Genomic DNA, 57,671 nt, shown 5'->3' with positions numbered 1-57,671 from the left:
TTAAAGACCTAAAATGACTAACCCATCACAGCGTCTGCACGGGTAGAGAAACGGTAACCTGTACCACGAACAGTTTGCACATAACGATCGGCTTGGAAAGGTTCAAGAACTTTACGCAAACGACGAATATGAACGTCAATGGTACGGTCCTCAATATACACGTTTCCACCCCAAACCTGATCTAATAATTGAGCACGGGTATAGGCACGTTCAGGATGAGTCATGAAAAAGGCCAATAGACGATATTCAGTCGGTCCCATATCTAAAATGGTGTTACCAAAGCTGACACGTTGGCTGACTGGATCGAGGATTAAACCATTGGCATCAATGGTTTTTTCACCACCCAATGCATTTGAGCGACGCAGCACCGCTTTAATGCGTGACACTAACTCACGAGTGGAAAAGGGTTTGGTCATGTAGTCATCTGCGCCCGCGTCCAGACCTTGGACTTTATGGTCTTCTTCACCGCGCGCAGTGAGCATGATGACTGGAATCTCTGACAAATTTTCATCGCGTTTTAAACGACGACACAGGTCTACACCACTCACACCACCAGGCATCATCCAATCCAATAAAACCAGTGCAGGACGCTGATCCACAATCATTTGGTGCGCTTGTTTGGCATCTTCAGCTTGCTGACATTGAAAACCAGCCATATCCAGTGAAGTATGGATCATTTCCCGAATCGGGAGTTCGTCGTCGACGATTAAAATATAGTCATCTTTCACAGCGCAATACCCTATTTTATGTAAACGGTAGACCGTTTTATATTTATGACAGGCTTATTACAAAGATTAATTATGACAGTATCATTGCAAAAATGATCTTTCATTGGGGTTTAGAAAGAAATTGTGACAATTTAAATCCTGAAATATTCAACAACATGGGCTTTGCATCATGCTGCTGTCACAAAAAAATCATTCAAAAAAATTGTAAAGATCAGTGTTGAGGCCAAAATTTATTTACTGGGTTTTTCAGAAAAAGCATCCAATAAGGCCAAAAAGACCACGCTACAAGATGATAAAACTTCGTCAATCGGTTGTTTATAACCACTCATGACCCAGCGAATCGCGATTTGGGTGACATAACCATTGAGACCGGTTGCGACCATCGAAATTTCACGTTCTGAACGATCAATATTCGGCATCATCAGCATGACAAAGGCATGAATCATACGGTCAAAGCGCATCATGGTTTCATGAATTGTGGCTTGGTTATGTAGCTCTTGTACCAACATAGCATCGATGTAAATGATGCGCGCCATACGGGGATTATTTTTTAAAGTTAATAGTAGGGCGGTTAAACCCGCTTCAATCATTTTTTTAGAATCGGTGGATGCTTGCATGATGGCTTGCATCACGTTTTGTTGCAGTTCATCGATTAATTTTAAAAAGATGGTCTGAAACAGTTGCTCACTTTTCTTAAATGATTCATAAAAATAGCGTTCGGTCAGCTTGGCTTCCAAACAAATATCTTTCACAGTCACTGAAAAAAAGCCATGTGTCCCATAGGCTTCTATACCGGCTTCAATCAGTTTTTCACGTCGCGCTTGCTTACGTTCACTGAGAGAAAGCCCTTTAAATTGACGTTCCTTCACATTTTTTGCCTGTTGTTGTTCTGTGTGATTTGTTGCATCTGTCATGAAAATATACGCTGAACTAAAGCAGAATTTTGTCTTATTTTAGCAATAATTTCAGTTTAAACCTATGTTTAAGCATTGGCGATTTCAACAGCTTAGCACGTCCTAAGATGACATTGACAATATGTATTGTCAAAACTATATTAAGTCGACGAACTGCACACATTGGCAAATGAGATCACGCTGTGATAAAGCCAAGCGGCAGCATAAAGGAATAAGGAATCACAATGAAAAACTTCAAAAATAAAGTGGCTGCCATTACAGGTGCAGGTTCAGGTATTGGTCAGCAATTGGCAGTGCTTTTGGCGAAACAAGGCTGTCATCTGTCTTTAAGCGATGTGAATGAACAGGGTCTTGCGGCAACCGTTGAATTGGTGAAAGCCAGCAATGTACGTGTAACCACGCAAAAACTCGATGTGTCAGACCTTGCGGCAATGAAAGCATGGGCAGCACAGACCGTTAAAGATCATGGTTCGGTGAATATGATTTTTAACAATGCGGGTGTGGCATTGGGTACGACTGTTGAAGGCGCAAGCTACGATGAGCTGGAGTGGATTGTCAATATTAACTTCTGGGGTGTGGTTTATGGCACCAAAGAGTTTTTACCGTATATCAAGCAAAGTGGTGAAGGTCATATCATCAATATTTCCAGCTTGTTTGGCTTAACAGCACAGCCAACACAGTCGGCATATAATGCCACTAAATTTGCAGTACGTGGTTTTACCGAATCTTTACGCCAAGAATTGGATATTGAAAACTGTGGTGTGAGTGCGCTATGTGTACATCCGGGCGGGATTCGTACCAATATTGCCAATGCCGCAAAAATGAATGACAGCTTGAAAAGTTTAGGCATGAACCCGCAAAAATCGGCACAGTCGTTTAATAAATTCTTGCGTTGTCCACCTGAAGAAGCGGCTCGTCAAATCATTGAAGCAGTACAAAAAGATAAGCGTCGTTTATTGATTGGTAATGATGCAAAAGCGATTGATTTAATTCAACGTTTGCTACCGACGGGTTATCAAAAATTAACAGCGATGGCGACTAAATTTGGTCAATAAGCAGTAATTATAATCGATTGAAAAGAGCCCACGTCAGTGGGTTTTTTTTATGCCCAAAGGAAAGCCCAAGGCGTATTTCTTATTTCATAAAATGAGATATAAAAATGGAGATATCTGATGATTTGAAATAAGCAACTGTTGAATAATCAACAGTTTTTTGGTGTTAAAACCAACAGAATTTATCAGGTTTAAATAATAAAACTTTAAAAAATAAATACTTAAAATGTTGGCACAGTTGTTGCCATATTAGAGTGAACAAAACTCACCACTGTATGGAACATTTATGAGTATTTTTACGCATCGATATCTTTCTGCTTTTCGTGTCCTACAACAGGCATGTTGTTGTGCTATGACACTCGCGATGATGCGCGCTTAAATTCTAAAAGCTGTCTTCGAGTTTCGGTCGTGCATAAGTTGAATAAAACCTACGACCACTCAGATTAATTTTTAAAAAACCCACGCAGTACATTCACTTCATGCACCTTGCATGGGGTTGGGGGATTTTGCGCTTTGGGAAAAATGTTAGTGAAACCAAATCATGAAAAAAACCACATTAACCGTTGCGGTCGGACTGATTTTATCCGCAACCAGTCAGCTGAGTTTTGCTTCGGATGAAGCACTTCAGCAAGAACTGAGCAGCTTAAAACAACAAATTGAGAGTTTGCAAAAACGCTTAAATGCCGTGGAATCTGGTACGACGAAAAGCCAAGTCGTCGAAACGGCCGCGGTGACGACAGAAGATCCAACCAACGCTACTGATGTTGAAGGTGAAACGCAGGTTTCAGAAGTGACCACAGCAACATCCGAAGATATCGACGGCTTACGTGCAGATATTGAAAACTATAAGTACGATCAGTCACGTCAATATGAACGTCAAACCACCAAATCGACTCGTGATACAACCCTGTATGGCACGGTTCAACTACGTGCTAGTGCGCTCGATGAAACGGGTGTTTTGGGTGCAACCAAATCGACATTTGATATTGGGACTGCGCTGATTGGTGTGCGCGGGAATTTATTCCGGGATTATAACGAAGGCAAAAACCTCGATTATCAATTGTCCTTTGGTTATGGCAAACGCAATGATGGCACCAATAACAGTAACTTTAACTTACTGGATGCCTTTGTTCGCTATAACGCTTTTGCCACCAATGCGGGCCCCGAAACAGCCAAACTCAACTTTACGCTCGGTCAGCAGTTATTGCCCTTTGGTTTAGATGTGCAGTCTCCTGAAGATTTGCGTCCAACCATTAGTACCGCTGCAGCTTCGACCTTTTTAGGACTGTTTAACCGTCAAAATGGATTTATCGTCCGTGGGGATGCCAAACCTTTTGTCGACTTTGCATCGAACTACCGTGCGCCGCTATTTGAGTATGCCTTAGGGTTGACCAATGGGAACGCCAGCAATAAGGCAGATGACAACAACGGCAAAGATTATATCGGTCGTGTGGCTTTCACCTTGCCAGTGGACTACGCCAGCATTTTCCGTGAGTTGAAGTTTGGGGCATCTTATATCAAAGGTGAATCGAAAATTTCAGCCAGCGGAATCACTGATAATGCAGCGAAACGTGATCGTTTGGGTTTCGATATTTATTATAACCACGCCCCATTTGGTGTGACCTATGAATATCTGCAAGGCAAGACCGATTATGTCGACACCATAGCCCAAGACATCAAAGAAGCCAAAGCGGAAGGGCATACATTTACCGCCTTCTACACCTTGGGCGATCAGTTCTACAACAGTATTAAATCCAATGCCAAATTTGATGATTTCTGGCCGAAGTCAGTCCAAGGCTATTACCGTTTTGACCGCTATAACCCGAATAAAAACAACGCAAACTATTTCGACACCGCGAGCGGTCGTATTGGTGAATATGACATTCACTCCTTGGGTTTAAACCTATTTTTTGCGCAAACCACAAAATTCCAATTACAGCTGAATCACTACCTGTTTGATGTCGAAACGGCAAATCAAAAAGACACCAATGAACTGCAAGCTCAGGTTCAGTACACCTTTTAATTCAAATATTTAAACCATTAAGGAACATTTAAAATGAAAATTATCTCTAAAAAAATCGCAGCCACATTCTTGGCACTTTCAGCACTTGGTTTAAGCGTTCAATTGCATGCTGCCAATCCCAAAGAAATTCGCATTTCAGTATCAGCTGCGGGTGAGGGGGGTAAACCCAAAGTGGGCGGTAGTTTTGTAGCTACAGCACATTTACGAGGTGTGCTCGAACAAGAATTTAAAAAAGATGGCATTAAGGTGAATTGGCTCTTTTTCCCAGGAGCAGGCCCTGCAACCAATGAAGCTTTAGCCAATGGCAAAGTTGACTTTGCATTGCATGGCGATTTGCCCTCATTGGTTGGACGTTCGACGGGATTAAAAACCAAAGTGTTGTTCTCGACAGGGCGTTTTGGTCCTACCTATGTGGTAGTGCCTGCCGGATCAAATGCCAAATCCTTTGCAGATCTCAAAGGCAAAAAATTCTCAGTCTTCAAAGGGACCAATGGCCAGATCGTATTTAACCGCGTATTAGCAAAATACAATTTAACTGAGCGCGATTTACGAGTGATTTCGCAAGATGCCTATTCGGCACGTACAGCATTAGCGACAGGTGATATTGATGCCACGATTACTTCACCATTTAGTTTGCAAGCGCGTGGTGTGGCGAAAACTTTACTAGAAATTAAAGATCCGAAAGTATCACCGATTGCGCACTTTTGGGTGACAGAAAGCTTTGAAAAACAATATCCAGAGGTGGTGCAACGTGTCGTCACGACACTGATTAAACAGGCGCAGTGGAGTTCTCAAGAAGCCAATCGTAGCGCGCAATATAAACTTTGGGCACAAAGTGGCATTCCGTTGGTGGATTATCAAAAAACGTGGGATGGCTGGAATTTAAAAGACCGTACTACACCGCTGCTCGATGAATTCCACCATTCACAAATTGACAGTGCTTTAAAAATTGCCAAAGACGCTCGTTTAATCCGTCGTGATGTCGATACCAAAACGTGGTATGAGCCGAAGTATCTAAATAATGCCTTGAAAGAGCTGAAGTTAGAGGGTTACTGGCGCCAATTTAATGCTCAAGGTCAACCGAAGTAAGTCGCAGCCATGAGTCGTCCGATTGAAAGCAATGTAATTGCCAGTCCATTAACCACCAAATTTATGAGCAGCTTTGTGCTGCTCACGATTTTGGCTGGACTGGGTGTGGGTGTCGCACGGGTATTAATTTCCTTGTATGCCGTGCATTTAGAAGCCACCGAATTGCAATTGGGATTAATTTCTGCAGCGCAAAATTTTGGCATTTTGATCATGGCATTGCCGATTGGCGTGTTGGTACAGCGCTTTGGATCTTTAAATATATTCTGCATCGGCAGTGTGTTGGGCGCTGTGGTCTATAGCTTAACGCCACTCAAAGTCGGTGCATGGTATCTCTTTGCGGTGACTGCCTTGGTGAGTTTTGTCTTACCTATGCGTTTTGTTTCGATCAATACCGTTTTTCTAAGCAATTTAAAGCGTTTAGGTCCAGCCCGCGCGGGTTGGTTTCGCGGTTCGCATATGATGGGCTATTTCCTGATTGCGCCTGCATTGAGCGTGTTGTTGATCGAGCATTTCGGCTATGGCGGAAGTTTTTATGTGGTGTCTTTGCTTTTTTTAGGCACCTTGCTGTTGGCTCCGTGGTGCTTTCAACGTAGCACTCCGCAAGTGACGAATCGCCCGCATTTCCAATGGCGAGATATTGTGGCGCCTTTGGCACTCATCAAAACCCATGCCTCACTGCGGATTGTCTGCATATTGGAATTTTTGAGCAGCGTGGCAAATAACTACTTTGGCTTTTTCATTGTGGTGATTGCTATTCAAAGTTTTGCACTTTCAGAGCCAATGGCGGTGATGCTGCTGACCGTACAAGGCATTGTCTTTGTGGGATCGCTATTTAGCATGGGCGGTTTGGCTGAGCTGATGGGTTATCAAAAGTTTTATTTGATTGGCCTAAGCCTGATGGCAACGGCATTACTGATCTTGGCCTTAACCAAAATCACGCTGTTGATGTGGCCTGCTTCGGTCATGTTTGGACTTGGACTCGGTATGTTGCATATCGCCAATTTTATGTCTTTCGCCCGAGTCGGTGAGCAAACCGCGATGGCTAAGATTTCTCCAATTTTAGCCCTCGTCGGACCTTCGGGTGGACTGTTGGGTGGCTTGATAGGCGCCGTATTTGGCGCACAGGTTGGACTACAAAATTTATTTTTACCGATCGGGCTGGTGTTTATTGGTCTGATTATTTTGATCAGCAAAGATCAGGAATTTATTCAATTTTTAAAACCTGATGTCTCAGAACAGAGCGTAAAAGGACAAGAATTATGAGCCTTACGGATGTATCTGCACATTCGGTTCCCTTGCAAAGTGACCGAAGTGCGTTGGATTTTTTTAAGACCTATTTAAAACTAACTTTGCAAGTGGCGTGTGGACTCCTGATGCCAGTTTTGTTGTTCGGTCTATGGTATGTGGCAACACTTAAACAGTGGTTGCCTGAGCAGATTTTACCTGCACCGAGTCTGGTGTGGCAAAGCACAGTCGAATTATGGCAAAGCGGTGAATTGAGTTTTCATTTTGCCATCAGTGCCAAACGTATTTTATGGAGTGTCTTGCTTGGTGCCAGTGTCGGGATTTTGCTTGGTACTGTGTTGGGATTAGCAAAGCGTAGTCGGGACTTTATTTTTCCGACGGTGAATCTTGTTGCGCAATTTCCCATAGTTGGCTGGATTCCATTATTGATGATTTTCTTAGGCATCGATGAGGCTTTGAAGATTGCTGCTATTTCATTGGCTGTGTTACCGCCGCTGTTGATTGCAACCTATAAGGGCATTACCCATGTGCCGAATAGTTTGATGGAAGTGGCTGAGGTTTACCAATACAGCAATTGGCAGAAACTCAAAGAAGTCATTTTCCCAGCTGCACTACCCAGTGTGATCAGTGGTTTACGTCAGGGCATTATGCAGGCGTGGTTGGCATTGGTTTTTGTCGAATTATTAGCGAGTAGTGAAGGGATTGGTTATCTCATGGTGTGGGGACGTCAGCTAATGCAGATGGACTTGATCTTCATGGCGATCATCCTGATTGGTATTACGGGCTATGTCTTAGATACCTTGCTGGCTTGGTTAGAAAAAACGGCACGCTTTCACGCAACCCGAGTAGGAGGCAACCCATGAGCATCCTTTCATTAAACGGGGCAGCGCGCCAAGTCTTAGTTAAAGCAGTAAAAGCACTCGTTCTACCTGTGGCATTTATCGCACTGTGGGCTGTGGCTTCACAGCAAAACTGGGTCGATCCAAAGTTGATTCCTAGTCCATGGCTCGTGCTGCAAAAAGCAGTGACCGTGCTCCAACAACCGAGCTTTTTGACTGGCTTTGGTGAAAGTTTGGCACGAAATTTTATTGGCTATGGCATAGGTGCGATAGCGGGTGTGTTATTTGGCATCTTGATCGCGAGTTCACGCCTTTCGAATTGGTTATTTGCACCGAGCTTTCATGTATTGCGTCAAATTTCGCTGTTTGCATGGTTGCCACTCATTTCGACTTTTCTAGGTGAGGGACATGGCGCCAAAGTGCTGTTTATTACCTTATCGGTGTTTTATCCCGTGGCGCTACACACCTTTGAAGGTGTGAGCAGTATTTCGCATAAATATCGTGAAGTGGCCGAAGTCTACCAATTTCCCAAGACATACGCGTTTCGTAAATTGATATTACCCGGTGCTTCGGCGCAGATTTTTGTCGGTTTACAACTTGGGCTGATTTTCGCATGGCTTGCCACCATTGGCTCTGAATTTTTATTGGCGAACTATGGCAATGGTCTGGGCAATATCGTGATTCAAGGGCGTCAGGCTTTTGATGTCGAACTGATTATTTTTGGCATGTTGCTGATTGGTGCTGTGGGCGTGTTGTTCAATACGGTGCTGACTTGGGTTGAACGTAAAGTTTTAGCTTGGCAGCAGGTTGGATAGGAGAACATAACAATGAAAAAAATGACAATCCATAACATTCCTCAACTCTGGCGTAGCCTATTTTTAGCTGCCTTGGTCGGTGGCACAGCCTTGGTTGGTTGCAGCACGCAGCGAGTGGATGAGCCTCAGCAGGCGGCTTTAAAAGAACTACGCTATCAAAGCTATCCGGGACTGGTGTCCTTACCTGAATTGGCACAAGACTTGGGCTATTTAGGCGACGTTAAACTCAGTTATGTCGGCACAGTACAAGGTGGGCCACAAGATTTACTCACCTTGGTGGCAGGAGATGTTGATTTCGCCGGAGCCTTTAATGGCGCTGTGGTAAAAGTCATTGCTGCAGGTCTAGATGTCGTCCCAGTCGTCGCATCTTATGGCAGTGATGCTGAACAAAACGTGGGTTTCTACGTGCTAGAAAATAGTCCTATTCGTGGCCCACGAGATTTTATTGGCAAGAAAGTCGCAGTGAATGCCTATGGGGCACATTATGACTTTGTGGTGAAAGATTATTTGGCCCGTCATGGCTTAACTGACGATGAAATCCGACAAGTCGAACTGATTATGTTGCCACCGGTGAGCTCAGAACAAGCTCTACGGAATGGGCAAATTGATATTGCGGTGTTCTCAGGCATTTTGGAAAAACGGGCCTTAAAACATGGTGGTGTACGTAGCATCTTTAAAGATATTGATTTATACGGCCCCTTTACCGCAGGCAGTTTTTCGATGCGCGGAGAGTTTATTCAAGCGCATCCCGAACTGGCTCGCACCTTTGTCAGTGGCGTAGCCAAAGCTCAAGAATGGCTACACAACACGCCGAAAGAGCAAATCATTGCTCGTATGGAAAGTATTATTGAAAAACGTCAACGCAATGAAAATACAGCACTTATTCCATATTACACAGGCACAGGTGTCCACGAAGTCGGTGGCGTGCAAAAAGATCAGGATTTTGCCCCATGGGTGAGTGCCTTAGAAAAAGAACACAAATTAAAACCGAATCAAATTGAGGTCAGTCGCATCTATAGCAATGAATTTAATCCCTATGCGAAAGACCAAAAATCAAAAGGAATATAACAATGACCAGTGCATTACATTTAGATCACGTGCGTAAGGTATTTCCTGCACAAAACCATGTCGGCAGTAAAAACTATAAGCCTGAATTTGTTGCTGTAGAAAATGTCACTTTGGATATTCAGCCGGGTGAATTTGTTTCAATCGTGGGGCCAAGTGGCTGCGGAAAATCTACATTATTAGACTTAATTGCGGGTTTAACCAAACCGTCGGCAGGGCAGATTTTACTGAGTGGCAAGCAGATTACCCAACCGGGTTTAGACCGTGGCATTGTGTTTCAGCAATATGCGCTCTATCCATGGTTAACCGCACTGGAAAATATTGAATTTGGTCTAGAAGCCAAAGGCGTAGCAAAAAAAGAACGCCGTGAAAAAGCCGAATACTATTTGCAGCTTGTGGGCCTCAGTGGCTTTGAAAAGCATTATCCAAATGAGCTTTCCGGCGGGATGAAGCAGCGGGTTGCGATTGCCCGAAGTTTAGCTTATGAACCAGAAATTTTATTGATGGATGAACCTTTTGCTGCCTTGGATGCGCAAACCCGAGAAACCTTGCAAGCCGAGTTGATCAATATCTGGAAAAGCTCGAAAAAAACCATCGTTTTTATTACTCACAGTATTGATGAAGCGATTTATCTGAGTCAGCGTGTGGCGATTATGACCTCAAGACCGGGGCGGATTAAGGAAGTGATTGAAATTCCGCAAAGCCTGCGCAGTTCTAGTGAAGATGTCCGTTCATTGCCTGAATATGGCCGAATTCGCCACAAAATTTGGTCATTGCTCAGTGAAGAAGTGATTAAAGCGCAAGCCCTCGAAAAACATAAACAGCTTGCACATAACTAAAATATTCAGAGGATTTATTTATGTCATCGACTAAACAAGCCATCAGTTATACGCAAACCTATAACGACATTAAACCCCGACTACAGTTCACATGGTTAAACACGGTCTTTAAACGCACCATTGCCATCGTGGCTTTTTTCCTGCTGTGGGAGATTCTGCCGCGGAGTGGTGTGGTCAATCCAGCCTTTTTACCGCCGCTATCTGTGGTGTTGGAAACCACATGGCAGCTATATCAAAGCGGGCAATTAGGCATCCATTTCTTGGCCAGTATTCAGCGTTCCATTATTGGTTTCATTTTGGCCCTAGCGATCGCCATTCCATTGGGTCTCATCATTGGTTGGTACAAGCTCGTGGCTGAAACCTTAAATCCATTGTTAGAACTGTTTCGGAATACCACAGCACTGGCGTTAATGCCGCTGTTCATCTTATTTTTAGGCATTGGTGAAACCTCAAAAATCAGTCTGTTGGTGTATGCATGCACATGGCCGATTTTATTGAACACCATTACAGGCGTACAAACGGTCGATCCTTTACTGATTAAATCGGCACGAACCATGGGCCTAAAACCCTATCAATTGTTCCGAAAAGTGATTCTACCTGCATCCGTACCCACGATTTTTGTCGGTATCCGTCTGGCAGGGGCGATTTCGATTTTGGCCTTAGTTGCAGTAGAAATGTTTGGTGCCAAAGCAGGTCTAGGATATCTGATTATTTATTCGCAATTTAGCTTTGAAATTCCACAAATGTTTGTAGGCATATTAGTCATTACCCTCGTGGGTTTATCCTTCAACTACTTTCTAATTGGTCTGGAAAAATACTTTACAGCGTGGAAACGTAACCCTGTGGAATAATCTAGACGAAATGGAAATTAAATAAAAAACCTCGGGATATACCGAGGTTTTTTATTGCTGATTTTTTATATTTAAAATAATGCAATGAATAAATAATGATGTAGATGAATATTTAATTGGAATTTTTGTCTGAATTATTATTTTGATGTGGAGAAAATAAAAATATGACTTATTTATAATAAGCCATATTTAATTAGGCGAGTGCGAATGACGTTGCGTGTCACTCCAAGCAAACGAGCCGTATGCACTTGATTGTATTGACAGTGTTGATATGCACTACGGATAAATTTTTCTTCAATCAGCTCATTAATATTGTCTTGTTTCAGTTGATTGGCGGCTTGAAAAATTTGTAAAAAGGTCTGCTCAAGTAACTGTCCAGCATCTTGAATATCCTTGATGTTGGCTACAGCCGAGGTGGCATTGTGTAAGTTAAAAGGTTCTGCACGCGAAAATGAAGATGCACTTTGAATACTCGAAAAACTAATATCTTCCGGTTCAATCACACCTTTTTCACTGACTAAAATCGCATGTTGAATGGTATTTTCTAATTCGCGGATATTGCCCGGCCAGCTATGTAAACTGAGTTTTTTGAGAGCCAGTTGGCTGAGACGTAAGGGTGTGTCATGTGGATTGGTTTGATAGACCTGAATGAAGTGTTTGACCAAAGGCAAAATGTCACCACGACGCTCTGCGAGACGTGGAATGCGTAGCAACGCCACATGTAAGCGGTAGAATAAATCTTCCCTGAAACGCCCGTCCTGTACGGCATGCTCCAAATCGACGTTGGTTGCGGCAATGATCCGAACATTAATCGGAATGGACTTGAGGGAGCCGACTCGAACGATCTCTCTTTCTTGTAAAACACGGAGTAATTTGACTTGCATAGGCAAGGACAGATCACCAATTTCATCTAAAAATAAGGTGCCATTATGGGCTGCTTCAAACCAACCGACACGGCTATTAATTGCCCCTGTAAATGCTCCTTTTTCATGTCCAAATAATTCGCTTTCGACCAAGGATTCGGTAAAGGCACCACAGTTCACCGCGATAAAAGGACCTTTGGAACGATGGCTCAATTGGTGAATTTGGCGTGCAACCAACTCTTTACCTGTGCCTGTATCACCAATGATGAGAGCATTGGCCTCACTCGGTGCAATTTGTTCAATTCGAGACAACAACGCTTGCGATAACGGGTCTGCAAAGACCGTCGCTGTTGCCCGTTTATGTTTCAGTGCAGAGGGCACTGCAGGGTGGGTCAAAATAGACATATCGTTTCTTATAGTTGTTGAAAATGCAGATCATGATGAAAGATTTAAAAATAAAAGATAAATAATAATTCGATATTTAAATATCAGTTTCACCGATAAATTCATGTATGGATTATTTATCTGATTTTAAGATAAATAAAATCGGGATAACTAAAGGATAAATCAAGATATAGCAAGTGATTGAACTGTTTTATAGTAAAGCTCTCTTAATAACAAAAGGCATAATTAAAATGGCGATTACTTCAGTAAATGTGCGAAACCAATTCAAAGGCGTGATTAATGAAATCGTAGAAGGTCCTGTGGTTTCAGAAATTGATGTGGAAACCAAAGCGGGCTTTTTTACGTCCGTGATCACGACACGTTCGGTGAAGGATTTAGATTTAAAAGTAGGTTCAGAGGTGGTGGTGTTAATTAAATCGACGGAAGTGTCACTGGCTAAACTCTAAGGTTTAGTCCAGCAAAGTTTGTCAGCACAAATAGAGAATAATGATATGAGCGTAGAACAAGCTGGTTCGGTTTCTATTCAGCAGCTAACGAAACATTATCCCACACAAAAGCAAGAAGACTTAACCGTACTTGAGGACATTAACCTGAATATTCAGCCGGGTGAGTTCATCAGTATAGTGGGGAGTAGTGGCTGCGGAAAATCCACATTATTACGGTTATTGGTTGGTCTAGAACGTCAGTTTCAGGGCCAAATTTTAGTTGATGGTCAGCCTATACAGGGCACGAGTTTGGAACGCGGTATCGTGTTTCAAGATCATCGCCTGTTTCCTTGGTTGACGGTACGGGAAAATGTACGGATTGCCTTGCATAAAAGTCAGTTTAGCCGTGCAGAAGAAGATGTATTGATTGATGAACATTTAGAGTTAGTCAAATTAACTCAATTTAAAGATGCTTATCCTTCGCAGTTGTCTGGTGGGATGAATCAACGTGTGGCGATTGCCCGGAGTTTGGTGAATCGACCACAGATTTTATTACTCGATGAACCCTTTGGCGCACTCGATGCGTTGACGCGTCAAAATTTACAGGATGAATTGCAGCGAATATGGCAAAGTGAAAAAATCACCATGATCATTGTCACTCATGATGTCGAAGAGGCGGTCTTTTTGGGTGATCGGGTTGTGGTCATGCAGCCACATCCGGGACGAATTAAACGTATTGTAGATATTCATTTAGCCCATCCGCGTAAACGCGAAGATGTCCGTCTGACCAATATTAAAAATGACATTTTGACTGACTTTAGTGATCCAGTAAAAGATCAGTTGCTTGAACCTTTATCTCACCGATTTGCCGATTATAAATTTGCATGGTAAGTCTGAATTGACCATCACCTAAACTTTTCAAAGCCCTGAATTCAGGGCTTTTTTAGGCTTATCAAATATAGGTCAGTATGATCATCGCTTAAGTTGGATCAATATCAGTCCATAAAAATGCCCCAGTTGGGGCATTTGTTTTTCAGTTTTATCAAACGTTGATTTATGAGGCTTGGGAGGTATGTCTTTTTTCTAAAACATATTGGTTTTCAGGTCGTTTTAAACCTAAGTTTTCCCGTAAGGTCTTGCCTTCATAAGCCGTGCGGAATAAGCCACGACGTTGCAGTTCAGGGACAACCAAATCCACAAAATCATCTAAGCTTGCAGGCGTGGTTGGTGGCAAAATATTGAAACCATCCGCCGCTTCATTTTCAAACCACGCTTGTAGTTGATCGACTATTTGTTCGGGCGTTCCAATCAGTGTCCAATGCCCACGTGCGCTCGCAACCCATTGGTAAAGTTGTCGAATGGTAAAATTATTTTTACGCGCAATCTCTAAAATCAGTTGTTGACGGCTTGCGCCATTTTGCGCCTGTGTTAAATGTTCTGGTAGCGTTTGGTCGAGGTCAAATTGCGACAGGTCTTCAGTAAAACCACCCAATTGTTTGAGTAAGTTCAGTCCCAAAGTCGGATGAATATATGCATTTAATTCATCGTATTTTGCCCGAGCTTCGGCTTCAGTTTGTGCAACAAAGATCGATACACCCGGCATGATTTTTAAGTCATCGGCATGGCGACCATATTTGATAAGACGCGACTTCACATCACGATAAAAGGCTTGGGCATCTTCTAATTTTTGCTGTGCGGTGAAAATAACTTCAGCATATTTGGCGGCCAGTTCACGACCATCTTCAGACTGACCCGCTTGTACAATCACGGGATAGCCCTGTGGTGGACGAGCAATATTTAATGCACCATGTACCGCAAGATGCTTACCCTTAAAGCGAGGTGGATGCAGTTTTTCGCCCGTGAAAAACTGCCCAGTCTGTTTATTGTATTCAAAGGCATCATCTTCCCAAGAGTCCCAAAGTTTTTGTGCCACTTCTATAAATTCATCTGCTCGTTCATAGCGTTCTTTGGGGAGCAGCGCATCATTGATGCCATAGTTTTTTGAAACCACACTGCCAGATGTGGTCACCACATTCCATGCCGCCCGACCTTCAGACAGATGATCTAAAGAGGCAAATTTACGTGCTAAATTATAAGGTGCTTCATAGGTGGTCGACGCTGTGGCAATAAAGCCTATATGTTCGGTTACCGCTGCAAGTGCAGAAAATAGGGATACCGGTTCGAGTCCGGCAGAGAAGGTGCCATTCAGCCCCAAATCAGGTGTTGTATCAGGATCGACGGTGACGGGAACATCCGCAAGGAAATAGGCATCGAATAAACCACGCTCTGCGGTCTTTGCCAGTTCAATAAAGTATTTTAAATTGTGACTATCCTGTGGGCGAGCCTGCGGATGGCGCCAACCTGCCACATGTTGCGAAGTCCCCGGTACGAAAGCCCCTAAGCGAATTTGACGTTTTGACATAAATAAACTCTGTAAATGTTATTGTTCACTAGGAGTATTACAAGGTTTATGCCAATTAAAATATTGTTATAAAACAAAATATTATTTTATTGTGAAGTTTTTACTGTTTTTAAATCAACAGAGAAATCAATCGCTTGTTGTGGATGCATCATCCAAAATCTTGCAGAACTTATCTGTTTATATATAAACACATAATAAAATTAAGGGATTTTATGCAGATAGCCTAACTCAGATAGAAAAAATGCCTCGGATGAGGCATTTTAGAGATGGTTTAATAAAAACACTGATTGAAAATAACTAAGAGGCCTGCACCTGTTGATTCTTCAGCACATATTGATTTTCAGGGCGTTTTAGACCGAGGTTTTCACGTAAAGTCGTGCCTTCGTAGGCTGTTCGGAATAGACCGCGACGTTGCAGTTCAGGGACGATGAGATCGACAAAGTCATTTAACCCCGCAGGTGTTGTTGGTGGCAGCACATTAAAACCATCGGCAGCGTCATTCTCAAACCATTCTTGCAGTTGATCTACGACTTGTTCAGGCGTGCCAATCAAGGTCCAATGTCCACGGGCTGAAGCGATATATTGATAGAGCTGACGAATACTAAAATTGTGCTTACGAGCAATATCGATCATCATTTGCTGACGACTTGAGAAATTAATGTCTGCATCTTCTATTTTCGGGAAAGGGGCATCTAGATCAAATTTGGCCAGATTAATGCCACCTGCCAAAGCAGACAATAAACTTAAACCCACTTCTGGATGGATTAAGCTATTTAAAAAGTCATATTTTTCTTGGGCTTCTTGAGTTGTCTTGGCAACAAAAATCGAAACCCCCGGCATAATTTTCAGGTCCTCTGCATGGCGGCCATATTTCACTAAACGGTTTTTGACATCACGATAAAAGGCTTGCGCATCTGCTAAATTCTGTTGTGCTGTAAAAATCACTTCGGCATATTTACCGGCTAGTTCACGACCATCTTCAGATTGTCCTGCTTGAACAATCACCGGATAGCCTTGCGGTGGGCGAGAGACGTTGAGTGCACCCAGTACCTGATAATATTGACCTTGATGATTGGGCTGATGTTGTTTGCGGGCATCAAAAAATTGTCCGGTTTCTTTGTTGTAATGGAAGGTATCATCCTCCCATGAGTCCCAAAGTTTTTGAGTCACCTCAATAAATTCATCGGCACGTTCATAACGCTCTTTGGGTTCAGGGTGCTGCTGAATGTTAAAGTTTTTTGCGGCATCGGCAGAGGCTGTCGTTACCACATTCCATGCAGCTCGACCTTTAGAAATATGATCTAAAGAAGCAAATTTACGCGCCAAAATATAAGGGTCTTCATAAGTCGTAGATGCTGTGGCAATAAAGCCAATATTTTGCGTCACAGCAGACAGGGCTGCAAACAATGTGACGGGTTCAAAGCCAACGCCTTTATCGCCCAAACCTTTCTCACCTTCGACAGCAGAACTCCAACGGACAGACAGACCATCGGCTAGAAAGTAGGCATCGAATAGACCACGTTCTGCGGTTTTTGCCAGTTCAATTGCATAATCAATATTGAGATGATCTTGTGGGCGAGATTCAGGGTGGCGCCAACCCGCGACATGCTGTGAGGTGGTTGGAATAAAAGCCCCAAGCTTTATTTGACGTTTAGACATAAAAAATTTCTCATCCCAATTATTCTTAAAAGATAAAAGGGATAAGAACAAAATCTATGCCAAAGCGTAATTGTTTGAAAATATGCAATTTTTAATTTTAATTGGTTCTAGGTGTAGATAAATCAACAGGATATAAAACCAAATGTTGAAAAATAAACAGCAGTTTAACGGCAAACTTTATGCATGAGCCCGTACAAGATTCTCCATATTGAGATGCAAAGCTGCGGATTGGCATTGAACGCTATTAGCGAACCTTATAGCAATACTTTGATGGCTTTTCGTCTCCATACCAGTTGGTAATACAGCCCTTGTAAAATACATAAGCTGACAAAGGCCAAGGCATAGGCATACCAAATACCTTTTAAGCCCCACCATTCACTGAACAGGTAGGCGCACGGCACTTCAATGCAAATAATCGCCATAATATTAATAATCATCGGCACGGTCACTGTTCCGCTGGCCCGCATAATGGAAGCAAAAATTGCACTGGCACCAAAAAATAAAATCGACCAAAGCACAATGAACAGCAATTCTTGACCGAGAACCACAACTTCAGGATCTGTAATAAACAGCGCCATTAAATATTTAGAGAATAAATAGCCCAATGCCACCAAGATGCCAGTAATAATGAAATTCATCCCGATGGCCGTACGTTTCACGCGATTAATTAATTCAGAATGACCCGAACCAATGGCTTGTGCTGCAAAAATAGAGGCCGCAATCGCGATGGACAAGGCCGGGAATTGGATATAGTTCAAAACCTGATTGACCGCGCCATATGCTGCAGTAGCATCAGCACCATGGCGGTTAACTAAACCGACAATGACGAGACCGGCCACAGAGGTCGTGACCATCTGAATACCCGTTGGAATCCCCAGTCTTAAGATAATTTTACTAAGATCATGTTGATGGCGAATATGACGAATCAACTCGAAGTCGAGTTTGAGCGGATGATCCTTCTTTTTTAAGTAGAAATATAAAAATATCAAAGCAATTAAAAAGCCGATATGACTGGCAATGGCAGGGGCAATAATACCTAAACTTGGAAATCCAAATTTTCCTGCAATCAGCACGGGTGTAATAATCAGCCCTGAACCAATAGTCATACCTGACGCAATCAGCGGTGTTGTACTGTCACCGACCCCACGCAAAATCGAGGTATAAATAATATAAATAAAGAGCAGTGGGCTACCGGCAAGCATCCATTGCACATAAGGCAAAGATAAATGCATCACGTCTGGGGCTGTGCCTAAGGCCAATAAAATGGGCTTGGCAAATATCACCCCTAAAAAGGCAATGATGCTGCCACCAATCAAGGTCATAAACAGTGTTGAACCCACGACGGTACGAACTTTTTCAAGGTTTTGCGCGCCCCAAGCTTGACCCACCAACACGGTTGCACCTGCCGAGAGTCCAATCACAAAAGCCATTAAACAGAACAAAATTGGAAAAAATACCGCAACAGCTGCAATGGCATGCACCCCAAGCATCTGACCGACAAAAACGGTGTTAATGGTCCCAGATAAATTCTGCAAAATATTGGTGGCGATCAAAGGCACCAGAAAAACTAAAAACGTTTTCCATAAATTTTGCTGAGTAACGAGGGACTGTTGTTTTGACATGCTCAGGTCCTAGACGCGGCTTTTTATGATTTTAAGTTACTGATAACACTATCATGTTTGCATTCAAAAAAGCCTTAGTTTTTGAGTAACCAAGGCTTCATTATTTCTACATGTCTGTTTTAAAAAAACGTTTGGGCAGATACTGCTTTAAACCGCGGAGAGAATCTCTGCAGCTTGATCTAAGGTGGAATCTTGTTTGGCAAAACAGAAGCGTAATAAGCGTAAATTTTCCGGTGGTTTTTGATAGAACACCGAGACAGGAATCGCCACGATTTTATGTTGCTCTGCCAACAACTGACACATTTCCACATCTTTTAAATCTGGACGTATGGCACTGTAGTCAAGGTTTTGGAAATAAGTGCCTGCCGATGGAATCAACTCAAATCTAGAGTGGCTTAAGCCGGCATTGAAACGGTCACGCTTGGCTTGGTAAAAATGTGCCAATTCAGCAATGTGCTCAGGATGTTCTGCCATAAAGTTAGCCAATGCCATTTGTACGGGCGTAACACCGCAGAAATTGGCAAATTGATAGATTTGGCGAAACACTTGCATCAAGGCTGGCGCTGCAATGCAATAACCGGTTTTCCACCCTGTGACGTGAAAGGTTTTACCAAATGAGCCCACGACAAAACTGCGTTCACGCAGCTCAGGAAATGACAAAGCGGATAGATGCTGACGACCATCAAAAATTAAATGCTCATAGACCTCATCCGACAGCACAATAATATTTTTATCTCGAATCAGTTCGATCAAGTTGAGCCAGTCCTCACGCCCCCAAACAGCACCTGTTGGATTATGCGGTGTATTGACAATAATCATCCGGGTTTTATGGTTAATCGCAGCGGCAACACGATTCCAATCCACAGTAAAATGTGGCGTCTCTAAGGCAATGTGAATGGGATGAGCCCCAACCAATTTTACACTGGGCGCATAACTGTCATAGCTCGGATCAAAAATAATCACTTCATCATCCGCATGAACCACGGCCTGAATGGCACTAAAAATACCAATGGTTGCACCCGGGGTAATGGTCACTTCGGTGTGAGGGTCAATATTTAATTTGTCTCGATGGGCAAACAGTTGGACCAATTGCTCACGCAAATGCATCAGTCCATCGCCGGGAGCATATTGGTTAAAACCCTGTTGCGTCGCATCACTTAGCGCATTTAACAGCGCTGGAGGTGCAGGAAAATCAGGAAAACCTTGAGATAAATTCAGTGCATTTAGACGCTGCGCCATTGCGCTCATGACGCTAAAAATAGTCACACCTTGGGCAGGCAGTTTGGATTCAATTGTGATCATGGAGCTTAAAATTTTTTATAGATTGCATTTTGAGTGTAGCAGCATCTCAGCGGCTGCGAAAAGTTAGATCAACAAAATTGATCTAGCATTGACGTTCCTATTCACTTGAATCCTAAAGTAATGCAAAAGCAAACAAGAAGAATTCAACAAATTATTTGCAAAATAGAGTAGACGAAAAAATAATCATTTCATAAAATGCCGTCATTAAAAAAATTAAATACATAATAACAATGCTTAAAAATATTCACGCCATGGTGGAAAACTTTGGCTTTAGCGTACAGAAACGTGCGCTGCATATTCATTTTTCAAATGAATCATTAAACACAGAAGTTTTTATTCAAAGGATTGAAGGTCAACACCGTATCAATCAAGGCTTTCGTGCGGAAATTATTTGTCTCTCGACCAATGATCATCTGGCTTTAAAGCAGTTTATCGGTGGCCGAATGGCTGTCGATCAAGTGACAGATTTAGGACAACTCAGTCGCCTGACTGGTGTGATTACCGGGGCAAGCCAAGGTCAAAGTGATGGTGCATTGACCGTTTATAAGCTGGTGATTGAGGATGCCACAGCACTCTGGCATAAGCGTCGTAATAGCCGTGTCTTTATGAATAAATCGGTACGGGAGATGACCGAGATTATTTTTAGTGAATGGCAGAAAAAAAGTGCGCTGTTTGCTGCCAGTTTAAGCTTGAACTTAGAGGGGCTGGCACGTACCTATGATGTGCGTCCATTCACCATGCAGGCGAATGAAAGTGATTATGCATTTTTGACCCGCCTTTGGCGCAGTGAAGGGATCAATTGGTTAATTGATGAAGCTGAGTTATTTGTCGCATTTTCGGCTGCACCAATGCAAGCACAGCAGCTGCGTTTAATTGATACCAATCAAGCTTATAGTGCTTTAGAGCGGAAAAAAATTCGCTTTCATCGTAGTCATGCCACGGAACGTTTGGATACGATCACCAGTTTTGTGGCAGAACGATTTTTACAATCGACTACGATTCAGACGCAGCGTTGGCAAGCTCAACAATTGGCACAAGACCAAAGTAATCCGCTCTTAAGTGCCCATGCACAGAGTGAGCAACAGCATAATGAAACCTTAAGTTTAGAGCAGGCGTGGACCATGAGTTCGGCTTGGACAACCGACCTTAAAGGTGCAGATCAGGCGACCTCTTCAAATACACAGCAATTGGATCAGTTGAATCGGCAACTTAATCAATATCAGGAATTACAAGCCAAATACTTTACCGCCAGCAGTAGCGTGCGGGATGCACAAGTGGGGTATTGGTTTGAGTTAGAGAATCATCCTGAAATCGATCAACATCAAACGACAGATCGTGAATTTCTCATATTGGGCAAAGCATTTTATAACCAAAATAATTTACCCAAAGATATTTTGGTTCAATTAGAAAAGTTACTTGCGGCGAGCCGCTGGCTATCTTTAGGGGATGAAAGGCAGGCCAGCGAGCTGTATGTGGTCCGTCGGCAAATTTCTGTGGTGCCTGAATATGATCCTTTATTACACCGCCCACCTGCATTTCCACAGCGTGCCAAAGTGGTCGGTCCAGAAGGGGAAAGTATTTATGTCGATGCTTGGGGGCGTATAAAAGTTCGGTTTACGTTCACCCGCAGCGATGACCATAGTCATGATGGCGGAGCAGGGAGTAATGATAATGACAGTGACTCGGCTTGGGTCGATGTACTGACTCCATGGGCGGGTGAAGGTTATGGGGCACGTTTCCATCCTCGTATTGGCGAGATCGTGGTCATCGACTTTTTTGAGGGCGATGTGGATCGTCCCTTTGTAGTAGGACGTATACATGAGGCTGAGCGATCTCAGACCATGTTTGACCTCAAAGGTCAGCTTCCTGAAACCAAAAAACTCAGTGGTATTCGCTCCCAAGAAGTTGCGGGAGCAGGCTTTAACCAACTGCGCTTTGATGACACGACGGGGCAGATCAGTACCCAATTACAAAGTAGTCATGCGGCGACACAGCTGAATTTAGGTAATCTCAGCCATCCTAAAGAACAAGACAGTAGCCATGGCCGTGGTGAGGGGTTTGAGCTACGAACGGATGCTTGGGGGGCAATGCGTGCAGGTAAAGGTTTACTTATTAGTACCTATGCACAGGATAAAGCCGTTGCCGATCATCTTGCTGCTGCTGAAGCTCAGTCTCTTTTAAATCAAGGGCATCAGAGCATGAATATGCTGAGCGGTTTAGCCGTAAAGCAGCAGACCGATGCATTAAATGTGATTAATCGTTTGCCGAAGTTAATAAACTCTTTAGAAATCAAAAGTACTGCCGAAGCTGTCAAAGCGACTTTAAATTTGTTCAAGGAGGATTTAAGTCGAGACCCATTGGCAGCGTTAAAGAATTGTAAAAGTTTTGTCACAGAAATGGGCTCAATCGCACATGATGTCAAAAGTACAGTAAAAGAATTTAAAGCATTTTTTAATGATGCCGAAGATGCCTTTGATAACTTAAAGTCTGTCATAGATCATATTGAAGAAAATGGTAAGGATGTGATTCAAGGGCGGGTCGCAAGTCTGAAAAGCAACTTAAAAGAAGATCCATTAAAAGCATTAAAAGATGTGGGTAAATTGATCGAAGACATCAAATTTAATCCCGATGATTTGTTGAATAATGGTGGTTGTGGTTTACCACCAGCGATGACACCCATAAAAGCATTAGAAAAAGTACAAGGCTTTATGGAAGGCTATGCGCAAGGTTTAGAAAAATCCAATACAACGGCAAAACAAGAACAAGGCAAATTATTCCGCCAAGCGTTGATGTTGCTTGCATCACCTCATGGTATTGCACTCACTACACCTGAAGATATTGTCATGCAGGCTTCGCAGGATATTGCTGAGAGTGCACAAGGTTCGATTAATTTCAGTGCACAAAAAAATATTGTGCATCATGCGCAAGATAAAATCAGTTTGTTTGCGGCTCAAAAGGGCCTGAGTGCGTATGCCGCAAAAGGGAAAGTTGAATTACAAGCCCAAGATGATGCTATTGAAGCAATTGCCCGAAAGGTGATTAAGCTCATTTCAACGGAAGATAAAATTGAAATTACCAGTCCTAAAGAAATTGTGCTGACTGCAGGGGGCTCGCAACTGAAAATTAATGGCAGTGGAATATTTACAACAACAGGCGGCAAGTTTGAGAGTAAGGCCGGGCAGCATAGTTTTGTGGGAGGGGCGACTGTAAATGCTCAATTACCTAAGATGCCTGAGAGTGGGGTTTTTAGTCGGAGATTTGATTTTAAAGGTCTAATTTCTAAAGAATTATTGGAAGATGGATTTAAATATAAAGTTATAAATAAAAATAAAAATACGGAATTTATAGGCCTGCTTGACAAAGATGCACGTACTCAAAGAATCTTTAGTGATAATCCTGACAATGTAGAAATAAGACTGTTAGGCAAATCTGAGATTGATTCGGATAAATTATTTCTTATGGAGGAAGATGTTTCTCAGGATAATTTAGGTGAAGCATGCTGTGGCGGTCATGAAGATGATCATAATCACGATGCTGAGGAAATTGATGACGATAATAATTTAGAAGATGATTTTAAGAGTTTTGGAATTTAAGGGTGAGTTTATGAAAAAATTAAAAGAAATAATAGCTATAGTTGTATTTTTAAATAGCTCAACGTTATATGCGGAAAGTTCGAAAGACTGTATGAGTTATTGGAATCAGCCAATTAAAAAGATACAGGTGCTTGAGGAAGTTGAATGTGAACATATTTGGAATTTTGGTAGAGATAAAAGTAGCTTAAATCGCTTGCAAGTAATTAATGATTTGAATTTAAAAACAAATAAATCACAATGGTTATCAACAGGACAGTGTCAAAAAATATCATATAATAAAAAAATATATAATATTTATAATGCCGAATACAAAGAATATGGGCACAATGTTTGGTTAATTTATGATGAAAAAAATGCTTTTGCATATTTTAGAAAAATAAATAGTAAAGATCAGTCAGTAGTTTTAAGTTGCAATCAGGTTGGTAAGGATCAAGAATTAAAATTTATACTTAATAGCTATTTAAAAAATAATACATCTGTAAGTATGGAAAAATATAAAGCTAATGATTGGTACAAAGAGTAATAATAATGAAAAAAACAATCACTTTTAAGGATGGTACTACTAGAAATTTTGAAACTAATTTATCGGGTTTTATTGAAGCAGTTAGCTTTAAAGAATCCTCATCAGATTTATCTTTGTCATTAAATCATCCAATAAATCTATGGTGTGCAAAAAAAATTAATGATGCTGGATATTTGGGTTTATTTCAATGGGGAGAGTCTGCACTTTATGAGTTAGGATATTATTTAGGTGATAAAGGGATCTCTTATGAAGATATTAAAAAGGCAAAGAAAGGATCTGCTTTACATGAAAATTGGAAGAATCAATTTGACTCTAATAATTGGTCAGGACATTGGTCAGGTAAAAAAAATATAAATTCGAAATTTGAATTTTTGAATAATCCTCAAATTCAATATGAAGTAATAAAAGAATGGATTAATTATTTATGTAAACAGATTAGAAATAATAATTTAAATGAGCATTTTGGTCGGGTGATTCAAGGTGTAGAGATTAATGAGTCTGGCGTTATCGCTGGCATGCATTTGGTTGGTATAGGAGGTTTGGGGGCTTTTCTAGGTGTTTCAAAATTTTCTAGTCATAAACAAACAGATGGTAATGGAACACATATTAAAAAATATATTCAAGACTTTGGTGGATTTGATTTAGAGCAGTGTTGTAATCGAAAAATATATATAAATCTAAAAGATAAAAATGAAAAGGCATTAATAAATAAAGAAGTTACAGTTGTTTCAATATATTCAGGAAAATCCTTTTCTGCAGAGACGAAGGTTCGGGTTAAAAGTGATGAAAATGGCAGTCTCCCTGTCATTGTTAGACACCCATCAACTGAGATTAAAATTGTAGCTGATGGTAAAGAATCTAATCCTATTATTCAAAAAGCTGATCAAAAACAAATTGCAACCTTAAAAGATTTTGATGTTTCAATATTTCAAGCGAATTTAGAAGAAAATAATACGCCTCAATCAAAGCCTCAGTCTAATAAAACACCTCAAGAAGTAAGAAATGAACAGAATCCATCTGAAGAAAAAAAAGAAGTAGTTACTGGTAATATAAAAGATGTGAGTTTTAATATTCAAATTATAGAAGAGGATACAAAGAAAGCTATTTCTAATATGGGTTTTTACTTAACTTATAAAGGGAATATAAAAAAGCATACAGCAGATTCATCAGGGACTAAAAAAGGTGTAGTGGCTGCAGTAGGCGAAGATATCGAGGTTTCAGTATCTGGAGCTGGACAACGTCAAAAGATACATCATTTTAAAGTTGAACAGTCTTTATCTAATCAGACTGTTAAAATTAAATTACCTGTATGTTTTTTTAAAATTAATGTTAAAGAAAATAATGAAAATGTAACAAATACTCTAGTAAGTATTTTTTATAGAAATAAGCAAATTGCGAAAAGAACAGATAGTAATGGAGATATTAGTGTTAAAATGCTATTGGGTTTTGTTTTTGGCTTTGGAATAAAAAATAAAGAGCTGGAGAAGCTCCGTGTTCTGAAAGGAATACCAATTAGGCATTTTAAAGTTAATGAGGGATTTGTAAAAGCTTCAAAGCTATATGAAATTGCCGATCAAAAGCGTAAGGAAGCAGATGAGCTCAAGAAAAAATCTGACCAAATGCAGCGAAAAAAGCAACTAGAAGCTCAGGAAAAAGAAGCAAAAGAACAGGCAGAAAGAGCAAAATCAGAGGCTGAAAAAAATCAGCCTATTCAAGATAATACATACACGGAAAATGGCGGTGAGCCACTAACAACTGTTAGTAATCAATCTCCACCTACAAGTGATACGACACGTTATCATATTTACCATGATGGTAAGATTAAGCGTGAAAATAAGGCTGCTACTGGTTATGCAGAATTTATTTACTATGATTCGGCGGGAAGATTTTATAATTTAGGTAAGTCTCAATTTGTAGTGGCTGATAAATGGCAATCAAAAGGTGTTAAGGCAGGTGGTAATACATATTTGATTGATCAACGTAAACATAAATATTACAAAAGTGGATCTTTAGGTTATAAGTGGAATATTATTAGTGGTGATGGTCGGTATTATTTATCAGGATTATCAATGTCTGCAGTTCTTGGTGCTATGTGTAATTTGGGTTATGCCGAATATATTGGATCTGGATTTAGTTGTAGGGATGGTTCCCCAGGTGAAAGTGTAAGTCATTTGAATGGTATAAATGGTGATTTTAGATATATAGCTATTAATAATAGACATATGACAGAAGTAACATATACTTCTCATGATCATTTTGATTGGAATAAAAATGTCGCTTTTGTTGAAGAGTTATTTAAATTTGGCTATAAATTGTTTGGCTCACATCCAGTGAAAATTAAAAAAAATGCATTATTGCCTCATTCGCAGTCATGGAAGGATCATAATCATCATATTCATCTACATGACTTTTCTCCAAAAGTGGAAGATTTATAATGAAAAAGAAATCAGTTTTTACTATTAGTTTTTTAATATACTTTTTATTAATAGCATTCACAGAACAATCAAAGAGTGAAGTTGAAGTTATACGAAATGATAATGTAAATGCTATATTTACAGAAAATGGTTTTGGTGGAGTTGAAATAAATCAAAGAATTAACGATGAATTTATTGAAATTGAAAATAGTAGAGTAGATAATTGTTTTTTTGCTAAAAATAGAAAAATAAAATCCGATGTGGATTTTCAAGTTCTTAATAATAAAATTTCTGTAATTTCTTCAAATCAACTCGGAGTTTCTACGAATCTAGGAATTAAAGTAGGGGATGAAGAAAGTAAAATTTACGAAAAATATAAGAATTCAGTGATTGATAAAAAAATAAATCCATATGGTGAATCTCAAAATGATTATTCAATTATTATTTGGAATCATGATAAAACAAAGGGTACACGGTATGATATCGAAAGCAAAAAAATTATAGGTATAAAAGTAGGTGATACTAACCTAACTTTAATGGAAGGTTGTGCTTAAGCATTTTTAAAAAATAAAGCCGACTCTCGTCGGCTTCATTTATTTAACCTTCTAAAACTTCTTCCAATAAATCTTCACTTGGTGCAAAGTAATATGCTCCGTCCATTGGCGTAACAAAGTGAAGTAAGCGGTCGTGAATGCCGTCACCGCTAGTGCCGAACATGCGAATCAGCATGCTGTCGATAATACTGAGGTCATTGGTATAGGCAATAAAGAACAAACCTTGGTCGCCACGACCATCACCATAAGGCAATGAATGACGCAAAATCGCCAGCTCCTCACCTTCATCATCTTCAACAACGGTACGTGATACATGTGAGTTTTCTGGCTGTTCGTCTTCATCCAACTCAATAGATTCAAGTTTGGTGCGCCCAATGACATGTTCCTGAGCATCTACCTTTAACTTTTTCCATTTATCTAAGTTATGTGCATAACGCTGCGCGAATACAAAAGAACCTTCTGCAAAAATGCCAGCATCTTCAGAAAGTAGCGCTGTTTCAGCACGGTCATCTGGAAATTGAGGGTTTTCAGTACCATCAATAAAGCCAGTTAAGTCACGGCCATCGAAATTGCGGAAGCAAACACGCTCATCTAAAACCTCAACTTTATCTTGAATGCCATCAAAGAAAGCTTGGCTTAAAGCGAAGCAAATATCTGTACGCTGTGCTGCAATGTGAATCAGTACATCTGCTGGGGCTACAGGCATGTTAAATGAACCTTGAATTGGATCAAGTTGTTTAAAGCCTGCCGGAGATTGACTGTAAAGTTGTGCCCAAAGTTCAGGTCCAAAAGCCACAGCTGTTTTAATCTGTGCATTAGGATGTTGGGTAATTAGACGATCACGAGTATTAAATAAGTCTTCAAGTTGTTCTTTTAATTCGCTAATCGTTAAATCTTTTAAACGTAAAACAATAAAACGAGCATGATCTGAAGGTAATGGCAAAATTACAGATTGAGCAGACATTCATGGCTCCTAAAAATTATAATTTCTGAGTGGCTGTGTGTATTGTGCCTTAAGCAGCGCTGAGAGTGTAGCCTTCATTTGGCCTTTTAGCGTGCATTATTGTCATGAAAATAGAGTAAATGTCATATAATACAGACCCATTTCAAACTTGAGCTAATGATGTCCTATCAAATCTGGATTGCATATATGTTGGCATGTTGGGTGATTAGTGTTTCCCCTGGTGCAGGTGCAATTGCGTCTATGTCGAGTGGTTTGAATTTTGGGTTTAAGCATGGGTATTGGAATGCCATCGGCCTGCAATTGGCACTTTTGGTTCAGATCGCCATTGTTGCAGCTGGGGCAGGGGTCTTATTTGCGACGACACCATGGGCTTTTCTGATCGTGAAATGGTTTGGTGTGGGATATTTATTGTATTTGGCTTATTTACAGTGGACAGCACCAACAGAGTCGATTGAAATCCAACAAGATTTACCAAATAAATCACGTTCAAAATTAGTTTTACATGGTTTTTTGGTCAATATGAGTAATCCCAAAGCGATTGTATTTTTGTTGGCGGTTTTGCCGCAGTTTTTAGATTTATCCAAACCCCAATGGATTCAATATGTCATTATGGCGGCAACGATGATTAGCATTGATCTGATTGTCATGGCGGGGTATACCGGTCTTGCTGCAAAAGTGCTGCGGTTGTTAAAATCACCTAAACAACAAAAATATTTGAATCGTACCTTTGCAGTTCTATTTGCTTGTGCGGCGAGTTTATTGAGTTTGGTGCATCAATAAATCCAGTTAGATGATTCTGAGCATCGTATTTGACTTGCAAAAAAAGCCATGCAACTGCATGGCTTTTTCATTTTGATATGTCGCGAATTAAGCAATGAAAGTTGTTACTTAAGCGACTTTCTTAAATTTTTGCATAATAAAAATTAGGGCAAAGAGCAGTGCCATAGTTAATACAATGGTCAGTCCTGTAGAAGTATTTAAACCAGCACTCGACCATAACCCCACGGTCACACCGACTTGGGCAATGATGAAAGACCACAGCACCATTTGCTTCGGGGAATTCGCCAATAAACGAGCGGTTAATGCAGGAATCACTAACAATGCACCCATCAGCAATGATCCGACAGCACGTAAAGCCAATACGGTAAATAATGCCAGTAATAACATAAAAATCAGACGTTGCCATTTGGCACTGACACCTTCACTGACCGCAATATCGGGGTCAATGGCAATCTGAATCTGAGATTGCCAACTTTTATACAGCACGGTCAGTGCCACAATGATCACCACTGCAAAGACAGGCAAATCTGACCAAGAAATGGTGAGCAAATCACCAAATAAATAGCTGAGTAATTCAGGTCTTAAGCTGGGCAAATGTTGTATGAAGAGTAAGCCAGAGCACAGGAGTGTTGCTGAACATAGCGCGAGCAAGGCGTCATTGGGCAAGCGTGGATCGTGTAACACCCATAAGATTGCTACCAATAAAAGTGCAATCAATGTAACGCCCGTCCAAAGCGGTAGACTCATCGCACCAGCAATGGCGACACCGAGTAAAGTGCCATGTGCCATGGTGTCCGCAAAAAATGACATGCGACGCCATAGCATTAAACAGCCGAGGGGTGCAGTCAGGAACACCAGCAAAGTGCCCATGATCCATGCTGGCAAAAGGAGTTGTAGCCATTCCATCATGGATTATGCTTCCGGTTCAGGGTGAATATGAGGACGAGAGTCATGCTGGCAAGGTGTTGCACTATCGCCATGCGCACAGTGATCATGATGGTGTTGATAGAACACACGATTTGTCCCAAAGATCGCTTGATATTCAGGATGTTGCTGGACATTTTCAGGCAAGCCACTGCAGCAGATATGCTTGTTGAGGCAAACCACACGATGTGTTCCTTGCATGACCCATTGTAAATCATGAGAAACCATCAAAACTGCACAGCCATATTTTTCTGGCAAGCTACGCACGTAGTCATACAGTTCCGCTTCAGACTGGATATCCAGACCTTGCATAGGTTCATCCAGAACCAATACATTCGGTTGACGCAATAAAGCCCGTGCAATCAGAACGCGTTGACGTTCGCCGCCCGATAATTGCTGAACTTTAGATTGTTGTAACTTGGCAATGCCTGTATCACGAATAATTTCTTGCTTAATGCTGGCATCACATTTTTCTAGTGCCAATAAATCACACACACGTAGCGGTAAGCTGTGTGATGGATTAAATTTTTGTGGCACATACGAAAATTTTAATTTTTGTATGCTGATCACTTTACCAGATACAGGTTTTACAATACCCAACAACACTTTGATGAGCGTGGATTTTCCTGCACCATTGGGACCAATCAAGGTGACAATTTCTTTTTCGTGTAAGGCGAAATCTACATTTTTTAAAATGTCACGTTCATCGATTCGGACATGAACATGCTCTAAAGCCACAATGGGCTTCACATTTAGTGTTTGCTGCGGCACTGCTGACAGATCCCTGAAATTTCAATAATACTGTGATGTGCCGTAAAGCCATCGGAAGCAGACAATTCATCGAGTTGCGCCATCAAGCCTTGAGCAGATGCTTCTTTGACTATTTTACAATCGGTGCAAATCAGAAATGCAGCTTGATGTCCTTCGCGCGGGTGACAACATGGGATGTAAGCATTAATCGACGTGAGGCGGTGAATCAAACCTTTTTCAAGCAGAAAATCCAGTGTACGGTACACTGTCGGTGGCGCTGCAGGTCGGTCAGACTCACTTTTGATTTTAGCCAAAAGGTCATAAGCACCCATTGGCCCCGTTGCATTTAAGATCAGTTCCAATACTTCTTTACGCAAGGGCGTAAGTCGAGCACCCGTCGCACTACAGAGACTCTCAGCTTCAGCAAGGCGCTGTTCGACATTATGATGATCGTGTACACCATGCAAAGCATTATGATGTTCGTGTGAACATGCGCTCATAGCCAACCTCGAGTACGAAACTGTATAAAGAAAAAGACTTTAAATCTTAACATGAAGCGTAAGGACTTACGAACAGACGTAGGTTTTTTTACGATTTTGTTATATTATAACACTATTCATTTTATGGTGCTCTCTCCCCATGTCCCGTGTATTTCTTTTTTGTAGTTTGGCTTTATTCAGTGTGATGAGCTGGGCGCAAGGTCTCGTTGTTTCTACACAACCGATTTATCTAATCGCAAAAGATGTACTCAAGGGCGTAGAGCAGCCCAAACTACTGCTTGACCATCAATCTGGACATGATGTGAGTTTGACGCCTGCGCACCGTAAAACCGTGCAAGATGCCAATCTCGTTTTATGGTTAGGCCATGCACACGAAGCACCATTGGCAAAAATGTTGGGTGAAAGTGGCAAAAGTATCGCTATTTTAGACTCAGGCATTATCAGTGCGTTGCCATTACGGGATGTGCGTGGCAATGCATTAAAAGGCACAATTGATACGCATGTCTGGCTTGAACCAAACAATGCGGTTCGAATCGGCTTTTTTATAGCCGCGTTACGTTCACAACAGTTTCCAGAACATCGTGAAAAATATTGGGCCAATGCGCGTGCATTTGCGCAGAAACTCTTGGTCACAGCACAAAAAACCGATGTGTCGAGCCGTGCTCAACCTTACTGGTCTTACCACGATGCCTATCAATATCTTGAGCGCTCACTGAATTTGAAATTTACCGGTGCGTTGACAGATGATCCACATGTCGCGCCGACATTGGCACAAATCAAATACCTGAAAGACCATCGCACGCAGCCAAAAGTATGCTTACTTGCAGAAGCACATGCCAGTCAAAATCAGTATCAAAAGCTCGGTGGTATCGTCTTTCAACCGGTTGACGAAACGATGAGTGGGGCAGGGGATTTTGTAACAGCATGGAAGATGTTGGCTGATGAAACTCTGAAATGCACACTAAATGCACGAAAGTAAAGTAAAAAATAAACAACTATTGATTAGTTTGAAAGCAGTTTGCCAATTTAAAAAAACACGACTAAGGTCGGGAAAAGATTGCAAGTTAAGGGGTGTAACTCTATAATGCCTGCGATTAAAAATAATCATCAGTTAAACTTGTCAAGCAGAATTGCTGTGAGTGAACAAAAATGAGTCGAACTAGTCGCATGATTGATCGACGATTAGCGAAAGCTTTAGTCATCTTACAAGCAGTAATGATTCCTGTTTCAGCCCTGATTGGTTGGGTCTTTAAAGACACAATCACAGCATATAGTGCAGCTTTGGGTGCGTTGGTATGTTGGCTAGCAAGTAGCTACTTTTCATGGCAGTCGTTTCGTGCGGCTGGTGCCCGTGCCTCTAAACAGGTGCTGTCAAACATGTATCGTGGCTTAATGGGCAAGTTTGCAATCGTGATTGTTGGATTCATTTTGATTTTGATCAATGTCAAACCGTTGTCAGCGGTGGCATTGTTTTGTGGTTTTATGCTCGTACAAAGTATGTCGTGGGTCGCTCCTTTTTGGGCAACACGCTTAAAAAAACGAGTATAAACACAACAAAAAATTGAAAAGTTTTTTGGAGAGTAACGAGATATCAGGCAGCACGCGATATTCGTTTTCTCTATTAGTTTTGACATTGACCAGGTGTGATTTATGGCTGCTGAAGAACATGCCCTTACTTCGACCGAGTACATTCAGCATCACTTGACTAACTTGACCTATGGCAAAATGCCAGATGGTACTTGGAAGTTAGCTGAGACTGCTAAAGAAGCTCAAGAGATGGGGTTCACTGCTATTCACTTGGATTCAATGGGTTGGTCTATTGGCCTTGGTATTGTTTTCTGTTTGTTGTTCTGGGTTGTAGCGAAAGCTGCAAACTCTGGTGTTCCGACCAAGTTCCAGTCTGCAATCGAAATGATTATCGAGTTCGTTGACTCAAGTGTCCGTGACACTTTCCATGGCAAATCGCGCTTAATCGCGCCGTTAGCGTTGACCATCTTCGTGTGGATTTTCCTCATGAACTTGATGGACTTGATCCCTGTTGACTGGATTCCTTATACAGCTCAATTGATCGGTGCTAACGTGTTTGGTATGGATCCTCACCACGTTTACTTCAAAATCGTTCCATCTACTGATCCTAACATTACCTTGGGTATGGCATTATCAGTATTTGCGTTAACTATTTTCTATAGTATCCGTGAGAAAGGTCTTGTCGGATTCGGTGCAGAATTTGCACTTAACCCATTTAACCCAAGTAACCCAGTTTTAAAAGCATTACTTATTCCAGTAAACATTATTCTTGAATTAGTAACTTTTATTGCACGTCCAATCTCATTGGCTCTTCGACTGTTCGGTAACATGTATGCGGGTGAGTTGATCTTCATCTTGATCGCATTACTACCGTTCTGGATCCAGTGGGCGTTGTCTGTGCCTTGGGCGATCTTCCATATTCTTGTTATTACGTTACAAGCATTCATTTTCATGATGTTGACTATCGTATATATGAGTATGGCTAGCGAAAAGCATTAATGGTATTGCTCAACTGTCAAAGGGTGGTTGGGCACACAATTTTTTAACTTAATTTGGTATAAACCTAACCTCTGAGGAATTATCATGGAACTCACTTTAGGTCTAGTTGCAATTGCATCTGCTATCTTGATCGCTTTTGGTGCTTTAGGTACTGCGATTGGTTTTGGTCTTCTAGGCGGCCGTTTCTTAGAAGCTGTTGCTCGTCAACCAGAATTGGCTCCACAACTTCAAACTCGTATGTTCTTAATCGCAGGTCTTCTTGATGCTGTGCCTATGATCGGTGTTGGTATTGGCTTGTTCTTCATCTTCGCTAATCCATTTGTAGGTTAATCAGCTTAATTCCTAAATTAAACTATTGAGGAATAGCAATGAATATCAACCTCACATTGATTGGCCAAGCGATTGCATTTGCGATTTTTGTCGCATTCTGCATGAAGTTTGTATGGCCACCACTAATCAATGCGATTAGTGAGCGTCAGCGTAAAATCGCTGATGGCTTAAACGCTGCTGAAAAAGCAAAAGCTGACCTTGCGGATGCGCAAGCACAAGTGAAAGCTGAATTAGACGCGGCTAAAGCACAAGCGGCTCAATTGATCGAACAAGCGAACCGTCGTGGTGCGCAATTGGTAGAAGAAGCGCGTACTCAAGCTGCGGCTGAAGGTGAGCGTATTCGTCAACAAGCTAAAGAAGCTGTTGATACTGAAATCAATGCTGCTCGCGAAGAATTACGTCAACAAGTTGCTGCTCTTGCAGTTACTGGCGCAGAAAAAATTCTGAACCAGCAAGTTGACGCAGAAGCTCACAATGCCATGCTGACTCAGCTGGCTGCTAAACTTTAAGAGAGGCGGATTATGGCTGAACTCTTGACGTTGGCACGCCCATACGCTAAAGCAGCATTTGCTTACGCTTCTGAGCAAAATGCAACTGACGCTTGGTCAAATGCATTGAATTTGCTCAGTGCTGCGGTGCAAGACGAAGCATTTTCAGCTTATCTAAATCGCCCTGAGCTTACTCCTGCTGAGCAGGTAAGTGTTTTCGCAAAAGTTTTAGGTGAAGACCAGACTGCAGCAGTGTCAAACTTTTTGACATTGCTTGCCGATAATGACCGTCTGGCACTTCTTCCTGAAATTTCAGAAGAATACGAACAGCTCAAATCACAGAATAACAATACTGTGGATGTAGTGATTGAATCTGCATTCCCATTGACTTCTGTACAAGAACAATTACTTGCGCATGCATTAGAGAAAAAATTCGAAGCTGCCGTAAATGTTTCTGTAGAAGTTAACCCAGCGTTAATCGCGGGTGTAGTTATTCGTGCAGGCGACCAAGTGATAGATGATTCTGCGCTTAACAAGCTTGAAAAAATGCGGACTCGTCTTCTTGCTTAACAGCTCGAAGACTGAACTTTAAAAAGATTGAGGTATAGCGCAATGCAACAACTGAATCCATCCGAGATCAGTGCGCTCATTAAACAGCGTATCGGCGATCTGGACACCAGCGCGACCGCTAAGAACGAAGGGACCATTGTTATGGTTTCCGACGGTATTGTGCGCATTCACGGCCTTGCTGATGCAATGTACGGTGAAATGATCGAATTCGACGGCGGCTTATTTGGTATGGCACTGAACCTAGAACAGGATTCAGTGGGTGCCGTTGTCTTAGGTAACTACTTAAGCCTTCAAGAAGGTCAAAAAGCTCGTTGCACAGGTCGTGTATTAGAAGTTCCGGTTGGTCCAGAACTTTTAGGCCGTGTAGTAGATGCTTTGGGTAACCCAATTGATGGTAAAGGCCCTATTGACGCAAAACTTACTGATGCTGTTGAAAAAGTAGCACCAGGCGTAATTTGGCGTCAATCAGTGGATCAACCTGTACAAACTGGTTATAAATCAGTAGATACAATGATCCCTGTTGGTCGTGGTCAACGTGAGTTGATCATCGGTGACCGTCAAACTGGTAAAACAGCTATGGCGATCGATGCGATCATCGCTCAGAAAAATTCTGGCATTAAATGTGTATACGTAGCAATTGGTCAAAAACAATCGACTATCGCTAACGTTGTGCGCAAGCTAGAAGAAACTGGCGCTATGGCGTACACAACTGTTGTAGCAGCTGCTGCAGCTGATCCTGCAGCAATGCAGTATCTTGCTCCGTATGCTGGTTGTACAATGGGTGAGTACTTCCGTGACCGCGGTGAAGACGCGCTTATCATTTATGATGACTTGTCTAAACAAGCTGTTGCTTACCGTCAAATTTCATTGCTTCTACGTCGTCCACCAGGTCGTGAAGCATATCCTGGTGACGTATTCTATCTACACTCACGTTTACTTGAACGTGCTTCACGTGTATCTGCTGACTACGTTGAGAAATTCACTAACGGTGAAGTTAAAGGCCAAACTGGTTCATTAACTGCATTACCGATTATTGAAACTCAAGCCGGTGACGTATCTGCATTCGTACCTACAAACGTAATTTCGATTACTGACGGTCAGATCTTCTTAGAAACATCATTATTCAACGCAGGTATTCGTCCTGCTGTGAACGCGGGTATCTCTGTATCACGTGTTGGTGGTTCTGCTCAAACTAAGATCATCAAAAAATTGTCAGGTGGTATCCGTACCGCTCTTGCGCAATACCGTGAATTAGCTGCGTTTGCTCAGTTCGCTTCTGACCTTGACGAAGCAACTCGTAAACAGCTTGAACATGGTCAACGTGTAACTGAGCTTATGAAGCAAAAACAATATGCTCCATACTCAATTGCTGACCAAGCTGTTTCAATTTATGCATCTAACGAAGGCTACATGGCTGACGTAGAAGTGAAGAAAATCGTTGCATTTGATGCTGCGTTGATCTCTTACTTCCGTTCAGAAAATGCTGCGTTAATGCAAAAAATTGACGAGACTGGTGCTTACGATAAAGAAATCGAAGCAGCAATCAAAGCAGGTATTGAAAGCTTTAAAGCGACTCAAACTTACTAAGATTCAACTGTGTTGAATCTGGTTTTGGTTTGGTTCACGGATCAACCTTCGGAAGCTCGAAAGGGCTTTCGAATACTAGGTTAAGCGTATGGCAAATTTAAAAGAAATTCGCGCCAAAGTAGCTAGTATCAAAAGCACGCAGAAAATTACTCGCGCGATGCAGATGGTAGCAGCTTCTAAGATGCGTCGTGCGCAAGAGCGCATGGCTCAAGGCCGTCCGTATGCCGAAAATATGCACCGTGTAATTGCTCATTTGGTACAAGCGAATCCTGAATACAAACACCGTTATATGGTTGAACGTCCTGTAAAGCGCGTTGGCTATATCATTGTTTCTTCAGATCGTGGCCTTGCTGGTGGTTTGAACATTAACTTGTTCAAAAAAGTGGTAAAACACGTACAACAGCAACAAGAGCAGTCAATTGAAGTTCAATTTGCTTTAATTGGTCAAAAAGCGGTTTCGTTTTTTAAAAACTACGGCGGTAAAGTTCTTGGTGCAACTACAAACGTAGGTGATGCTCCGAGTCTTGAACAGTTAACTGGTTCTGTACAGGTGATGTTAGACGCGTTTGATAAAGGCGAGTTAGATCGTATTTATCTAGTGTCAAACGGCTTTGTCAACGCCATGACTCAAAACCAAAAAATCGAACAGCTTGTTCCTTTAGCAGCTGCTGAGGAAAGCGAAGGTCTAAACCGTCAATACGGTTGGGACTATATCTATGAACCAGAAGCTGAAGAGCTTTTAAATGGTTTATTGGTTCGTTACATTGAGTCTATGGTTTATCAAGGTGTGATTGAAAACATCGCATGTGAACAGTCTGCTCGTATGGTTGCAATGAAAGCTGCAACTGATAACGCGGGTGAATTGATCAAGAGCCTACAACTTATTTATAACAAGCTGCGTCAAGCCGCGATTACTCAGGAAATCTCTGAGATCGTTGGTGGTGCCGCTGCCGTTTAACATTATTAGTTTGAATTGAGGAGACAGCAATGAGTAGCGGTCGTATCATTCAGATCATCGGCGCGGTTATCGACGTCGAGTTTGAACGTAACAGCGTTCCTAAGATCTATGACGCTCTCCATGTTGATGGTACTGAAACTACATTAGAAGTTCAGCAGCAACTTGGTGATGGCGTAGTTCGTACTATTGCAATGGGTTCTACTGAAGGCCTTAAGCGTGGTCTTACTGTAACTAACACTGGCGCGCCTATCTCTGTACCTGTAGGTACTGCATGTTTAGGTCGTATCATGGACGTTCTTGGTCGCCCTATCGACGAAGCTGGTCCTGTTGGTACTGAAGCTCGTTTACCAATTCACCGTCAAGCGCCTTCTTATGCAGAACAAGCGGCTTCTACTGACCTTTTAGAAACTGGTATTAAAGTAATTGACTTACTTTGCCCGTTCGCTAAAGGTGGTAAAGTTGGTCTGTTCGGTGGTGCCGGTGTTGGTAAAACTGTAAACATGATGGAGTTGATCAACAACATCGCAAAAGCTCACTCAGGTTTATCTGTGTTTGCTGGTGTTGGTGAACGTACTCGTGAAGGTAACGACTTCTATCACGAAATGAAAGACTCTAACGTTCTAGACAAAGTAGCAATGGTCTACGGTCAGATGAATGAGCCACCAGGTAACCGTTTACGCGTAGCGTTGACTGGTTTGACTATGGCTGAGTACTTCCGTGACGAAAAAGACGAAAACGGTAAAGGCCGTGACGTTCTATTGTTCGTCGACAACATCTATCGTTATACACTAGCGGGTACTGAAGTATCAGCACTTCTAGGTCGTATGCCATCTGCAGTAGGTTACCAACCGACTCTTGCAGAAGAGATGGGTGTTCTTCAAGAACGTATTACGTCTACTAAGTCTGGTTCTATTACGTCAATCCAAGCGGTATACGTACCTGCCGATGACTTAACAGATCCATCGCCTGCTACTACCTTCGCTCACTTGGACGCGACTGTTGTATTGAGCCGTGACATCGCATCTTCTGGTATTTACCCAGCGATCGATCCACTTGACTCTACTTCACGTCAGTTAGATCCACTTGTAGTGGGTACTGAGCATTACGAAATCGCTCGTTCAGTTCAAAACGTTCTTCAACGTTACAAAGAATTGAAAGACATTATCGCAATTCTTGGTATGGACGAATTGGCAGAAGAAGACAAACTTACTGTATACCGTGCACGTAAGATCCAACGTTTCTTCTCTCAACCGTTCCACGTAGCTGAAGTGTTTACTGGTGCTCCTGGTAAACTTGTACCGCTTAAAGAAACAATTCGTGGCTTTAAAGGTCTTCTAGCTGGTGAATACGACCACATTCCAGAACAAGCGTTCTACATGGTTGGTGGTATTGACGAAGTTATTGCTAAAGCTGAGAAACTTTAATTAGTTACCTAATTTAGGAGATTCTCATGTCAACTATGCAATGTGACGTTGTAAGTGTTAAAGAGTCTTTGTACTCTGGCACTGTAACTATGCTAATTGCTAAAGGTGCTGGTGGTGAGTTGGGTATTATGCCTGGCCATGCGCCACTAGTAACTTTGCTCAAGCCGGGCGCAATCCGCGTTCTGCTTGAAAATGGTACAGAAGAATTAATCTATGTATCAGGTGGTGTACTAGAAGTTCAACCGCACGTTGTTACTGTACTTGCAGATACTGCAGTACGTGCTGACAACCTTGATGAAGCAGCAATTATTGAAGCTCGTAAACAAGCTGAACAATTGTTAGCAAATCAAAAGAGCGACTTGGACTCAGCTGCTGCTTTGGCTGCTCTTGCAGAAACTGCTGCTCAGTTGGAAACCATCCGCAAAATCAAAAACCGCGCTCAATAAGACGCAGTTTGAGATTGAAAGAGCCACCCGAAAGGGTGGTTTTTTTATGGCTGAATAATAAATAAATTTGATTATATTTTGATTAATTGTTATTTTTCATATGCTTAAAAATATATCAATGGAATTAATGATGTCTAATAAAATCTTTTTCACATTACTATTATCTTTGGGATTTGTTGGGTGTGCATCCGTACCTAAAGCAGATCAAAATGCTTCAGCAGCAGTAAAACAACTAAATGCCCCACAAGAAGGCAATGCAGGAATTTATGTATATCGCTCAGCTTCTGTGAAAGGCGCTGCCTTAAAGAAAGATGTATGGGTAGATGGGGAATGTTTAGGTGAAACCTCTCGTGGAGTATTTTTTTATAAAGAAGTAGTGGGTAATCAAAAACATACAATTTCGACTGAATCAGAATTTTCACCTAACCATTTGGATATTGAAACTGAAGCAGGTAAACAATATTTTGTTCAGCAATTTATTAAAATGGGCGCATTTGTAGGTGGGGCAAATTTAAAACTGGTTGATGAGCAAACAGGAAAAAAGGCCGTTAGCGAATATGCATTTGCACAAGGCGGTAATTGCAGCAAAGCCACCATCGCATTGAAATAAAGGTTCATATGTAGATAAAAAACTACTCGAAAGGGTGGTTTTTTTATCCCTAAATTCTTTGAAAAACTGATCAATCTAAAGTTGAATATATTTTATTCAATACAATCTTTATAGTGATTAAATTCAATCAGCTAGCATTGCACCATGAACCTTATTGCCTATGAGCCGCATTTTTGGGAACTTTATCAAGATTTTGATCAATATTACTTGAGCATTGCGGTTGATCTCAGTTCTGTCGTGTCATGTTGGGATGTTGAACTCACCCATGAAGAAGTTCAACAATATGAACACCGTGGGCGTGTGAGTATTCAAGAGCTGGCTAAATCGATGGTCGCTGCTGCTTATAAAGGTGATTTTGCTTCATTAGAAAGTCGTTTAGTGAAACCTTATGAACGTCAGGCCATGCAATCGGCTTTTAAAAAATGGCAAGATAGCCAAGAAGCAGGTTAATACTCGTTATTCATGCATGGGTAAAATTGAAAACTCACCGTGACTGATAATTTTAATTTTAAAAATTTGATCAAAGCCTTCATCCTGTGACGGCACTTGAAGCTTTCGATAGGTTGCACGCACGCCAACTTCTGGAATATGGGCTTTGCCTTCACGAAAACTGTTGCGCTTTAAGGTACTGTCCAAATCGGTTTCAAAATAATAAGCAATCACTTCAAACCCTGCATTAACTGCGCGTTGGATATAGCGAGCACGAGCTTCCCGATCTGGGTTGGTATTATCAATCACCATTTTGGTTTTGGATGCCAAACCTGCTTCAAAGATCATATTTTCCCGATGTCGGGTTTTCAACATATCCAAATTAATACGTAAATGGCTATGATATAAATTCAACATGTAAAAGGTTGATTTGCCAGAGGCTTGAACGCCTGTAAAAATAATCAGCTGCATGGTGCCTGCAATGAAAGCATGGAATGAATAATAGAGTATTAAATCAGCAACCCAGTTTTGCTACAATCGCTGCAAAATAAATAAGAACAAGTTACAAAGGTCTGTATGCTCAAATTTTTTACCAGTTTATCGCTGTGTCTTTGTTGTGGTTTGCTCCTTGCATGCCAAAGCCAGTACGTCACGACACCCAATCTTCCGACTGAAGCTGCACTTGTCGCTGAATCGGTTGATAATGGGATCAGTACGGAGCTTGAGATCCCATATTTGACCGCCTTTCGAAATCTGCGACAAGCCTATAATCACTGTGTTGCGTTTACCGCGAACAATCGCTACGTCTATACCGATAATCGTTTAGAAGAGCATTTGGAGCAAGGGACATTGATGGCACGAACTGAACATGGGGCGTATTTGCATAAAATGTTGGTCGAAAGTTTAGATCCACAGACGACACGTATTACCTTATTTTTGCCGAAGCAATATACCTTTGCCCAAGCACGCTTTAAACAAGATGTTCAACGCGCACTTGGACAAGATAAAAACTGTAATACCTATGAAATTGCTTAATCCAACTAATTGAACTTTAAGACGCTTGTGAGTTTTCCTGTTCTGGGTGCTCTACACGTTTACCGCCTTCATAACTGGCAAATCGAGCCTGATCACGTTTGAAGACCGGTGCAGGCGACGGCCAAGGCCAATCTCCAAAATGGGTTTCACGATAGCGTTTAAAAGCCGCATCGAGTTCTTCAGTGGTATTCAGCACAAATGGACCGCGCATCGCCACGGGTTCATTAATCGGTTCACCTTCTAACCATAGAATCCGTGCTTCTAATCCGCCTGCTTTGAGATGGACGTCGGCATCTGATTGGAGTTCAACCAAATGCTTCATTTGAATGGTTTGACCTTCTATTTCTAATGTATTGCCCTGATAAAAATAAGCAAAACGGTTTGAGCTACTTGTTGTTGAGGGAATCACCAATTCTGCACCTGCTTGCATGGTGATTAAATAAATGTTGACCTTATTTTCTGCGGCAGCCGCCCATGAGTGTGGCGGTCGGGAAATGGCATCGGTGGATTTGAACTGTCCTGAAATCACGCGAATATCCGATTTTTTTCCTTCACTATCCGTTTCAAAGACGTGAGGAATCTCTTCACGCCAAAACATTTTATAGTCGGCATCATGGGCTTTCTGTTCGGCCGATGAATTAAACCAAATTTGGAAAAGTTCAAAAGGATTGGCTTTATCTTCATGCAGTAGGGGGAACATTTCACAGTGTTCAACGCCATTGCCTGTGGATAGCCATTGCACATCACCGGCAGCATAGCGTCCGCCATTGCCTAATGAGTCAAAGTGATCGACATAGCCTTGTTCAACCAAGGTAATGGTTTCAAAGCCGGTGTGTGGATGCTCTGGAAAACCTGGAACCACATCGCCATAATACATATTGAATTCATCTTTTTCTGCGGCTGTTTTTGGCCCCATGTCTGCATTTGCAGCAGGAAAATGATCAATATGATGAGCAGTAAATAAGAAAGGATCTTTTAAATCTAAACGAAAGGTAATGGGTGTAATGTTATAAATCACAGCGTTTGACATAACTGTTCCATCATTGGCTTTATTATTAAGCATTAATCTAAAAGGAAAAACAGTCGTGTTCTATAGCGGAACTGTAAGAAAAAAGCGTTAGCTCAAGGTCTAACGCTTTTTTGATTTAAAACAGGTGGAATGCAATGGAAATGCTAGATTTCGCTATTTATTCAGTTTCAGTGGGTGCAGTAGATGAGCTTTTTCCAGCTTGATCTTGGATCAACATACCTGCCAATTTCAGCATTTCAGCTTGAATATTGCCCATTTGATTTTGAATTTTCTGAAAATCAACTTTGCTTAAATCGACTTGTCCATTGAGAAAAGGTGAGGCCAATACTTGCTGATTCGCTGCCTGTAAATTGCTGCGAATATCATTAATCTCAGTGCTTTTTAGATTTAAATCATTCAATGCTTGATTGAAACCTTTGAGCTGCTGTTGCAGCTGGGTTGCCGCTTTTTGCAATTGGAGATGATCTTGGTTGCTGACTGCGGCTTCTAAATCGACCTGCGTTTGTTTGAGTTGCTCAACATAATTGCCGGCTTTAAGTTGCATATCCGCAACATCACGAACGATATAAAACATATTGCCGCTTTTTAATTGGCTTTGATCTGTCACCTGACTTTGTGTCGCGGATTGATCTTCGTTTGTTGATATTGTTGCAGAATGATCATTTTCTGCTGCGATTTCTTGTTCCTGTTGCGGTGCTGTGGCAGGTTCACAGCCAATCAGCACCAAAACACCACTAAAAATGGCAAAAGGGAGAAGGGCATTCTGCACAAGCTTTTTCATTCAATCATCACTATGTGTTAAGTCTATGCTTTGAATATAGGGGTAGAATGTGGATTAAAAATAGATTGTTGCAAAGCAATAACAAAATAATCGCTTGAACAAAAAAAGAGGGCATTTGCCCTCTTTTGATGTTTTGGTGGGTTTAACCCGCAATGATTTTGATAATGGCGTGGCTGACAGCATTCATTAAAATGTAGTCGCCATTCACTTTAATCCATTGCTGGTTTTTGCCTGGTTTAGACAATTTTTTGTATTTGGTGTGGTCTACTTTGTAGCTATGACCACGGTATTCAGAAGGTACTTTTTGTCCAGAACGCCAATCATGTGATGGATTTACGGCTTTTTTCTTGTTCTGGCTTTGGTTTTTTACTGGTGTGTTTTGTTTAGTGTGCTGTTGAGCTTTCGTATTTTGGTTATGCGCAGGTGCATGTTGTTGGCTATTTTGCGGTGCAGCCATTGCTGGAGCAGCAACAAGTGCTGTCGAAATAGATAAAACGATAGCTTTCATTAATGTATTCATAAGTTCACCTGTTTACTGCTGAATGTGATTTGATAAGACTCATCATAATGAGTATTTACAGGGAAACTTTGAACGATGTGTATGTGAAATATTAAAATAATGAATAAATTATGTAAATTATCATTATATGATAATTAATAGCTATTATAGCGATATTTTAAAATGATCAATCTCAGTTAAAATCATAATAATCTTAACTGAGAGATTGAAATATTGTCGAATTATTTGGCTAATTCAGCGTTAATGGCATCGACAATACGAGCATCATCTGCCTTGATGTCTGGTGCAAATCGTGCCACAACTTCGCCTTGTTTATTCACGAGGAATTTTTCAAAGTTCCAGAGCACTTCAGGCTTTGGATTTGGTGTTAATCCGTATTCGACTAAATCATCCCACCATGGGCCTTCACCAATGCGTTCAGGAATGGCTTGGGTTAAGGTTTGATAAAGGGGGTGTTTATCCGCGCCTGCAACAGAAATTTTTGCAAAAAGTGGGAAATCGACCTTGTAGTTGATCGAGCAAAATTCTTGAATTTCAGCTTCAGAACCAGGTTCTTGTTCTAAAAAGTTATTGGCAGGAAAACCTAAGACTTCAAAACCTTGTAATTTCTTCTCTGTATAGAGTTTTTCTAGGCCTTCATATTGCGGTGTTAGCCCACATTTAGAGGCTACATTGACCAATAATAAAACCTTGCCTTGGTATTGATTGAGTGTGGTGTCATCACCTTGTATGGTTTTTACCGGGATATCGTAAACTGAAGCTGACATATTCGTTCCTAATTGAAGTTGTGCCTTTCATCCTTGTTTTAAAGGGAAATCTGGTGAACAGCAAGCTTTTATCGATAGGCTTTTCGCATAATTTTTGTAGTAGTTTGCAGAATTCGAGCTGATGCTTGCTTGAGTGCTTGGCATTTAACTAGTGGCACGATGTTGGTTTGGGGTTTTTCCTGTATAGCGTTTAAAAAACTCAATAAAGCTTGAGCTGTGTTGATAACCCAATTCATAGCTGAGAGCTTTAATAGACTGACCAGCGCGGAGTTGTTGAATGGCATAAATAATTTTGGCACGGTTTCGCCATTCAGAAAGGCTCATTTGTAGTTCGTGCTGACTCAGCCGCAGTAACTGACGCTCACTTAAACCCACATTGGCTAAGCATCGCTGTAGGCTCAAGCTAAAATGATCTACATCTGCGAGCTGCGCCAAGATCGGCTTTAACACCACATCATGGCTTTGCGGTAAATAATGTTGATGTTTGGGTGCTGTTTTTAACTGGTCGAATAAGACCTGTAGCAGGTGTCGATAGGGTGGTGTGGTATGTTGCTCTGTAGGAAAGGCCAAAATTTCTTGCGCCAATAAACGAAAGAAAGGCTGGATGCTAAATACTTCAGTCTGCTTGGGGAAATCTATGCAAAGATCAGGTGCAAGTCGGATTGCCACATAATGAATGGGTTGTTCATCAATCGCGACCGAGCAATGTTCTGTATGTGGGGGAATCCACACCCCATAACTGGCTGGTGAGAGATGGTGTTGTCCTTGTATCTCATACTCGAAAATACCATCGAGACAAAAATTAAAATCACCCCAAAGACAACTGTGCGGATAGACCGTATCTAATGTGGTGTAGTGCGCTTCAAAAAGCTCGATTTGTTGTTCAATCGGTGCTGATGTCATATATGCCTAGGTATCGATGTCTGAACTACAATATAAATGTCTGAAATCATGTATTTCAATTAAAACAGACATCACTCAAAATACCTAGACCAATCTTTGCACAATATATTGAGGAGTCAGACATGTTGCTTCAAGCGCGTTGGGCGAAATTTGCAATTTGTATGCCTCTGATCGCGGTATTTATATGGTCGTTGAATATTACCGTCACCCGCTATGTAACTGATTATATTTCACCGGTCAGTATCAGTTTTTATCGATGGCTTATTGCATTTTTGATCCTGACTCCCTTTATGCTGAAAACCGTTTGGCAGCAAAGGCAGCTTATCGGGCAGCATTGGCAGCAATTGGCTGTGCTGAGTGCTTTTGGCATGGTGTTATATCAAGGCTTGGGCTATACCGCTGCGCATTATACGACGGCGACCAATATGGGCATCATCAATGCCTTTATCCCTGTTTTTACGATTGCCGTTGCATTTTTCATACTGAAAGATGTGCCCAATCGCTATGCCATCTTGGGCTGTGCGATTTCATTTACGGGGCTATTGTTTGTCATTGCGCAAGGAGATTTCAGTCAATTACTGAATATGGGCGGACATTTCGGCGATATCCTCATGATCTTCGCAGTGTTCTTTTATGCCTTTTATGGGGTGTTTTTAAAAAAATGGCAATTGAAACTTCCGCTACTGTTGAGCTTATATGTACAAATTTTCTTTGCCGTTTTATATCACTTGCCATTCGTGTTGTATTTAGGCATTGACGCGATTAATTCTGCGAATGCGCCAAGTGTATTTTATGCGGCAATTTTTCCATCACTGATTGCACCGTTGGTATGGATGTTGGCTGTACAACATCTCGGCCCGAATCGCACCAGTATTTTTATGAATTTGATGCCGGTATTTACCGCGATTATTGCCTATTTCTGGTTGGCTGAGCAGTGGATGTTTTATCATAGTGTCGGCACAGTGATGGCGATTACTGGGGTGATCTTGGCGCAGCGTAAGTAAATCCAGTAAAAAGTTGAAAATTTACGAGAAGTGTTGATTAAAAAATAAGCAAACAAACTTATTTTTTTATAGAGCAAATCTTTTGAAAATGGATTTTTGAGTGTAAAACTGAATTAAAAAATAAATGCTCGTCTTAAAAATCAATCAAAAATAGATACATATTTTGACTAAGTGGTTATAAAATCACAAATAAAGTGCTTATCAGTAGTTTTATTTATATAAAAAATCTATTTGTTAAATTTAAAAAAATATTACATAATACTTTCATCGTAAATGATGAAGTAATTCTTAATAATTACTTGATATTTACCCAGAGATTGCAAGACCCTCTGGATGTGATTTTATACACATCCTTTTTTATGCTCAGCCATCCCTATATGGCTGAGCTTTTTTTTGTCTGTATTTTCCCAAAAGGCAGGTGTAGACAGGCATCCGAGCTTATGCGCGGATGATTTCACCTGTTTCAGCATCAATAATTTTGCTTGGTTCTTTGCTTAGGCCGAGATCACCATTTAAGTAATTGAGTTCATTGGAAAAATACTGATTGGCTTCTTGTAAGGAACGTGCAGGGGTTAATCCCGCCGGATTGGCACTGGTAGACACAATAAAGCCATTAAAAGCTTGGCATAAAGCCACACATAAAGAGTGGGTAGTCACACGGACTGCGACTTTTGGATGATTGCCTTTAATCCATGTTGGAATATGGTCGCCAGCCGGTAATAACCATGTGGTTGCACGTTCATTGGGTTTACGGTTAGTCCAGGTCGCAATGACTTGTTGACGCATATCTTCTGTTAAGCCTTGGAGCAGGTGTTCAACTTGAGCGACATTGGCAGCCAATAGAATCACGCCTTTTTCAATGGGACGTTGTTTTAAGCGCAAAATTTCGAGAAAGGCTTGCTCATTGTAGGGATCACAGCCCAATCCCCAAACAGCCTCTGTAGGATATGCGAGAACCTGACCTTTTTTAAGACAGGAAGCTGCTTCTGCAACAGAGGTGGTAATCATTTCTATAGACCTTATCTGATTCGACAAAGGACTATTGTGAACCTAATTTACCCATTCGACAACGTAAGTAGTGTCCGGCTTGTTGTGTGGCATAGCCCATTAACTCTAATTCCATCAGTTGACTGGTCAATGTCGCGGTATCAATTTTGAGTTGAATGGACAATTGATCAAGGCTTTGGCCGACCCAATCGAGTTGCCGATACAGCGCAATTAAATGTTCTGGGATAGGTTCGGGTGGAGGGGAGTCCGGTATTGCTGTTTCGGGTGTCGCTATTTCGGTGGTTGTTAAGGTTTTGGCAGCCTGCGATTGCCATTGTGTAGCCAATGCCAAGTCTTCAATGACCTGTTGTGGATGATCAATCAAAATTGCACCTTCGCGTATGAGTTGATGGCAACCTTGATGCGACTCACTATAAATATGGCCTGGAATGGCAAAAATAGATTTACCTTGTTCGGCAGCACGCTGAGCCGTGATCAGTGAGCCACTTTTTAATGCCGCTTCCGCCACGATGACGCCAAGACTGAGCCCGCTGACGATACGATTTCGATGTGGAAAATGGTGTTGCAGGGGTGGAGTGTACGGTAGAAACTCACTGATTACGGTGCCACCATGTTGAATAATATCTTGTCTTAAACTCTGATGTGCGGTCGGATAAGTTTGATCTAAACCTGTGCCCATCACGGCAATGGTTCTGTGGTGTTGTATGGCAGCGCGATGTGCCGCTTCATCAATTCCTTGTGCTAAACCGCTATTGATATAGAACCCTTGCTCACTCAGATAATAAGCAAAATCATAGGCAATTTGTCGACCTTGGGGACTGGGTTTGCGGCTACCCACAATCGCAATTTGCGGTTGCATCAAGGCTTGAGCATTGCCTTGTCCAAATAGAATGGGCGGCTTGTCGCTATAAGGTAACAGCTGTTGTGGATAGTTTATATCTTCAGGAATCAGTACAAAGTCACTGTATTGTTCAATATCCTTGAGACATTTTTCAAAACTAAGCTGTCCACTTGGGCTATGAAATTCTTCAAAGCGCTGTAAATGATTTTTATGCAGTCCTAATTTTTTCCAAGTGGTGATTTGATCAGGCTTAAGGGCGTGGTGTAGGGCAGGATAGTGCTGCTGAATTTTATAGAAACTACGAAGTGAGTGTTGCACCACAAACCACAGGCGAATGTAATCTAAATGCAAGTCAGTCAATGAATTGAGCATAATGAGACCTTTGAATATGTCTTCTTTTTATGGTTTAAAATTATTAGTGATATCGTTGTTGGATAATAAAAAATGAGGCTGAATACAGCCTCATTTTTTATGGATTTGGTCTTAGTCATCCATCAGTGGTGGCTGAATCGTTGCACCCACTTTGATTGGTAATTCGCTTTCAAGTACATAAGCATAGCTTAAGTTATCAAACGTTTTGAATACCATGATGTTGCCAATACGTTGTCCTGGAAGTTGAACACGTTCTTTGGTTTTCGGATCAGTCACGATTTCACCTTTTTGGTTCACGCTAAAGACTTGACCAGATTGAACGCCTTGCAAGCTACCACGGTCGATCGTCACAACACTGTGAACCGCTGCAGTACCAATCGAGCCCATGACACGAACAATACTACCGCCAGCAGTGACATTTTCTGCATTGGTTGGATAGAACAGTGTTGGCAGCATTGGGTCATATTCAGGAAGAACACGATCGCCACGACGAACTTCGGCATTATAAGTATCGGTTAGTTCTAAAGTGGTAATGTCATTTTCACCACGAACGGCAACACCTGAAGCGACTTGAGTCAGTTCTAAACCTGCGTTGTATTTTTTGCCGTTTGCATCGGTAAAGATGTACGGTTCGCCTTCACGGTAAACAGCATATCGTTGACCGACTTGCATACCTTGGCCGCGTGCATAAACTGTTTGGCCTTTGGCTGCCAATACACGTTGATCAGCTGTACCTAAAATGTAAGGTGTGCCTTCCACAGAATCAGCTGCAACAATCATGCTGCGCTCAAGCCATTGCTTAATATATTCCAATGGAATAACCGGAATCGCACTATTTAGGGATTCAACACGAACTTGTGGTTGAAGTTTAGTGCCACCTGTATAGCGACGAATAATGCCTTCACAGCCATCGCCTTCATCTTTACCGATGATTGGGCGGCCATTGTAGGTACACATTAATAGGCGGTCACCTGGGAAAATCCAATGCGGATTTTTAACGTGTTTATTGCTCGCCCAGATTTCAGGCCAACGCACAGGATTTTTTAAGAAACGCTTGGAAATATCCCACAACGTATCGCCCTTTTTCACCACATAAACTTGAGGCGCACCTGCCTTTAATGACGGTGGATTGACGTTACGAGCAGGGGCAGCTTCTGCAACACTGACCATTCCCATCCCCACACTTACACAGACTGTAAGTGCCAATAATTGTTTTTTAAACCCCAAGGCACTAAAAGTTGGCATGCCCTTCAAAACCTTTTTCATTATCATAATTCCTAAAATTATGTATGTAACTGCGTTATAATAACGATATTACACACAATTTTTTGATGAAGCATTCCTTCATTTTGTTTTTTGATCAATGGCATAAGTGAGGACGTCGTATGGCCTTATTACCTATTTTAAGTTTCCCCGATCCCCGTCTTCGTACCATTGCAAAACCAGTCGAAGAAGTTACTGATGAAATTCGTCAGTTAGCAGCCGACATGTTTGAAACTATGTATGAAGCACCGGGAATTGGCCTGGCAGCAACACAGGTAGATCACCATATTCAGCTGATAGTCATGGATTTATCTGAAGAAAAAGATCAACCCATGGTGTTTATTAACCCCAAAATTACGCCATTGACGCAAGAGACGCAGCCCTATGAAGAAGGCTGTTTATCAGTGCCTCAAATATACGATAAAGTTGAGCGCCCGTCACGTGTAAAAATTCAGGCAATTAACCTTGAAGGTCAATCATTTGAAGTGGAAGCGGACGGACTTCTCGCAGTTTGTATCCAACATGAAATGGATCACTTAAATGGTAAGTTATTCGTCGACTATCTATCGCCTTTGAAACGTCAACGTGCACGTGACAAAGTGGAAAAATTGGTTCGCCAACGTCAAAAAGATAAAGTCGCAGTTAAGCGTTAATTGATCGCGGTTAAAAAATACCTGAGACAAGCCCAATTTCGATTGGGCTTTGTTATACTTGCGCCAGACAAATGTTAGGGTTTGCCTGTATTGTTTCGTAGTGGAGTGCTGCTGTCCTTTGCAGCCGTTTTTTTGCAGATTGCTGTTTTTTTACAGCCATTGTTGCCCAAGCAATATCAAGTTGCTCCGGTCTGCGAAACCATTACGCGTGCACTTTTACTTCCCAATGTTCATACTGAACATACCGCACATTCACACCATTCATCTTCCGCTCATGTAGAGCAAGTTCAAGTCGATCATACTGCCCATGAACATGATGCCAGTCATCAATGTCAGTATTGTACGGTCTATGGCAATTTGGTTTTGCCCCCTGAACTTGATGTAAAAGAAGTGCTTGATCGAATTCAAGTTCGTTTAATTGCTTTTCAAAAAGCTTTCAAGCATGTTTGGTTTGTTCTTCAACAACTCTTTTTACTTCCGCAAGGTCGAGCCCCGCCACTCGCTGCATAAATCCGACGTTTTTTTAACTTGGGTCTTTGAGGACTCAGGTACGCCTTTATTTATGTATTTTGTGAGATAAACATGGCTCAGCCTAAATTTTTTCTACAGCCTCTTGCGGCTGCAATTTGTGTTGCCTGCTATTCAACTACAGTGATGGCTGACGAGATGTCCGTAGAGATGTCCGTAGAGATGACGGAAACCAATGCCGTACAGACTTTGGCACCGATTGTGGTGACATCACATCAAGGGAATGATGCCAATGGCCTGATTGTTCATGCCAACCCCAAACAGCCGATTCAACCGATACCTGCCAGTGATGGGGCCGATTATTTAAAAAGTATTGTGGGGTTTAGTGCCATTAAAAATGGGGGAACCAATGCAGACCCAACCTTCCGTGGCATGTTTGGTTCACGCATTAAAATTTTGACCGATGGCACAGAAAATCTAGGGGCGTGTCCAAGTCGTATGGATGCACCAACTTCTTATATTTCCCCTGAAAGTTATGACCGAATTTCAGTAATTAAAGGACCTCAAACGGTTCAATATGCCAATACAGGTTCTGCTGCAACAGTCTTGTTTGAACGCAAACCTGAACAATTCGATGCTGATAAAAACTACCGTGGTCAAGCCAGTGTGATGATCGGTTCTTATGGTCGTTTAGATCATAATGTCGAAGCGGCCGTGGGGGATGAACATAAATATGTGCGTCTAAATGCCAGCCGTTCTGTTGCAGACAGCTACCAAGACGGAGATGGTAATACTGTGCCGTCAGACTGGGAGCGCTGGAATACAGATTTGGCATTCGGTTGGACACCAAATGAAGATACATGGGTAGAACTTACCGGAGGTAAAGCCGATGGTGAGGCGGTATACGCAGGCCGTTCAATGGATGGTTCGCAATTTGCCCGTGAAAGCTTAGGCCTTCGTGTCGAGAAAAAGAATGTCACTGAGGTGATTAAAAAAATCGAAGCACAGGTCAACTATAGTTATAACGACCATATCATGGACAACTTTAGTTTGCGTGAGCCACCTTTAGCTGAAATGACCCATCATGGTATGACTATGCTGATGCCGAATCCAATGGCGATGCAGGTTACACGTCGTACGTTAAATGCACGTATGGCGGTAACGCATGAATGGGATAAGCTGCAGTTCATTACTGGACTGGATACGCAGAATAATAAGCATGCCGGCAGCATGATGTCGAAAATGATGCCTTCGATGAATAAGCCCTTAACGCAAGATATGGCATTTCAGTCCTATGGCGGTTTTGGAGAAGTCAGTTATCAATTGAGTGATAACAATAAGTTGGTTTCAGGACTTCGTCTCGATCAAGTGCAAGTGAAAGATGAGCGTGCAGCTTCGAAAGCGAGTGGCTATTACACGGAGCTGAATGAAACTTTGCCAAGTGCTTTTATTCGTTTTGAAAATAAGCACCCTGAACATGACAATGGTAAAACCTATATCGGTCTGGGCTATGTGGAACGCATGCCAGATTATTGGGAATTATTTAGCCCTAAACATGGCAATGCGGGCACAACAAACACCTTTAATGGCGTCGAAACTGAAAAAACCTTGCAGTTAGATGTGGGCTATCAACATGAACATGGAGCATTCAGTTCATGGGCATCTGCCTATGCGGGGCTGATTCAGGACTTTATTTTGATGAGTTATCATGACCATCCAAATACAGGTGAGCATGATCATGGTTCAACCTTTAGCGCGGGTGCGAAAAATGTCGATGCCACCATTGCGGGAGCTGAAGCGGGGATTGGCTATCAATTTAGCGATCATATTCAAGCCGATGTTAGCGCAATGTATGCGTGGGGTAAAAACACCACAGATGGCAAGCCATTACCGCAAATCTCACCTTTAGAAGCGCGTATCAACTTACGTTATATCCAAGATAATTATACTTTGGGAGCGTTTTGGCGTGTGGTTGATGGACAAAATCGTATCAGTGCGCACCAAGGAAATATCGTGGGTTATGACCTCAAAGAAAGTGCAGGTTTTGGCACACTGTCTCTAAATGGTACTTATCATATTGATGAGGGTGTAGATGTATCTGTGGGTGTGGATAATCTCCTGAATAAAACCTATACCGAACATTTGAATAAATTGGGTGATGCAGGGACAGGTTTAGCGACCGATCAACAGTTTAATAATATTGGTCGCAATTATTGGGCACGTATTTCGATGAAATTCTAAATCTTGATATTTGTCATCCAAAAAGCAGAGCGTTCGCTCTGCTTTTTTTATTGGTGCATACTGGCCAGTTGTTTGGCCTTACTTTGATACAGTGCTAACCCGAGTTTTTGAATTGCACGGCCTTTTTGCTGTAATTTTTGATTTAAACTCGGAACATGCTTAGCACCTGAATATAGGACGAGATTTCTAGCCAATAAATAATAGGCAAACCATGCGGCGGACTGGGGTTTGAGCCCTAATTTATGCATGCGTTTTTTGCCAATAAAAAATTGTGTCAGCTCCAGATGTTGTCGATAAGCCAGTTTTTGCTGAAGTGGTCGAAGGTATTTGTACTGCCTTTCAAACGGTTCCTTAGAGAGACTGGCACCGAGAGCCATACTGCTTGCATCGGATTGGGGGTGTACAAATTGCATCCAATACAGCAGTTTCCAACCGTCAGATTCTTTTTCAATTAACCATTTTTCATCAATACCCATCAACCAGCCGACATAGCGCCAAAAATGCAAAAAGCTTTCAGTTTCTTGTTTTGATGGAAAAATTCCTAAAGCGCGAATGCCCAAAAGTACCACACTGCTAAAGGCAAGATTGGTCATCGCCAAGTCAAATTGATTCATCGGCACCCCCCACGTTGCAAAATCCCAGTCTTTGCCTTTTTGGAGTTGGTGCCGTACCAAAGCGTGAATAAAACGCACATAAATCGTCGATGTAAATCCCGCATGCAAACGCTCGAGTCCGCATTCTTCAGTGATATCTACCCACCATTTTGTGGTCTCAGCCAGACGTGTACCGGCTTGTTTATTTAAAGCACCGGTCAGCATGAGCGGCTGATTGAAACCGGGGAAAAGATAACCGACCATGAGCGAAAGATCGCGCAAAATAAAGCCATTGTTAATCCCTAGGCGATAGGTGAACTCAAGGGCTTGCTGTATTTTTTCTGGCTCTAGCCACGGCGGTATTTGTTCAACATGCTTAAAAAAATGCTCGAGTTCAGGAATAGGAAAGGGAAGCTGTTCTACACCTTTAAATAAAGCAATTTCAAAATATTCACGATGCTGCTTAGGGTTCTGCATCATCCACGTGAGCACTTTTTCCATCTGTGGATCACCACATTGCAAGGCTTTATTGAGGGCAAGATATTGAGCGTAATTTGGCTGTGCAGCCTGACCCGTCAAATGAGACAACAGAAAACTCAGTAGATTAGATTGCTGCGTGGCCTGAAATGAAGCCAGTCGGGTATTGAAGTGAGTGGTCATGTTTTGATCTTCAATGTTATTGTTGCATACCACACTAATATGAATATTTATTCGCATTCAATTCGCATAAAACTATCGCATTGGAGAGCAATAGAATGAGAAAAAGACCACAACAACAACGCGCGAAAATGATCGTGGAAAGTATTTTGCAAGCTGCGCAGTTGTGTATTGCAGAACAAGGTTTACTGGAGCTGACGACGCCCAAAATTGCGGAAAAATCTGGCGTGAGCGTTGGGTCGATTTATCAATATTTTGAAAATAAAGAACAAATCGTAGAAGAGTTACTGCTCAGAAAATCAGAACAATTGGGGTTAGCACTAAAAAATATAGTCGTGGAGCAAGAGCAGCACAGTATTTATGAGGTGATCCCACTTTGTATTCAGTTTGGCTTTGATATGTTGAAAGCTGATCGTGGCTTCTTCATTGAGATCTTAAAACATTGGCATCAATACAGTCATTCAGATGCCTCTCAGGTTTTGGAAAAGCATTTTTTTGAAGTTGGGATGTATTTATTTAATCGCTATTATTCACATTGGAACTTTGAAACGCTGAAACATCGCTCTTTTGTGATCATTAATAGTACCTTATTTACCATGATGCACTATGTGAGCAATAATAGTTTTTTAATTACAGAACAGCAGCTTAAAGTGGAATTGTCGAAGATGATTTTGGCGTATTTAGATAGTGAATAACACTGAAAAAAATAAATTTGTCTCTTAAACAATCTATTTAATTCTGATCCAAGATATGTGAAGATAGATCAATAATAAATCAATAATTTACGACAATAAATTAGGAAAACCATGATGGTTTCTTTGCGCTTGCAGCAACTGTCCAAATCTTTTGCGGGAAAATGTATATTTTCAAATTTAAATTTAGAGTTAAGCGAATTCGGAATTGTCGCTGTTGTTGCTGAGAATGGAGCAGGGAAGTCCACCTTACTTGCGATGATTGCTGGGATGTTGGATTTTGATGCAGGCAATATTTTGATTAATGATCAGCAATATGCCCCTTACAACAATGAATACAAGAAACTTGTGGCCTATGTGCCAGATAAAAGCCCTATTTATGATTTTTTACAAGGGCAGGAGTTTCTGAATTTAATATCTGATATTCGAGGGATAGCGTATGAGCAGTATCAAATCTTCATTGAAAAATTTAAATTAGAAAACTATTTAGCCACGCCATTTGCTGACATGTCTTTTGGTACAACCAAAAAGTTTTTATTGGTCGCAGCCTTAATGACTTCGGCACCTTTACTGATTTTAGATGAACCGAGCAATGGCTTAGATCAAAACGCCTTGGCTGAATTAACAAGCATACTTTTACAGCAGAGCCAAACGAAATTGATTCTATTATCTTGCCATGATCCTATATTTAGAGACAGTCTCGCAGCAAAAATCATCGAGCTAGATCGGCTAAAGTCCAATGAGCAGGCGGCATGATTAGACAAAGACATGTTGGGCAGCGAACAATTATAAAAACGCTTTTGAAATACCGATGGACATTTTATGTCAAGACCACAGCAGACGCAGTTGCACGGCAAAAGCATTTACTTATTTTAGTCACATTAATTCTCGGGCCAATGCTATTTGGACTGCTGTTATCATTAGTGCAGCCCATTATTGATTTGGTTTATTGCAAATCATTAATTACGAACCTGTTTCTTTGGACAGGCTTTCTTGCCTTAAATGTATTTTGGTGTGCGATACAGCGTAAAGCTTTGAGTGGTGGAGAAGGGTATCGCTATCTAGCGCTATTGCCCATCACGCTTAAAAGTCGCTTTTCAGTGGAAATTAAATTTTTAGGCAGTTTAAGCTTTTTGCTGATACTGCCATTTATTTTAGCGCTTCTATATGTTTGGGTTGAGTATGAATTCTTAGCTTCCATTGGCATCAGTGTATTGATGCTACTTTGGATCTTTAATTTATTAATTATACAAATGCTGTTTTTACAACAGAATCAATATTGGGTTTTAGTCTGTCTTTTGACATATTTGCCCATTTTGAGTCTAGCGATATTGGACGCTCAACTCATTGCGGTGTTGTTATCTACTTTCATCTGTATAGCGGCAATAAAATTTTGGCTGCTTGGCAGAAAATCAAAACCAATAAAGCTGCAAGTACCTAGCGTATTTCTGATACAGAAATATAGCCCACTCTGGCTCAATCAAAATAAACTCATTATTCGTCAGGCATTTCATAAAAGATTTCTAACCCATCGTATTGTCAGTATCGGTATATCAGTTACTGCGGTCGTGATTTTGTATTGGTTCGCCACACAGGCAGATACTTGGAACATCATGAGCCTTGATTTTACCGCTTCACAATTATTCCAATTAATGTGTGCCGTCTATATTGCACTGAGTTTATTCAATCTAGGCGTGATAAAAATGGACTTAAAATCAAATTTTGAATCTGCAGAACAATTCTGGATCATTCAAGGGTTCACACGATGGCAGCTCAGGAAATACGAATACTGTGTTTTATTGATAATTGGCTTGTTGATGAGTGTGCCAGTTTTGGTCTGGCTACTGCTGAAAGGTGGGTTTGTAGATGTGTTATTAATGGCGACATTATTTGGTATCGCCATTCCATTTATTCAGTGGTTGTATAGAAAACCTGAAGAAGTGCACGGTGTTATGCCAATTTTAATGTTTATCTTATGGGTGCCTGTGGCATATTGCATGCTTTCTGTACGCTAAAAGCACTTTTTTAAGTAAAAAAACTTGATTTAGTAGAATAAATAAACAAACGTAATGAAAAATTAAAAATAAATGGAAAAGGGTGTTGCAACGGTCCTGAAATGCTGTAGAATGCACATCCATCGGCGGTGATGAAGATTAAAACTTCTGATAAAACAATAACTTGGTTGAATTGATTAAGTTGGGTTTTATTTGATGAGTTTAAAAATAATTTGAATTACCGGTTGACTCTTTAGAAATAAAGAGTAATATAGCCGACCTAGCTTGCTGGTGACGAACCAACAAGAAGATCATTAAGAG

Annotated in this window: 57 protein-coding genes; 36 read left to right on the top strand and 21 right to left on the bottom strand. The window is 41.4% G+C overall.

Going from position 1 to position 57,671, the window contains the following annotated elements:
* Window positions 1–17: 17 nt before the first annotated feature.
* Together phoB and B1202_RS15525 are read right to left on the bottom strand one after the other, a co-directional pair.
* Window positions 18–728, bottom strand: coding sequence for a phosphate regulon transcriptional regulator PhoB (phoB, locus tag B1202_RS15530; RefSeq protein ID WP_078191504.1), 711 nt, complete (start codon window positions 726–728; stop codon window positions 18–20).
* Between the two features lie 230 nt (window positions 729–958).
* Entirely contained in the window at window positions 959–1,642 is a 684-nt protein-coding gene (locus B1202_RS15525) for a TetR/AcrR family transcriptional regulator (RefSeq protein ID WP_078191503.1), read from the bottom strand.
* Between the two features lie 224 nt (window positions 1,643–1,866).
* Here B1202_RS15525 and B1202_RS15520 point away from each other — a divergent pair, with 224 nt between their 5' ends.
* The 9 genes from B1202_RS15520 (at window position 1,867) to B1202_RS15480 (ending at window position 11,460) form a co-directional block, all read left to right on the top strand.
* Entirely contained in the window at window positions 1,867–2,697 is an 831-nt protein-coding gene (locus tag B1202_RS15520) for an SDR family NAD(P)-dependent oxidoreductase (protein ID WP_078191502.1), read from the top strand.
* Between the two features lie 538 nt (window positions 2,698–3,235).
* Complete coding sequence (locus tag B1202_RS15515) at window positions 3,236–4,717, top strand: carbohydrate porin (protein ID WP_078191501.1); 1,482 nt, start codon at window positions 3,236–3,238, stop codon at window positions 4,715–4,717.
* Between the two features lie 33 nt (window positions 4,718–4,750).
* On the top strand, window positions 4,751–5,806 hold the full coding sequence (locus B1202_RS15510) for an ABC transporter substrate-binding protein (RefSeq protein ID WP_078191500.1): 1,056 nt from the start codon (window positions 4,751–4,753) through the stop codon (window positions 5,804–5,806).
* 9 nt (window positions 5,807–5,815) lie between these two features.
* Window positions 5,816–7,069, top strand: coding sequence for an MFS transporter (locus B1202_RS15505; protein ID WP_078191499.1), 1,254 nt, complete (start codon window positions 5,816–5,818; stop codon window positions 7,067–7,069).
* Window positions 7,066–7,914 (top strand): ABC transporter permease, encoded by an 849-nt coding sequence (locus B1202_RS15500; RefSeq protein WP_078191498.1) that lies wholly within the window; start codon window positions 7,066–7,068, stop codon window positions 7,912–7,914. Before B1202_RS15505 ends, B1202_RS15500 begins: the two co-directional genes overlap by 4 nt.
* Window positions 7,911–8,705: an ABC transporter permease gene (locus B1202_RS15495; protein WP_078191497.1), complete on the top strand. Its 795-nt coding sequence runs from the start codon at window positions 7,911–7,913 to the stop codon at window positions 8,703–8,705. Before B1202_RS15500 ends, B1202_RS15495 begins: the two co-directional genes overlap by 4 nt.
* A gap of 12 nt (window positions 8,706–8,717) precedes the next feature.
* Window positions 8,718–9,773: an ABC transporter substrate-binding protein gene (locus B1202_RS15490; RefSeq protein ID WP_228145178.1), complete on the top strand. Its 1,056-nt coding sequence runs from the start codon at window positions 8,718–8,720 to the stop codon at window positions 9,771–9,773.
* 2 nt (window positions 9,774–9,775) lie between these two features.
* Window positions 9,776–10,609: an ABC transporter ATP-binding protein gene (locus tag B1202_RS15485; protein WP_078191496.1), complete on the top strand. Its 834-nt coding sequence runs from the start codon at window positions 9,776–9,778 to the stop codon at window positions 10,607–10,609.
* Between the two features lie 20 nt (window positions 10,610–10,629).
* Entirely contained in the window at window positions 10,630–11,460 is an 831-nt protein-coding gene (locus B1202_RS15480; RefSeq protein WP_078191495.1) for an ABC transporter permease, read from the top strand.
* 173 nt (window positions 11,461–11,633) lie between these two features.
* On the opposite strand, the gene B1202_RS15475 is transcribed toward B1202_RS15480, so the two are convergent.
* Entirely contained in the window at window positions 11,634–12,728 is a 1,095-nt protein-coding gene (locus tag B1202_RS15475) for a sigma-54 interaction domain-containing protein (RefSeq protein WP_078191494.1), read from the bottom strand.
* Between the two features lie 230 nt (window positions 12,729–12,958).
* On the opposite strand from B1202_RS15475, the gene B1202_RS15470 reads away from it, so the two are divergent.
* Together B1202_RS15470 and B1202_RS15465 are read left to right on the top strand one after the other, a co-directional pair.
* The gene (locus B1202_RS15470) at window positions 12,959–13,174 is read left to right on the top strand and encodes a TOBE domain-containing protein (RefSeq protein WP_067765474.1); all 216 of its coding nucleotides are present in this window, start codon (window positions 12,959–12,961) and stop codon (window positions 13,172–13,174) included.
* Window positions 13,175–13,219: 45 nt separating this feature from the next.
* On the top strand, window positions 13,220–14,044 hold the full coding sequence (locus B1202_RS15465; protein WP_078191493.1) for an ABC transporter ATP-binding protein: 825 nt from the start codon (window positions 13,220–13,222) through the stop codon (window positions 14,042–14,044).
* Between the two features lie 163 nt (window positions 14,045–14,207).
* Here the strand turns inward: B1202_RS15465 and B1202_RS15460 are convergent, their stop codons facing one another.
* From B1202_RS15460 to B1202_RS15445, 4 genes are all read right to left on the bottom strand, one after another.
* Window positions 14,208–15,575: an LLM class flavin-dependent oxidoreductase gene (locus B1202_RS15460; RefSeq protein ID WP_078191492.1), complete on the bottom strand. Its 1,368-nt coding sequence runs from the start codon at window positions 15,573–15,575 to the stop codon at window positions 14,208–14,210.
* A gap of 297 nt (window positions 15,576–15,872) precedes the next feature.
* Window positions 15,873–17,234, bottom strand: coding sequence for an LLM class flavin-dependent oxidoreductase (locus B1202_RS15455; RefSeq protein ID WP_078191491.1), 1,362 nt, complete (start codon window positions 17,232–17,234; stop codon window positions 15,873–15,875).
* Window positions 17,235–17,488: 254 nt separating this feature from the next.
* Window positions 17,489–18,856 (bottom strand): MATE family efflux transporter, encoded by a 1,368-nt coding sequence (locus B1202_RS15450; RefSeq protein WP_078191490.1) that lies wholly within the window; start codon window positions 18,854–18,856, stop codon window positions 17,489–17,491.
* A 147-nt stretch (window positions 18,857–19,003) separates the two neighbouring features.
* Entirely contained in the window at window positions 19,004–20,158 is a 1,155-nt protein-coding gene (locus B1202_RS15445; protein ID WP_078191489.1) for a methionine aminotransferase, read from the bottom strand.
* Between the two features lie 230 nt (window positions 20,159–20,388).
* On the opposite strand from B1202_RS15445, the gene B1202_RS15440 reads away from it, so the two are divergent.
* The 4 genes from B1202_RS15440 to B1202_RS15425 are packed head-to-tail and all read left to right on the top strand — an operon-like array spanning window position 20,389 to window position 27,242.
* Complete coding sequence (locus tag B1202_RS15440) at window positions 20,389–23,751, top strand: type VI secretion system Vgr family protein (protein WP_078191488.1); 3,363 nt, start codon at window positions 20,389–20,391, stop codon at window positions 23,749–23,751.
* Between the two features lie 10 nt (window positions 23,752–23,761).
* Window positions 23,762–24,274, top strand: a complete 513-nt coding sequence (locus tag B1202_RS15435) for a hypothetical protein (protein WP_171262675.1) — start codon at window positions 23,762–23,764, stop codon at window positions 24,272–24,274.
* Between the two features lie 5 nt (window positions 24,275–24,279).
* Window positions 24,280–26,709 (top strand): hypothetical protein, encoded by a 2,430-nt coding sequence (locus tag B1202_RS15430; RefSeq protein ID WP_078191487.1) that lies wholly within the window; start codon window positions 24,280–24,282, stop codon window positions 26,707–26,709.
* Window positions 26,709–27,242, top strand: a complete 534-nt coding sequence (locus B1202_RS15425; protein ID WP_078191486.1) for a hypothetical protein — start codon at window positions 26,709–26,711, stop codon at window positions 27,240–27,242. Before B1202_RS15430 ends, B1202_RS15425 begins: the two co-directional genes overlap by 1 nt.
* Before the next feature lie 43 nt (window positions 27,243–27,285).
* On the opposite strand, the gene B1202_RS15420 is transcribed toward B1202_RS15425, so the two are convergent.
* On the bottom strand, window positions 27,286–28,206 hold the full coding sequence (locus B1202_RS15420; protein WP_078191485.1) for a Dyp-type peroxidase: 921 nt from the start codon (window positions 28,204–28,206) through the stop codon (window positions 27,286–27,288).
* Between the two features lie 159 nt (window positions 28,207–28,365).
* On the opposite strand from B1202_RS15420, the gene B1202_RS15415 reads away from it, so the two are divergent.
* Window positions 28,366–28,986, top strand: a complete 621-nt coding sequence (locus B1202_RS15415) for a LysE family transporter (protein ID WP_078191484.1) — start codon at window positions 28,366–28,368, stop codon at window positions 28,984–28,986.
* A 108-nt stretch (window positions 28,987–29,094) separates the two neighbouring features.
* Here the strand turns inward: B1202_RS15415 and znuB are convergent, their stop codons facing one another.
* Genes znuB through B1202_RS15400 form a run of 3 tightly spaced genes read right to left on the bottom strand, consistent with a single transcriptional unit; the run spans window position 29,095 to window position 31,160 of the window.
* Window positions 29,095–29,895 carry a zinc ABC transporter permease subunit ZnuB gene (znuB, locus tag B1202_RS15410; RefSeq protein ID WP_078191483.1) on the bottom strand — a complete coding sequence of 267 codons (801 nt, stop codon included), beginning with the start codon at window positions 29,893–29,895 and terminating at the stop codon, window positions 29,095–29,097.
* Between the two features lie 3 nt (window positions 29,896–29,898).
* Entirely contained in the window at window positions 29,899–30,690 is a 792-nt protein-coding gene (gene znuC / locus B1202_RS15405; RefSeq protein WP_143221629.1) for a zinc ABC transporter ATP-binding protein ZnuC, read from the bottom strand.
* A complete protein-coding gene (locus tag B1202_RS15400; RefSeq protein WP_078191481.1) occupies window positions 30,663–31,160 on the bottom strand; it encodes a transcriptional repressor in 498 nt (165 codons plus the stop codon). The genes znuC and B1202_RS15400 overlap by 28 nt, the downstream gene beginning before the upstream one ends.
* Before the next feature lie 139 nt (window positions 31,161–31,299).
* Here B1202_RS15400 and B1202_RS15395 point away from each other — a divergent pair, with 139 nt between their 5' ends.
* From B1202_RS15395 to B1202_RS15340, 12 genes are all read left to right on the top strand, one after another.
* Window positions 31,300–32,139: a metal ABC transporter solute-binding protein, Zn/Mn family gene (locus B1202_RS15395; RefSeq protein WP_078191480.1), complete on the top strand. Its 840-nt coding sequence runs from the start codon at window positions 31,300–31,302 to the stop codon at window positions 32,137–32,139.
* 170 nt (window positions 32,140–32,309) lie between these two features.
* Window positions 32,310–32,708: an ATP synthase subunit I gene (locus tag B1202_RS15390; protein ID WP_078191479.1), complete on the top strand. Its 399-nt coding sequence runs from the start codon at window positions 32,310–32,312 to the stop codon at window positions 32,706–32,708.
* 102 nt (window positions 32,709–32,810) lie between these two features.
* Entirely contained in the window at window positions 32,811–33,686 is an 876-nt protein-coding gene (atpB, locus tag B1202_RS15385) for a F0F1 ATP synthase subunit A (RefSeq protein ID WP_078191478.1), read from the top strand.
* Between the two features lie 84 nt (window positions 33,687–33,770).
* Complete coding sequence (gene atpE / locus B1202_RS15380; protein WP_000424060.1) at window positions 33,771–34,016, top strand: F0F1 ATP synthase subunit C; 246 nt, start codon at window positions 33,771–33,773, stop codon at window positions 34,014–34,016.
* 38 nt (window positions 34,017–34,054) lie between these two features.
* Window positions 34,055–34,525 carry a F0F1 ATP synthase subunit B gene (locus B1202_RS15375; protein ID WP_078191477.1) on the top strand — a complete coding sequence of 157 codons (471 nt, stop codon included), beginning with the start codon at window positions 34,055–34,057 and terminating at the stop codon, window positions 34,523–34,525.
* A 12-nt stretch (window positions 34,526–34,537) separates the two neighbouring features.
* Window positions 34,538–35,074 (top strand): F0F1 ATP synthase subunit delta, encoded by a 537-nt coding sequence (locus B1202_RS15370; RefSeq protein ID WP_078191476.1) that lies wholly within the window; start codon window positions 34,538–34,540, stop codon window positions 35,072–35,074.
* A 42-nt stretch (window positions 35,075–35,116) separates the two neighbouring features.
* Window positions 35,117–36,661, top strand: a complete 1,545-nt coding sequence (atpA, locus tag B1202_RS15365) for a F0F1 ATP synthase subunit alpha (RefSeq protein ID WP_078191475.1) — start codon at window positions 35,117–35,119, stop codon at window positions 36,659–36,661.
* 88 nt (window positions 36,662–36,749) lie between these two features.
* Window positions 36,750–37,619, top strand: coding sequence for a F0F1 ATP synthase subunit gamma (atpG, locus tag B1202_RS15360; RefSeq protein WP_078191474.1), 870 nt, complete (start codon window positions 36,750–36,752; stop codon window positions 37,617–37,619).
* 29 nt (window positions 37,620–37,648) lie between these two features.
* The gene (gene atpD, locus B1202_RS15355) at window positions 37,649–39,043 is read left to right on the top strand and encodes a F0F1 ATP synthase subunit beta (protein WP_078191473.1); all 1,395 of its coding nucleotides are present in this window, start codon (window positions 37,649–37,651) and stop codon (window positions 39,041–39,043) included.
* Between the two features lie 26 nt (window positions 39,044–39,069).
* Window positions 39,070–39,489: a F0F1 ATP synthase subunit epsilon gene (locus B1202_RS15350; RefSeq protein WP_078191472.1), complete on the top strand. Its 420-nt coding sequence runs from the start codon at window positions 39,070–39,072 to the stop codon at window positions 39,487–39,489.
* A 130-nt stretch (window positions 39,490–39,619) separates the two neighbouring features.
* The gene (locus B1202_RS15345; RefSeq protein WP_078191471.1) at window positions 39,620–40,099 is read left to right on the top strand and encodes a DUF2846 domain-containing protein; all 480 of its coding nucleotides are present in this window, start codon (window positions 39,620–39,622) and stop codon (window positions 40,097–40,099) included.
* 144 nt (window positions 40,100–40,243) lie between these two features.
* The gene (locus B1202_RS15340) at window positions 40,244–40,549 is read left to right on the top strand and encodes a hypothetical protein (protein WP_078191470.1); all 306 of its coding nucleotides are present in this window, start codon (window positions 40,244–40,246) and stop codon (window positions 40,547–40,549) included.
* A 6-nt stretch (window positions 40,550–40,555) separates the two neighbouring features.
* Here B1202_RS15340 and B1202_RS15335 read toward each other — a convergent pair whose 3' ends face one another.
* Window positions 40,556–40,999, bottom strand: a complete 444-nt coding sequence (locus B1202_RS15335; RefSeq protein WP_078191469.1) for an AAA family ATPase — start codon at window positions 40,997–40,999, stop codon at window positions 40,556–40,558.
* 105 nt (window positions 41,000–41,104) lie between these two features.
* Here B1202_RS15335 and B1202_RS15330 point away from each other — a divergent pair, with 105 nt between their 5' ends.
* A complete protein-coding gene (locus B1202_RS15330; protein ID WP_078191468.1) occupies window positions 41,105–41,563 on the top strand; it encodes a hypothetical protein in 459 nt (152 codons plus the stop codon).
* Between the two features lie 16 nt (window positions 41,564–41,579).
* Here B1202_RS15330 and B1202_RS15325 read toward each other — a convergent pair whose 3' ends face one another.
* The 5 genes from B1202_RS15325 to B1202_RS15305 all read right to left on the bottom strand — a co-directional run bounded on the left by B1202_RS15325 (window position 41,580) and on the right by B1202_RS15305 (window position 45,564).
* A complete protein-coding gene (locus B1202_RS15325; RefSeq protein ID WP_078191558.1) occupies window positions 41,580–42,593 on the bottom strand; it encodes a pirin family protein in 1,014 nt (337 codons plus the stop codon).
* Between the two features lie 157 nt (window positions 42,594–42,750).
* Window positions 42,751–43,374 carry a hypothetical protein gene (locus tag B1202_RS15320; RefSeq protein WP_078191467.1) on the bottom strand — a complete coding sequence of 208 codons (624 nt, stop codon included), beginning with the start codon at window positions 43,372–43,374 and terminating at the stop codon, window positions 42,751–42,753.
* Window positions 43,375–43,516: 142 nt separating this feature from the next.
* The gene (locus tag B1202_RS15315; protein ID WP_078191466.1) at window positions 43,517–43,894 is read right to left on the bottom strand and encodes an RcnB family protein; all 378 of its coding nucleotides are present in this window, start codon (window positions 43,892–43,894) and stop codon (window positions 43,517–43,519) included.
* A gap of 221 nt (window positions 43,895–44,115) precedes the next feature.
* Window positions 44,116–44,661 carry a glutathione peroxidase gene (locus B1202_RS15310; RefSeq protein WP_078191465.1) on the bottom strand — a complete coding sequence of 182 codons (546 nt, stop codon included), beginning with the start codon at window positions 44,659–44,661 and terminating at the stop codon, window positions 44,116–44,118.
* A 144-nt stretch (window positions 44,662–44,805) separates the two neighbouring features.
* Complete coding sequence (locus B1202_RS15305) at window positions 44,806–45,564, bottom strand: AraC family transcriptional regulator (protein ID WP_078191464.1); 759 nt, start codon at window positions 45,562–45,564, stop codon at window positions 44,806–44,808.
* 122 nt (window positions 45,565–45,686) lie between these two features.
* Here B1202_RS15305 and B1202_RS15300 point away from each other — a divergent pair, with 122 nt between their 5' ends.
* Complete coding sequence (locus B1202_RS15300) at window positions 45,687–46,568, top strand: DMT family transporter (RefSeq protein WP_078191463.1); 882 nt, start codon at window positions 45,687–45,689, stop codon at window positions 46,566–46,568.
* A 438-nt stretch (window positions 46,569–47,006) separates the two neighbouring features.
* Here B1202_RS15300 and B1202_RS15295 read toward each other — a convergent pair whose 3' ends face one another.
* From B1202_RS15295 to B1202_RS15285, 3 genes are all read right to left on the bottom strand, one after another.
* Complete coding sequence (locus tag B1202_RS15295) at window positions 47,007–47,576, bottom strand: L-threonylcarbamoyladenylate synthase (protein ID WP_078191462.1); 570 nt, start codon at window positions 47,574–47,576, stop codon at window positions 47,007–47,009.
* A gap of 31 nt (window positions 47,577–47,607) precedes the next feature.
* A complete protein-coding gene (gene dprA, locus B1202_RS15290) occupies window positions 47,608–48,789 on the bottom strand; it encodes a DNA-processing protein DprA (RefSeq protein ID WP_078191461.1) in 1,182 nt (393 codons plus the stop codon).
* Between the two features lie 111 nt (window positions 48,790–48,900).
* On the bottom strand, window positions 48,901–50,055 hold the full coding sequence (locus tag B1202_RS15285; RefSeq protein ID WP_078191460.1) for a LysM peptidoglycan-binding domain-containing protein: 1,155 nt from the start codon (window positions 50,053–50,055) through the stop codon (window positions 48,901–48,903).
* A 119-nt stretch (window positions 50,056–50,174) separates the two neighbouring features.
* Between B1202_RS15285 and def the strand changes: the two genes are divergently transcribed.
* The 3 genes from def (at window position 50,175) to B1202_RS15270 (ending at window position 53,414) form a co-directional block, all read left to right on the top strand.
* The gene (gene def / locus B1202_RS15280) at window positions 50,175–50,705 is read left to right on the top strand and encodes a peptide deformylase (protein WP_078191459.1); all 531 of its coding nucleotides are present in this window, start codon (window positions 50,175–50,177) and stop codon (window positions 50,703–50,705) included.
* A gap of 90 nt (window positions 50,706–50,795) precedes the next feature.
* Window positions 50,796–51,215, top strand: a complete 420-nt coding sequence (locus tag B1202_RS15275; RefSeq protein WP_143221628.1) for a DUF2946 family protein — start codon at window positions 50,796–50,798, stop codon at window positions 51,213–51,215.
* Window positions 51,216–51,359: 144 nt separating this feature from the next.
* Window positions 51,360–53,414: a TonB-dependent copper receptor gene (locus B1202_RS15270; RefSeq protein ID WP_416202536.1), complete on the top strand. Its 2,055-nt coding sequence runs from the start codon at window positions 51,360–51,362 to the stop codon at window positions 53,412–53,414.
* A 47-nt stretch (window positions 53,415–53,461) separates the two neighbouring features.
* Here B1202_RS15270 and B1202_RS15265 read toward each other — a convergent pair whose 3' ends face one another.
* The gene (locus tag B1202_RS15265) at window positions 53,462–54,667 is read right to left on the bottom strand and encodes an oxygenase MpaB family protein (protein WP_078191557.1); all 1,206 of its coding nucleotides are present in this window, start codon (window positions 54,665–54,667) and stop codon (window positions 53,462–53,464) included.
* Window positions 54,668–54,762: 95 nt separating this feature from the next.
* Here B1202_RS15265 and B1202_RS15260 point away from each other — a divergent pair, with 95 nt between their 5' ends.
* The 3 genes from B1202_RS15260 to B1202_RS15250 all read left to right on the top strand — a co-directional run bounded on the left by B1202_RS15260 (window position 54,763) and on the right by B1202_RS15250 (window position 57,371).
* Window positions 54,763–55,359: a TetR/AcrR family transcriptional regulator gene (locus tag B1202_RS15260; RefSeq protein WP_078191456.1), complete on the top strand. Its 597-nt coding sequence runs from the start codon at window positions 54,763–54,765 to the stop codon at window positions 55,357–55,359.
* A gap of 111 nt (window positions 55,360–55,470) precedes the next feature.
* On the top strand, window positions 55,471–56,112 hold the full coding sequence (locus B1202_RS15255) for an ABC transporter ATP-binding protein (protein WP_078191455.1): 642 nt from the start codon (window positions 55,471–55,473) through the stop codon (window positions 56,110–56,112).
* Window positions 56,109–57,371: a hypothetical protein gene (locus tag B1202_RS15250; protein WP_078191454.1), complete on the top strand. Its 1,263-nt coding sequence runs from the start codon at window positions 56,109–56,111 to the stop codon at window positions 57,369–57,371. Before B1202_RS15255 ends, B1202_RS15250 begins: the two co-directional genes overlap by 4 nt.
* The last annotated feature ends 300 nt before the right edge of the window (window positions 57,372–57,671 follow it).

The sequence above is a fragment of the Acinetobacter amyesii genome (assembly GCF_002018365.1).
Lineage (GTDB): Bacteria > Pseudomonadota > Gammaproteobacteria > Pseudomonadales > Moraxellaceae > Acinetobacter > Acinetobacter amyesii.
The sequence above is the reverse complement of the archived record's forward strand: the minus strand, read 5'-3'. Positions and strand labels throughout refer to the sequence as shown.

Coding starts and splice junctions, on each gene's coding strand:
- B1202_RS15525 (WP_078191503.1), bottom strand. CDS start 1,642: ATGACAGATGCAACAAATCACACAGAACAACAACAGGCAAAAAATGTG.
- B1202_RS15520 (WP_078191502.1), top strand. CDS start 1,867: ATGAAAAACTTCAAAAATAAAGTGGCTGCCATTACAGGTGCAGGTTCA.
- B1202_RS15515 (WP_078191501.1), top strand. CDS start 3,236: ATGAAAAAAACCACATTAACCGTTGCGGTCGGACTGATTTTATCCGCA.
- B1202_RS15510 (WP_078191500.1), top strand. CDS start 4,751: ATGAAAATTATCTCTAAAAAAATCGCAGCCACATTCTTGGCACTTTCA.
- B1202_RS15505 (WP_078191499.1), top strand. CDS start 5,816: ATGAGTCGTCCGATTGAAAGCAATGTAATTGCCAGTCCATTAACCACC.
- B1202_RS15500 (WP_078191498.1), top strand. CDS start 7,066: ATGAGCCTTACGGATGTATCTGCACATTCGGTTCCCTTGCAAAGTGAC.
- B1202_RS15495 (WP_078191497.1), top strand. CDS start 7,911: ATGAGCATCCTTTCATTAAACGGGGCAGCGCGCCAAGTCTTAGTTAAA.
- B1202_RS15490 (WP_228145178.1), top strand. CDS start 8,718: ATGAAAAAAATGACAATCCATAACATTCCTCAACTCTGGCGTAGCCTA.
- B1202_RS15485 (WP_078191496.1), top strand. CDS start 9,776: ATGACCAGTGCATTACATTTAGATCACGTGCGTAAGGTATTTCCTGCA.
- B1202_RS15480 (WP_078191495.1), top strand. CDS start 10,630: ATGTCATCGACTAAACAAGCCATCAGTTATACGCAAACCTATAACGAC.
- B1202_RS15475 (WP_078191494.1), bottom strand. CDS start 12,728: ATGTCTATTTTGACCCACCCTGCAGTGCCCTCTGCACTGAAACATAAA.
- B1202_RS15470 (WP_067765474.1), top strand. CDS start 12,959: ATGGCGATTACTTCAGTAAATGTGCGAAACCAATTCAAAGGCGTGATT.
- B1202_RS15465 (WP_078191493.1), top strand. CDS start 13,220: ATGAGCGTAGAACAAGCTGGTTCGGTTTCTATTCAGCAGCTAACGAAA.
- B1202_RS15460 (WP_078191492.1), bottom strand. CDS start 15,575: ATGTCAAAACGTCAAATTCGCTTAGGGGCTTTCGTACCGGGGACTTCG.
- B1202_RS15455 (WP_078191491.1), bottom strand. CDS start 17,234: ATGTCTAAACGTCAAATAAAGCTTGGGGCTTTTATTCCAACCACCTCA.
- B1202_RS15450 (WP_078191490.1), bottom strand. CDS start 18,856: ATGTCAAAACAACAGTCCCTCGTTACTCAGCAAAATTTATGGAAAACG.
- B1202_RS15445 (WP_078191489.1), bottom strand. CDS start 20,158: ATGATCACAATTGAATCCAAACTGCCTGCCCAAGGTGTGACTATTTTT.
- B1202_RS15440 (WP_078191488.1), top strand. CDS start 20,389: ATGCTTAAAAATATTCACGCCATGGTGGAAAACTTTGGCTTTAGCGTA.
- B1202_RS15435 (WP_171262675.1), top strand. CDS start 23,762: ATGAAAAAATTAAAAGAAATAATAGCTATAGTTGTATTTTTAAATAGC.
- B1202_RS15430 (WP_078191487.1), top strand. CDS start 24,280: ATGAAAAAAACAATCACTTTTAAGGATGGTACTACTAGAAATTTTGAA.
- B1202_RS15425 (WP_078191486.1), top strand. CDS start 26,709: ATGAAAAAGAAATCAGTTTTTACTATTAGTTTTTTAATATACTTTTTA.
- B1202_RS15420 (WP_078191485.1), bottom strand. CDS start 28,206: ATGTCTGCTCAATCTGTAATTTTGCCATTACCTTCAGATCATGCTCGT.
- B1202_RS15415 (WP_078191484.1), top strand. CDS start 28,366: ATGTCCTATCAAATCTGGATTGCATATATGTTGGCATGTTGGGTGATT.
- znuB (WP_078191483.1), bottom strand. CDS start 29,895: ATGATGGAATGGCTACAACTCCTTTTGCCAGCATGGATCATGGGCACT.
- B1202_RS15400 (WP_078191481.1), bottom strand. CDS start 31,160: ATGAGCGCATGTTCACACGAACATCATAATGCTTTGCATGGTGTACAC.
- B1202_RS15395 (WP_078191480.1), top strand. CDS start 31,300: ATGTCCCGTGTATTTCTTTTTTGTAGTTTGGCTTTATTCAGTGTGATG.
- B1202_RS15390 (WP_078191479.1), top strand. CDS start 32,310: ATGAGTCGAACTAGTCGCATGATTGATCGACGATTAGCGAAAGCTTTA.
- atpB (WP_078191478.1), top strand. CDS start 32,811: ATGGCTGCTGAAGAACATGCCCTTACTTCGACCGAGTACATTCAGCAT.
- atpE (WP_000424060.1), top strand. CDS start 33,771: ATGGAACTCACTTTAGGTCTAGTTGCAATTGCATCTGCTATCTTGATC.
- B1202_RS15375 (WP_078191477.1), top strand. CDS start 34,055: ATGAATATCAACCTCACATTGATTGGCCAAGCGATTGCATTTGCGATT.
- B1202_RS15370 (WP_078191476.1), top strand. CDS start 34,538: ATGGCTGAACTCTTGACGTTGGCACGCCCATACGCTAAAGCAGCATTT.
- atpA (WP_078191475.1), top strand. CDS start 35,117: ATGCAACAACTGAATCCATCCGAGATCAGTGCGCTCATTAAACAGCGT.
- atpG (WP_078191474.1), top strand. CDS start 36,750: ATGGCAAATTTAAAAGAAATTCGCGCCAAAGTAGCTAGTATCAAAAGC.
- atpD (WP_078191473.1), top strand. CDS start 37,649: ATGAGTAGCGGTCGTATCATTCAGATCATCGGCGCGGTTATCGACGTC.
- B1202_RS15350 (WP_078191472.1), top strand. CDS start 39,070: ATGTCAACTATGCAATGTGACGTTGTAAGTGTTAAAGAGTCTTTGTAC.
- B1202_RS15345 (WP_078191471.1), top strand. CDS start 39,620: ATGTCTAATAAAATCTTTTTCACATTACTATTATCTTTGGGATTTGTT.
- B1202_RS15340 (WP_078191470.1), top strand. CDS start 40,244: ATGAACCTTATTGCCTATGAGCCGCATTTTTGGGAACTTTATCAAGAT.
- B1202_RS15335 (WP_078191469.1), bottom strand. CDS start 40,999: ATGCAGCTGATTATTTTTACAGGCGTTCAAGCCTCTGGCAAATCAACC.
- B1202_RS15330 (WP_078191468.1), top strand. CDS start 41,105: ATGCTCAAATTTTTTACCAGTTTATCGCTGTGTCTTTGTTGTGGTTTG.
- B1202_RS15325 (WP_078191558.1), bottom strand. CDS start 42,593: ATGTCAAACGCTGTGATTTATAACATTACACCCATTACCTTTCGTTTA.
- B1202_RS15320 (WP_078191467.1), bottom strand. CDS start 43,374: ATGAAAAAGCTTGTGCAGAATGCCCTTCTCCCTTTTGCCATTTTTAGT.
- B1202_RS15315 (WP_078191466.1), bottom strand. CDS start 43,894: ATGAATACATTAATGAAAGCTATCGTTTTATCTATTTCGACAGCACTT.
- B1202_RS15310 (WP_078191465.1), bottom strand. CDS start 44,661: ATGTCAGCTTCAGTTTACGATATCCCGGTAAAAACCATACAAGGTGAT.
- B1202_RS15305 (WP_078191464.1), bottom strand. CDS start 45,564: ATGACATCAGCACCGATTGAACAACAAATCGAGCTTTTTGAAGCGCAC.
- B1202_RS15300 (WP_078191463.1), top strand. CDS start 45,687: ATGTTGCTTCAAGCGCGTTGGGCGAAATTTGCAATTTGTATGCCTCTG.
- B1202_RS15295 (WP_078191462.1), bottom strand. CDS start 47,576: ATGATTACCACCTCTGTTGCAGAAGCAGCTTCCTGTCTTAAAAAAGGT.
- dprA (WP_078191461.1), bottom strand. CDS start 48,789: ATGCTCAATTCATTGACTGACTTGCATTTAGATTACATTCGCCTGTGG.
- B1202_RS15285 (WP_078191460.1), bottom strand. CDS start 50,055: ATGAAAAAGGTTTTGAAGGGCATGCCAACTTTTAGTGCCTTGGGGTTT.
- def (WP_078191459.1), top strand. CDS start 50,175: ATGGCCTTATTACCTATTTTAAGTTTCCCCGATCCCCGTCTTCGTACC.
- B1202_RS15270 (WP_416202536.1), top strand. CDS start 51,360: ATGGCTGACGAGATGTCCGTAGAGATGTCCGTAGAGATGACGGAAACC.
- B1202_RS15265 (WP_078191557.1), bottom strand. CDS start 54,667: ATGACCACTCACTTCAATACCCGACTGGCTTCATTTCAGGCCACGCAG.
- B1202_RS15260 (WP_078191456.1), top strand. CDS start 54,763: ATGAGAAAAAGACCACAACAACAACGCGCGAAAATGATCGTGGAAAGT.
- B1202_RS15255 (WP_078191455.1), top strand. CDS start 55,471: ATGATGGTTTCTTTGCGCTTGCAGCAACTGTCCAAATCTTTTGCGGGA.
- B1202_RS15250 (WP_078191454.1), top strand. CDS start 56,109: ATGATTAGACAAAGACATGTTGGGCAGCGAACAATTATAAAAACGCTT.